Source organism: Microbacterium sp. NPDC097977 (genome assembly GCF_040302605.1).
In the GTDB taxonomy this organism is placed as follows: Bacteria; Actinomycetota; Actinomycetes; order Actinomycetales; family Microbacteriaceae; genus Microbacterium.
This window is the reverse complement of sequence record NZ_JBEOUR010000022.1, coordinates 1-42803: the sequence shown is the minus strand read 5'-3', so window position 1 is coordinate 42803 and position 42803 is coordinate 1. Positions and strand designations below refer to the sequence as shown.

The window sequence follows — 42803 nt, the reverse complement described above, 5'->3', positions numbered from 1 at the left end:
GCGTGGATGTCGACCCCGCCGGCGAGCTGGGCGGGTGCGTTTCGGCCCGGCGTTCGCCCCGCCCACCGGGCGGGGTCACTTTCGCACGGGAATCGACCGACTCCGGTGCGAAAGTGACCCCGCACCCGGGGTGAGCGGGCACCCCCGCCGCCCGCGCCGCGCCGCCCGCGCCGCCCGCACGCACCCGCGCCGCCGCCCGCCCAGGAACTCTTCCCGCCCCCGGATGCACTCTGCCCCCGCACGTGGTGACGTGCGGGGGCAGGAGGCGGCGGGACGAGTGCGGGACTCAGCCTCCGAGAGCGGCCGACACCACGGCGCGTGCCTCGGCCTGCACCTCTGCGAGGTGCTCGGGTCCGCGCAGGCTCTCGGCGTACAGCTTGTAGACGTCTTCGGTGCCCGACGGGCGCGCGGCGAACCAGGCGTGCTCGGTCTGCACCTTCAGCCCGCCGATCGCGGCGCCGTTGCCCGGTGCGTGCGAGAGCTTGGCCGTGATGTCCTCGCCGGCGAGGGTCGTCGCCGTGACGGCATCCGGGGCCAGCTTGCCCAGCGTCGCCTTCTGCGCGGGCGTCGCCGGAGCGTCGACCCGCTGATAGGCCGACGATCCGAAGGCCTGCTCGAGTTCGGCGTACCGCTCCGACGGCGTCTTGCCCGTGACGGCGATGATCTCCGCGGCGAGCAGGCACAGCAGGATGCCGTCCTTGTCGGTCGACCACACGGAGCCGTCGAACCGCAGGAACGACGCACCGGCCGACTCCTCGCCGCCGAACGCCACCGACCCGTCGAGCAGTCCGGGAACGAACCACTTGAAGCCCACGGGAACCTCGAGCAGGCGGCGACCGAGCGACTCGGCCACCCGGTCGATGATCATCGACGACACGAGGGTCTTGCCGATCGCGGCGTCGCGGGGCCACTCGGACCGGTGCGAGAACAGGTAGTCGATCGCGACGGCCAGGTAGTGGTTGGGGTTCATCAGCCCGGCGTCGGGGGTGACGATGCCGTGGCGGTCGGCGTCGGCGTCGTTGCCGGTCAGCACGTCGAAGTCGCCCTTCTTGGCGACGAGCGAGGCCATGGCCGAGGGGGAGGACGGATCCATGCGGATCTTCTCGTCCCAGTCCAGCGTCATGAAACGCCAGGTGGGGTCGACCTCGGGGTTCACGACGGTGAGGTCGAGGTCATACACCTCCTTGATGAGCGCCCAGTACTCCACGGACGCGCCGCCGAGGGGATCGGCGCCGATGCGCACTCCGGCGTTGCGGATGGCATCCATGTCGATGATCGTCGCGAGGTCGCGCACGTAGGCATCGCGGAAGTCGTAGCCCGGAATCGCATCCCAGTCGACGTCGGCGAAGCGCTCGCGCTTCACATCGACCAGTCCGCCGGCGATCAGCTCGTTGGCGCGGTCGGCGATCCACCCGGTCGCGTCGGTGTCGGCCGGTCCGCCGTGCGGCGGATTGTACTTGAAGCCGCCGTCGCGCGGGGGGTTGTGGGAGGGGGTCACGACGATGCCGTCGGCACGGCCGGCGGCATCCGCGGGAAGGTCGCGATTGAAAGTGAGGATGGCGTGGCTGAGCGCAGGGGTCGGGACCCAGGCGTCGCGGGAGTCCACGCGGACGTCGACCCCGTTCGCGACCAGAACTTCGATGGCGCTGCGCTCGGCGGGCAGCGAGAGGGCGTGGGTGTCGCGACCGAGGAACAGGGGGCCGGTGATGCCCTGACCTGCGCGGTAGTCGACGATCGCCTGCGTCGTCGCGAGGATGTGGTTCTCGTTGAAGCTGCCCGTGAGCGACGAGCCGCGGTGGCCGCTCGTGCCGAACGCGACCCTCTCGGCGGCGACGCCGGGGTCGGGGATGCGATCGTAATAGGCGGCGATCAGTTCGTCGACATCGATGAGGTCAGTTTCCTCCGCGGGGAGGCCGGCACGGCTCGTCATGCAGACAGTCTGCCCCCATCCGGGTCTGCGCGCATCTTCTGGGCGTCTGCGGGTGCCCTAAGGTGAAACGCGTGACTGCACGCCGCACCTACAGCTATCTCGGCCCCGCTGGAACGTTCACCGAAGCAGCGCTCGATCAGGTCGCCGAGGCACGCGGTCAGGACCGGCGTGCCGTGCACAACGTGGGCGAGGCGCTGGCGGATGTGCTCGAGGGGCGCAGCGACGCGGCGATGATCGCGATCGAGAACTCGATCGAGGGCGGTGTCTCGACCACGCAGGATGCTCTGGCCACCATGCCGGGTCTGCGGATCATCGGGGAATACCTGGTGCCGGTGAACTTCGTGCTGGTCGCCCCGCGCGGCACCGTGCTGTCGGACGTGCAGGTCATCGCCGCACACCCCGTGGCCTACGCGCAGTGCCATGGCTGGCTCGGCGCTCACCTGCCGACCCATTCCCATGTGCCCGCCGCGAGCAACGTCGCCTCGGCGATCGGGATGCTCGACGGGAGCCTCCCGGTGCAGGCGGCCATCGCCGCACCCGGCGTCGTGAAGCACCTCGACGTCGACGTCCTGGCGGAGGGGATCGGCGACAACGCGCAGGCCGTCACACGCTTCGTGCTCGTGACCCGCACCACCACGGCTCCCGCCCCGACCGGCGCCGACAAGACCTCGCTCATCGTCGAGCTCCCGAACGACCATCCCGGGTCGCTGCTCGAGATGCTCGAGCAGTTCTCGACGCGCGGCATCAACCTGTCGCTGATCCAGTCACGCCCGATCGGGGACGAACTCGGCCGCTACCGGTTCGTGATCGATGCCGACGGGCACATCGAGCACGAGCGCATGGCCGACGCGCTGCTCGGCATCCGTCGGTTCAGCCCGCGCGTGGTGTTCCTCGGGTCGTACCCGCGTGCCGATCGTCAGATCGTGCAGTACCCGGAGCGGTACTCCGACGAGATCTTCGTCGAGGCGCGCGACTGGCTGCGGGGAATCCTCTCGGGCGAGCCCGACACCTGAGCCTCGCGGCCGCCTCGCGTCGCCGCGGTCGTCCGGCCGTCAGTGCTCTTGGAACCTCGGCCAGGCGCTGCCCGGCCGCATCCGCGCATGCAGCGCGCCCTTCGCCGACTCGAGGGTCGGGTACACGCCGGATGCGGCGTCGGATCCCGCCATCACGACCGTGTAGCCCTCGTCGTCGTGGCGGACGCTGCCGACCACGCCGTTCGTGCCGTAGGCCACCCAGAGTGCCAGGGTCTTGGTGCTCATCATCGAACCCCTTCCGTTGAGGGTGACGCTACGCCTCGGGGCACCGGAATACCAGCCCCGCGGGACGTGTCGCGCTCACCTCCGCCCGTGCCGGTGCGGGTTCGCACCGCGAGCCGCGATCTGCGCGGGGTCGATTTCGCATCGCGATCTGCGCGGGGTCAGTTTCGCATCGCGATCTGCGCGGGGTCAGTTTCGCATCGGAAAGGGCGCTTGGGGGTGCGGAAGTGGCCCCGCTCGGAGAGGGTGCGGAAGCGGAGGCTCGGAGGCTCGGGTGGTCGGTGGGCCGGCGGGGTCAGTTTCGTATCACGGTCTGAGCGGGGTCGTTTTCGCATCGGAAAGGCCGCTTGGGGGGTGCGGAAGTGGCCCCGCTGGGAGGCTCGCGTGCGGAAGTGGCCCCGCTCGGACAGCCGGATGCGGAAGTGGCCCCGCTCGAAGAGTCGGAGGGCGACGGGCCGCGGCGGGCCGGGGCGAGGACGCGAGGGAGGAGAAGGCGGGAGTCAGCGGCGGGATGCCATCGCGTGCCGGATGCGCTCCAGCAGCGGCCGTGTGTCGGCGAGGTCGAGCTGGGTCACTCGGATGACGATCCATCCGAGACCCTCGAGTTCTCGCTGTCGCTGAATATCGCGCCGCCACTGGTCGCGGCTGGTGCGGTGGCCATCGCCCTCGTACTCGATCGCGATCCTGAGGTCGGGATAGGCGAGATCGCTTCGCGCGATGAGCACGCCGTTCTCGTGGATCTCGTGCTGTACGACGGGTTCGGGAAGACCGCCCGTGACGAGGGCCAGCCGCGTCTCGGTCTCCTTCGGCGATTCCACTCCATCACGTGTGCGGGACAGCGCATCTCGGATTCGTCGGGAACCGGGAAAGCGGACCCAGGCCTGCAGACGCTGCTCGATGTCGGCCGTGGTGAGCGTCGGACGCCCCACCCGCCGCCCGGGGTAGTTGTCCGCCGTGGTGATAATGGCGTCGAGCGCGATGACCACCTGATCGTCGGTCAGCGTCCCCGCGCACATGAACAGCGCCGTGACCGGATCGACGAGCGGGATCTCGCCGATCCGCCAGGGATCCGCGCGTCCCTCTGCCAGGCGTAGGCCGGTGACGCCGTGGCTGCGGACGCGGGCCGAACCGGTCGCCACGACCACGGTGATCGGTGCATCGATGCTCCACTTGCCGGGATGCGGATACCCCCACACCCGCATCGCCGTCTCCCCGCCGATGAGCTGACCGCGTCGAAGCCGCGGTGCGAGCGCGGCCACGCGCTCGAGCGCCGTCTCCGCCGTCGTGATCGACCGGACCCCGCGGAACGGACGGTCGAGATCACGTGCGGCCAGACGACCACGGCCTACACCTGAGGCCGCAGCCTGCCGCACGGTGAAATGGCAGGCGAGTTCGTCGGGCAGGAGTATCCGATGGCGCATCCGACCAGCATGGACACTTGACGCAGCGCTCGGGCATCCTCGTCGCCGGATTTCCGGGGAATGTGAATAAGTCGCGCCTGTGGACAGCATCCGCGGGCAGGTCGTGAGTCGATCGCTTCGGGGCCGGTGGGGTGCGGGGCCATTTCCGCATCCGGCTGCCGGCGCGGGGTCACTTCTGCATCCGGCTGCCGGTGCGGGGTCACTTCTGCATCCTCAAGCGACGTTTCGGGTGCGAAATTGACCCCGCCTGGATGCGGGCGGACGTCCGGCCGGACGCCGTGCAGGCGCTCCGCGAGAACGTCGGACGGGAGAGCGTCGGATGGGAGAGCGTCGGATGGGAGGACGCCGGACGGACGCCGGACGGGCCCTCCCGACCGGACGAGCCCTAGGCCGCACGGACCGCTCCGGTCCGGTCCGGGCAGGCGTACCGGACCGGCCGAGCCCTACGCCGCGGCGGCGATGAGCTCGAGTGTCTGAGCGCGACCGGCGGCGCTGTCGCGCGGCTCGGACTCGTACGCCCCGGCGACCGGCGACAGCATGACCTCGTCGACGCCGTGCTTCGTGGCGAACTCTCGCACCTCGGCGGCGACCGAGTCACCGGTGCCGACGAACCAACGCGAACGCGCAGCCTCGACGACCTGGTCGGTCGCGGCATCCGTCTCGGCGGCCAGTGCCTCTTCGACGGTCTCGAGCGCGACCAGCGGCTTGTTCAGGCGCAGCCTCGCCATCATGCGCAGCTGCGGCAGGGCGCGGGCCTCGGCCTCTTCCTGCGTGGGCGAGGCCACGGCGTTCACGGTGAGGAACGTCTGCGGCTCGGGGTGCTCCTCGCTCGGCTGGTAGCCGGTGCGGTAGAGATCGAGGGCTCGCTCGAGACCCTGCCCCGAGAAGTGGTTCGCGAACACGTAGGGCAGTCCGTGCGACGCGGCGAGCTGGGCCGAGTAGTCGCTCGATCCGAGCAGCCACACCACGGGGGCGCCGGTCGCAGCCGGGGTGGCCCGCACGGTGTATTCGCCGCCGGAGGTGAAACGCAGCGACGCGCCGTCGCCCGACACGAGGGCGCCGATGTCCTGCACGTGGCGGGGGAACTGCTCGACGTCGCTGGTGGTGCCCGATCCGCGCAGCAGCTGGGTGATCACGGGGTCACTGCCGGGGGCGCGACCCAGGCCGAGGTCGATGCGTCCGGGGGCGATGGCCTCGAGCGCGGCGAACTGCTCGGCCACGATGAGCGGCGCATGATTGGGCAGCATGACGCCGCCGGACCCGAGACGGATCTTCGACGTGCGCATCGCCGCAGCCGCGATCAGCACCGGGGGAGTGGTGGATGCCACGGCGGGCATGTTGTGGTGCTCGGCGAACCAGAAGCGGCGATAGCCGAGTCGGTCGGCGACGGCCGCGAGGGACAGGGAGGCCGTGATGGCCTCGGCGCTGGTCTGCCCGGTACGCACCGGGACGAGGTCGAGAACGGAGAGAGCAGTCACCCCGGTCTCAACGCCGGGCGACAGCGGCGCATTCCCGACGGCGGAACGGATGCGGAACGGTGACGCGTGAGAGGGAGGCGACGCGTGGGGCGGGTCGTGACGCCCGCCCCACGCGCGCGCTCAGGCGTCGATGGCCTGAGGGCGCTCCGCCGATTCCACGGTGATCTTGCGCGGCTTCGCTCGTTCGCTCACCGGGATGATCACCGACAGCACACCGCTCTCATACGAGGCGCTGATGCCGTCGAGGTCGACGCCGTCGCCGAGGGTGAACTGACGCAGGAACGACCCGGCACCGCGTTCGCGGGCGAGCCAGCGCGCGCCGTCGCGGGTGTCGGCCGTGCGCTGGGCGCGGATCGTGAGCTGGCCCCCGTCGAGGTCGACGTCGATCGACCCGGGATCGACGCCCGGCAGATCGGCGTGCAGGATGTAGCGGTCGCCGTCGCGATAGAGGTCCACCGGCATCAGCCGGGGAGCGCGACCGGAGTCCAGCACACTCGCGGCGAAGCGATCGAGCTGGCTGAAGGGATCGAAGGTCAGTGCCATGAGGTTTCTCCTTTCGAGCGGCCCAGGAGGGCGGATGGGTGATGCAGATAATCTGCATCAGTTGGTGTAGATTTTTTATAGAACAAATCTCAGAACACCGCAAGTCGATCGAAGGGATCTCGACGCATGATCCGCCGCGACCCCCGCACGCCCCTGTACGGCATCGCCGTCGCCGCGCAGCTCGTGGACCTCCCCGAGGCCACCCTGCGCCTGTTCGAGAGCAGGGGGCTGCTGACGCCGGCCCGCAGCGAGGGGGGAACCAGGCGGTACAGCGAGGACGACATCGATCGTCTGCGTCGTGCGGCGGAACTGCGCGACGACGGCATCAACATCGTCGGCATCGCCCGCGTCCTCGCACTGCAGGACGAGAACGTCGGCCTACGCGCGGCGTTGGGCGATGCGGCGTCGACCGACTGAGGGATGCGTGCACCGACGATCCGCCCAGTAGCGTGAAGGCATGGATGCGGAGATCTTCTACGTGCTGGTCGGTGCTGTCATCGTGGCGGCCATCGCCCGATGGCGAGGGTGGCCGGCGCCGCTGCTCGTGACGGTGGTCGCGCTCGCGGCATCCTTCCTGCCGTTCGTGCCCGATGTCGAGATCGACGGGCACCTGCTGCTGAACCTCGTGCTGCCGCCGCTGCTGTACTCGGCGGCGCTCGACGTCTCGTTCGTCGGCTTCAAGCGCAGCCTGCCCCAGATCCGCCGACTCGGGATCACGCTCGTGCTGCTCACCTCGGTCGCCGTGGGACTCGTCGCGTGGTGGATCCTGCCCTCGCTCACCCTGCCGGGCGCCCTGCTGCTCGGGGCGATCGTGGCTCCGCCCGATGCCGTCTCGGCGGCCGCGATCGGCCGCAAGCTCGGGCTTCCGCGTCGCATCATGACGGTGCTGTCGGGTGAGAGCCTGATCAACGACGCGACCTCGCTGACCCTGTACCGGGTGTTCGCGGCGATCATCGCCGGCGCCACGGTGGGCATCGTCGACGGCATCGGCCAGTTCCTGATGGCCGTCGGGGTCGGCGTCGCGATCGGTCTCGTGTTCGGCATCGTGCTGCACCAGCTGCGCATGCGCATCAATGACGCCGTCGTGATCGGCACGTTCGGGCTGCTCGCCCCCTTCGGCGCCTACGCGATCGCCGAGCACCTGCTGGGTTCGGGTGTGCTCGCGGTGGTCGCGATGGGCCTCTACGTCGGATACAACTCCCCCCGTACCGACTACACGACGCGCCAGCAGGAGAAGCCATTGTGGCTGTCGGCGGACCTGCTGCTCGAGAGCTTCGTCTTCGCGTACATCGGTCTGCAGTTCCCCCGGGTGCTCAGCGACCTCGGTGGCGAGGAGGTGGGTCGCATCCTGCTGCTGTCGGGCGCCGTGCTGCTGGTCGTCCTCGTCATGCGACCCCTGTACGTCTACCCGGCGAACCTGTGGGCGAACCGGCAGGACCGGCGCCGGCTGGAACGCTGGGATCGCTCCGTCGCCTCGGGCGCCTTCGAAGCGCGTCGCCGTGAGTCGAAACGCTGGGAGCAGTACACCCCCGAAGAGCTGCGGTCCCAGATCGTGCGCGATCGCATGGCGGGGCTCCAGCTGACGTGGAAGGACAATGCGGTGATCTCGTGGGCGGGGATGCGTGGCGTGGTCACGCTCGCGACCGCGCTCGCCGCGGCCGATCTCGCGGCCCTCGACACCGAGCCGTCGCACGCGATCGTCGTCGTCGCTTTCATCGTGACGGTCGGCACCCTGCTGCTGCAGGGCCTCACGCTGCCGCTGTTGATCCGCGGGCTCGGCATCGCCAGCGATGTCGAGGACGAGGACGACGAGAGGGCGATCGCCGACATCAGGGCCAAGAGCCGCGAGGCGGGGATGGCGTTCCTCGCCGAGAAGCGCGTCGAGTGGGAGGCCAAGTACGGCGCGGTGGACCTCAGCGTGTTTGACGCCTTCACCAAGCGCATGACCCGGGTCGAGAAGGACACGGATGAGGCGCAGGAGGTCGAGGATGCGGCGGCGCGGCCCTCGTACGACGACCTCGTCGCCCTGTCTCGGGGGTGGTTGCAGGTGCGCCGCGACATCCTGCTGTCCGAGCGCGACGCCGGCAACCTCGACGAAGAGGTCATGCGCGAGCTGATGACCGCGATGGACGCCGAGGAACTCGCGCTCGACACCCGTGGTGCCACGCGTCAGCAGGGTCGCGCGTAGCGCAGGTCGCCGCATGCACGGACGCCCCGCCCGAGGTGGGCGGGGCGTCCGGTCGGTTCCGTGGTGCGGGCCGGCGAGCGGTGCGGGTCAGCGAGTGCCGACGGGCGCGTTCTCGGATGCCGCGGCATCCGCCTCGTCGTCGTCCGAGTCGTCTGCGAACGGCAGCCCCTCGCGCGGCGCGTTGTAGAGCTCTTCGTCGAGGATGCCCTCGCGCTTGGCGACGATCGCGGGGACGAGTGCCTGGCCTGCGACGTTGACCGCAGTGCGGCCCATGTCGAGGATCGGGTCGATCGCGAGCAGCAGGCCGACACCTTCGAGCGGCAGACCGAGGGTCGACAGCGTGAGGGTGAGCATGACGGTCGCGCCGGTGGTGCCCGCCGTGGCTGCGGAGCCGACGACAGAGACCAGCACGATCAGCAGGTACTGCACGAAGTTCAGCTCGATGCCGAAAAACTGGGCGACGAAGATCGCGGCGATGGCCGGGTAGATCGCCGCGCATCCGTCCATCTTCGTGGTCGCGCCGAACGGCACGGCGAACGAGGCGTACGAGCGGGGCACGCCGAGGTTGCGCTCGGTCACGCGCTCGGTCAGGGGCAGTGTGCCGATCGAGGAGCGGCTCACGAAGCCGAGCTGCACGGCGGGCCACACGCCCGAGAAGTACTGCCTGATCGACAGCCCGTGCGTCTTGACGAGCACCGGGTAGACGACGAACAGCACGAGCGCGAGGCCGATGTAGACCGCGATGGCGAACCAGCCGAGGGCGGCGAGCTTCTCCCAGCCGTACTTGACGACCGCGGCGCCGATGAGTCCGAACGTGCCGAGCGGGGCGACGCGGATGATCCACCACAGCACGCGCTGGATGACCTTGAGCAGCGACTCGGTGAAGGCGAGGAAAGGTTCGGCCTTCTTGCCGGCCTTGAGCGCGGCGATGCCGACCGCGACGGCGACGACGATGACCTGCAGGATGTTGAAGTTCACGCTCGAGCTGAACGTGCCGTCGGTGGCGCCGGGGTTGGTGTTCACGCTGAGACCGAGGAAGTTCTGCGGGATCAGGCCCAGCAGGAAGTTCCACCAGGTGCCCACCGTGTACGGGTCGCTGGGCTCGAGGCCCTCGCCGGCACGCGAACCGGGCTGCAGGACGAGGCCGAGGGTGATGCCGATGGTCACGGCGATGAACGCGGTGATCGCGAACCACAGCAGGGTCTGGCCCGCGAGGCGAGCGGCGTTCTGCACCCGACGCAGGTTCGAGATGCTGGCGACGATCGCAGTGAAGATCAGCGGTACGACGGCGGCGCGCAGCAGCGTGACGTACGAGCTGCCGATCGTGTCGAGGGTGGCGGACAGGCCGTTCGGGCTGTCGGCCGTGGCGCCGAGCTGGCGGGCGATCAGGCCGGCGGCGATGCCGAGGACGAGGGCGGCGAGGATCTGGAAGCCGAACGACGTCAGCAGCTTCCGGACGGGACCTCGGGTGTCTGGCGCCTTCGTGGGGCGGGCGGTGGTGCTCATGGGGTGGGGACTCCAGGATCGGTGCGCGCCGTGTGCACGCTATAACGCTCAACGCTATGAGGGCGCGCGAATTCCGAGGCCGACATGACGAAGGATGACGGATGCCGCGGCATCCGTCATCCTTCGTCAGTCATTGTGGGACAGCTGAGCCACTGACCGCAGTGAGGCGGATTACTCGGTAGGCGCGCAATCCGGGGCGGCATCGTTGATGGTCTTCTGCACGAGAGCGCCTTCCTTCTGGTCGGTCTTGACGTTCTCGTCGCCCTTGGCGATCGCATCCAGTGATTCGTTGGAGACCTCGGAGTCGACGAGCGCCTCGGAGAGGCAGAGGACGACGTCGTCGGACAACGAGTCTCGGAGACCCTGGTCCTCGAGCACGGAGGTGAGGCCGTCTGCGACCTGCTGGGCGGACGGGCGCTCGGGCGCCGCGCCACCGCAGGCGGCGAGCGAGAAGGCGAGGGCCGCGATGGGCAGGGCCATGAGGATGCGGGAAGAAGTGCGCTGGGTGCGGTCGTTGAGGGTCATGGTTAAGACGCTAGCGGCCCACAGGCAATTCATAGTGGGGGTTGCATGGGGAGGAGTCCCCACCTGCTCGTGCTGTGCCCGGCGCCCTCGCTCTGCCACGATGGCCTCATGTTCATCGTGACGACCAACGACGTGCCGGGCTACCGCATCACCCAGGTGCTGGGCGAGGTGATGGGTCTGACCGTGCGGTCGACAGACTTCGGTCAGGGGTTCACCGCCGGATTCCGCTCGCTCGGCGGCGGCGAGATCCCCGAGTACACGCAGGTCATGTACGAGGCCCGCCAGGTGGTGATGCAGCGGATGTGGGATCAGTCCCTGCAGCGTGGCGGCAATGCGATTGTCGCGATGCGGTTCGATGCGGGATCGATCGCGAACTTCACCGAGATCTGCGCGTACGGCACCGCCGTCGTGGTCGAGCCCCTCGCGCCGGCGGCTTCCGCGCCGCAGCCGCCGCAGCCGCAGCAGGCCTGACGCCTGCCGGCTAGGCGAGCACCAGCAGGTCGCCGACCTCGCAGGCGAGCGCGTCGCAGATCGCCCGAAGCGTGGAATAGCGGATCGCCCGCGCCCTGTCGTTCTTCAGCACCGACAGGTTGACGATGCTGACGCCCACGCGGGTGCTCAGCTCGGTGAGCGTCATGCCGCGTTCCGCGAGCAGCTCGTCGAGTCGGCAGTGGATGCCGGTGAGCTCGTCGTCGTTCTCCGCCGGGCTCATACGAGTCCCTTCGTGTCGTTCGCGAGCGCGGTGTTCGTCTTCTGCAGGCGGATACCCTGGCGGAACGCCGCGGCGATGAGACCCACGGCGACACCGGTCGCGAAGATCGGCACGATCGACCAGAATTCGATCGGGTGCACGGGTCCGCCGCCCTCCAGGCCCACGGCCGCCGACACTCCGTTGAGGCCGACGTTCTCGAGCATCACGATCAGCATCGGCGCGAGCACCAGAGTCCATCCGATCGTGTCGAAGGCCCGGGCGTTCGAGCGCACGAAGAAGCGTCCGCGGAGGAAGTTCCCGGCGACGACCATGATCCCGACGATGACGATCAGCGGAGCGATCGCCCAGAGCGCCAGCGAGCCGATGATCGCCGCCGTCGACGCGGCATCCACCCCGGTCGCGAACACCATCGCGTGCTGCGCGATCCCCTGCACGGAGACCGCCCCGGAGTCGACCGTGGCGTCGATCGGCTGCTCGTCGATGGGGATCGACCAGGCGATGCCCTGGTCTCGGAAGGTCGAGAGGACGCGGAGGACCGTGCTGATCGCCGTGACGATCACGGCGGCGGCGCCGAAGAGGATGACGGTGATCGCGTCGGCGCTCTGCGACCTGGTGGGAGTCGTCGCGAGCCCGCTCATCAGACGAGGCCGTCCGTGTCGCGCTGCAGGCGGTCGCCGATCACGAAGACCGTGCTGGTGAGCGCGAAGACGAACGCCGCGAGCACGAACGTGAAGGGCTCGACGCTGATCACGGCGTTCTCGACACCGTTGCCGGTGATGCGGGCGACGGTCGCGTTGGCCAGCATGTTGTCGAAGAAGCGCACCGCGGCGAAGCCGAGGAGTCCGGTGACTCCGGCCGTCGCGACGAGGACGGTGTTGCGACCGCTGAAGACACGGCCGGTGAGTACGCTCCGGGCGAGCATGACGAGGCATCCGATCACGATGACGATCGTCAGGATCTGGGCGATCTGCGCGATGATGCCGGGCACGATCGCGATCATCGGCAGCTCGGGCGCCGTGATGACGGCGCTGTCGAGGCCGACCGAGATGCTGTCCCCGGTGCTGAGCGGCAGGTCGACCGGGGTCTTCGAGCCGATGAACTCGACGAGCACGGGGACGTCGACGCCGCGGGCGAGTTCGATGATCCGGATGATCGAGAACACGGTGATGTAGGCGGCGATCGCGATGCCGGCGATGCAGAAGCCGATCAGCGCCCCCCTGTCGCCGAGGGAGATCGTGCGGGTCTTCGTCGAGGTCATCATCCACTCCTTATCGTTGATCGTTATTACCGATAATCGTTAACATATCGACTGTCGATATGTGCGTCAACCCCGCCCGCATCCGCGGCGCTGCGAGGGGCCGTCACGCCGCTATGCCGACGGCGAACACGGGCATACTGCCTCCGCACGGTGGTTACTCTCGATGTACAGGCGCGGAGACCGTCGAGGGATCCTCGCTTCGCCCCAGTGCGAATAAGGAGTCACAGCATGTTCGAGAGATTCACGGACCGAGCCCGTCGAGTGGTCGTCCTCGCCCAAGAAGAGGCGAAGATGCTCAACCACAACTACATCGGCACCGAGCACATCCTGCTCGGCCTCATCCACGAGGGTGAGGGTGTCGCAGCCAAGGCACTCGAAAGCCTCGGCATCTCCCTTGACGCCGTCCGCGAGCAGGTTCAGGACATCATCGGACAGGGCCAGCAGCAGCCCACCGGTCACATCCCGTTCACGCCGCGCGCCAAGAAGGTGCTCGAGCTCAGCCTCCGCGAGGCTCTGCAGCTCGGTCACAACTACATCGGCACCGAGCACATCCTGCTCGGTCTCATCCGCGAGGGCGAGGGTGTCGCAGCCCAGGTCCTGGTCAAGCTCGGCGCCGACCTCAACAAGGTCCGCCAGCAGGTCATCCAACTCCTCTCCGGAGCACCAGGACGCGAGCCCGCCGCCGTCGGTGCGCAGTCGAACGACACCCCGAGCGCCCAGGGCGGCTCGCAGGTGCTCGACCAGTTCGGCCGCAACCTCACGCAGGCCGCGCGCGACAACAAGCTCGACCCGGTGATCGGGCGCGAGAAGGAGATCGAGCGGGTCATGCAGATCCTGTCTCGTCGCTCCAAGAACAACCCCGTCCTCATCGGCGAGCCCGGCGTCGGCAAGACCGCCGTCGTCGAGGGCCTCGCTCAGGCGATCGTCAAGGGCGATGTGCCCGAGACGCTGAAGGACAAGCAGCTCTACTCGCTCGACCTCGGCTCGCTCATCGCCGGATCCCGCTACCGCGGTGACTTCGAGGAGCGCCTCAAGAAGGTCACCAAGGAGATCCGCACGCGCGGCGACATCATCGTCTTCATCGACGAGATCCACACCCTCGTGGGTGCGGGTGCCGCCGAAGGCGCGATCGACGCGGCGAGCATCCTCAAGCCGCTGCTCGCCCGTGGAGAGCTCCAGACCATCGGTGCCACCACGCTCGACGAGTACCGCAAGCACTTCGAGAAGGATGCCGCTCTCGAGCGCCGCTTCCAGTCGATCCAGGTGAACGAGCCGAGCCTCCCTCACACGATCAACATCCTCAAGGGACTGCGCGACCGGTACGAGGCGCACCACAAGGTGCAGATCACCGACGGCGCCATCGTCGCGGCCTCGAACCTCGCCGACCGTTACGTGTCGGACCGGTTCCTGCCCGACAAGGCCATCGACCTGATCGACGAGGCCGGCGCCCGCCTGCGGCTCTCGATCCTGTCGTCGCCGCCGGAGCTGCGCGAGTTCGACGAGAAGATCGCCAAGGTCCGCGAGCAGAAGGAAGTCGCCTCCGAGGACCAGGACTTCGAGAAGGCCGCATCGCTGCGCGACGAGGAGAAGAGCCTCCTCGCGGAGCGCCTCCGCCTCGAGAAGCAGTGGCGCTCGGGCGACGTCGCGACCGCTGCGGTCGTCGACGAGGGTCTGATCGCCGAGGTGCTCGCACAGGCCACCGGCATCCCGGTCTTCAAGCTGACGGAAGAGGAGTCCTCGCGACTCGTCTTCATGGAGAAGGCGCTGCACCAGCGCGTCATCGGTCAGGAGGAGGCCATCGCGGCACTCTCCAAGACCATCCGTCGTCAGCGCGCCGGCCTCAAGGACCCGAAGCGTCCTTCGGGCTCGTTCATCTTCGCCGGCCCCACGGGTGTCGGAAAGACCGAGCTCGCGAAGGCGCTCGCCGAGTTCCTGTTCGACGACGAGGCCGCTCTCATCTCGCTCGACATGAGCGAGTTCGGTGAGAAGCACACCGTCTCCCGTCTGTTCGGTGCCCCTCCCGGGTTCGTCGGATTCGAAGAGGGCGGCCAGCTCACCGAGAAGGTGCGTCGCAAGCCGTTCAGCGTGGTGCTGTTCGACGAGATCGAGAAGGCCCACCCGGACATCTTCAACTCGCTCCTGCAGATCCTCGAAGAGGGTCGTCTGACCGACGGTCAGGGACGCATGATCGACTTCAAGAACACCGTCATCATCATGACCACCAACCTCGGTGCTCGTGACATCGCGGGCGGTCCGGTCGGCTTCCAGATCGAGGGCGTCAACTCGACCAGCTACGAGCGGATGAAGGGCAAGGTCAACGAGGAGCTCAAGCGCAACTTCAAGCCCGAGTTCCTCAACCGTGTCGACGACATCATCGTGTTCCCGCAGCTGTCGAAGAGCGAGCTCGTGCAGATCGTCGATCTGTTCACGAAGCGGCTCGGAGAGCGTCTGCTCGACCGCGACATGACGATCGAGCTCTCGCAGACGGCCAAGGAGCGTCTCATCGAGATCGGGTTCGATCCGGCACTCGGTGCCCGCCCGCTGCGTCGCGCGATGCAGCACGAGGTCGAGGACCGCCTGTCGGAGAAGATCCTGCACGGCGAGCTCAACCCCGGCGACCACGTGAAGGTCGATGCGAAGGACGGCGAGTTCCTGTTCGAGCACGGTCCCCGTGGCGAGAAGGTCGCTGTCGGCGTGAACACCGGCGGAGAGATCTCGGCTACCCCCGACCTGGCGGTCGCCAGCGGGGAGTGATCCCGGTCTGAATCAGAAGGGGCGGATGCGAGCTGCATCCGCCCCTTCTGCGTGTCCGGGGGTTCTCGGCGCTCCGCGCGGACTCAGGGTCTCGGGGGTGGCGGGTTCTAGGCTTGACGACGTGAGTGAGTACATCGTCCGTCCGGCGCGCAGCGCGGACATCGTCGGCATCCGCAACCTGCTGCAGCCGATGGTCGAGCAGCGGATCCTCCTCGGCAAGGATCTCGCCGTCCTCTACGGCGCGGTGCAGGAGTTCGTCGTGGCCGAAGCCGACGGGGAACTCATCGGGTGCGGTGCACTGCACGTGTTCTGGGAGGACCTGGGCGAGGTGCGCACTCTGCTCGTCCGAGAGGACTGGCTGCACCACGGCGTCGGCGGAGCCATCGTGGGGCGTCTCGAAGACCAGGCGCGGGTGCTCGGTCTCAGCCGGCTGTTCTGCCTCACGTTCGAGGTCGACTTCTTCGGCCGTCGTGGTTACACGCCCATCGGCGAGCAGGTCGTCGACTCCGACGTGTACTCGCAGCTGCTGCGCAGCGGGGATGCGGGAGTCGAGGAGTTCCTCGACCTCGCCCACGTCAAGCCGAATACGCTCGGCAACACCAGGATGCTCAAGGCCCTCAACTAACCTGGGATCATGCCCCGTCAGTCCGCCGCCGTCTACCGTCGTCGGCGTCTGGTGACCCTTGTCGCGGTGATCCTGCTCCTGGCGGTGATCGCCGCCGCCGTGTGGGCTCTGGTCGCTCGTCCCTGGGCGAGTGCGACGGAAGCCGGGCCGGCGCCGACCTCGTCGGCGACCGCCAGCGCGACGCCGTCGGCCTCGCCGGACGCGACCCCGTCGGAGTCGCCCGCACCCGAGCCGTCGGCGGAGGAATCGCCGGGGCTGGTCGCGTGCAAGGCGGGCGATGTCGAGGTCGCCGCCGTCACGGATGCCGAGTCCTACCCGGCCGGTGTCCTGCCGCAGCTGTCGATCTCGCTGACGAACCGCGGCTCGACGGACTGCGCGATCGACGTCGGGTCGACGACGCAGCGATTCACCGTGTCGAGCGGCTCCGACGTGTGGTGGACATCGACCGACTGCCAGGAGAATCCGAGCAGCATGATCGCCACCCTCGCCGCGGGCGCCACCGTGACGAGCAAGGTGCCGGTGACCTGGGATCGCACCCGGTCGAGCGTCGAGACCTGCGCGGACGAGAACCGTCCGCGCGCTCCCGGAGGTGGAGCCTCGTACCATGTGTCGGTCGAGATCGGCGGCTTCAAGGGCGCGAGCACCGCTCAGATCCTGCTCTACTGAGCGGTCAGGCGCGTCGCTGGTCGAATGCGGCAATGGCCGAAGGTCTCGAATACCGACCTGCACTCAGTTTCGGGCTGACACTGTCCGATATTTGGGATACCATTGGGGTGACCCTCGCAGACTTGCGGCGCATGCCATCCCCAATGGCGTCGAGCTCAGCGTCCCCAGCGCTTCGACATGCCGCCCGAGGGTCCGAGGGCCCTCCCGAGTACCCCAGTCCCCAATGGATGACTCGAGAGGGCCCCACTTCTTGCCCTTCGCGGTGCGAGCGTGATGCCGCCGCGATGTCGGCGCCGGCTGAATATGCTGGATGCATGGCAGCGAAGAAGGCGAAGTCCGCGAAGTCGGCGAAGTCGGCGAAGAAGAAGCCCGCACCCGAGGATTTCCGGTCGGAGGCGCTCGCGCAGGCGCTGGAGAAGCAGGACATCGCCGCTGTCGCCCTGGCACTGCGTCACGGGGTCACGGTCGTACCCCTGGTGAAGCCGGGGGCGCGAGACAACCCGCTCGACAGTGGCGAGGTGTGGACGTATCGCGATCCGAACTCCGGCGATCTGGCGCTGCTCCTGTTCAGCGACGCCCGGAACAAGCCCGGCAATCTGCCGCCAGGCGTGGGCATCTATACGGCGGACTGGCTGCGCGCGTTCCTCGGCACGCACCCGATCACGACCGTGTTCCTCGACATCGCGGGACCGCATCCGATGCAGGCCTCGCCCGACGAGATCCTCAAAGCTCTCGAGGCCTGATCCCGGGCGCACTGCTGCGGGCCCTGTGACGCGTGTGCGCCCGCCCGCGTCAGCCGCCGGTGCGTGGTTGGCGCGTCGCGCGTCAGGTGCGGGGTCAGTTTCGCACCCGGGGTCTGGGCGGGGTCAGTTCTGCACCAGGGGTCTGGGCGGGGTCAGTTCTGCACCTTGGGTCTGGGCGGGGTCACTTCGGCACTGGATGCGGGCGTTTCGGGTGCGAGAGTGGCCCCGGCTGGTGGGGCGATGCAGAAGTGACCCCGGCTGGCTCGCGGGGCGGGTGCGGAGTGGGGCCGCGCTGGGCGGGGTCACTTCGGCACCTTGGGTCTGGGCGGGGTCAGTTCCGCACCGGATGCGGGCGTTTCGGGTGCGAAAGTGGCCCCGGATGGCGGCCCGGTGCGAAGGTGGCCCCGGACGGCGGGGCGATCCAGAAGTGACCCCACAGGGCGGCTCGCGGGGCGAGTGCGGAGGCGGCAGGGCCGCGCTGGGCGGGGTCAGTTCCGCACGTGGGGGCTGGGCGGGGTCACTTTCGTACCGGATGCGGGCGTTTCGGGTGCGAAAGTGGCCCCGGACGGCGGGGCGGTGCGAAAGTGACCCCGCAGGGCGGCTCGCGGGGCGGGGGCGGGCGTGGAGTGAGCAGGGCAGAACAGGCCAGGGCAGGCCAGGGCAGGGCAGGGCAGGGCAGAACAGGCCAGGGCAGGCCAGGGCAGAACAGGGCAGGGCAGCGCTGGGCGGGGTCAGTTCCGCACCTGGGGTCTGGGCGGGGTCAGTTCGGCACCGGGCGCGGGCGTTTTGGGTGCGAAAGTGGCCCCGGCTGTCTCGCGGGCCGCCGAAGCCGGCCGGGTCAGAAGGGCGGGATGTCGGCGTCGCTGCGTCGGTTCGTGTTGCGAGCCCTGACGTCGTTGAGTGCGGCGCGCAGCGTCTTCGACCGATCGTCGACGACCTGCTCGTAGCCGAGTCGCGCGGCCTCGGAGCGACGCTGAGCGGATTGGGTCACGGGGCGGATCTCGCCCGCGAGGCTGAGTTCGCCGACTGCGGCGACGGTGCGCGGCACGGAGATCTGCTGGATCGACCCGGCGACGGCGATGGCGATGGCGAGATCTGCGGCCGGTTCCGTGAATCGCACACCGCCGACCGTCGACACGTACACATCGAGCGTGCTGGTCTTGATCCCCGCGCGCCGCTCGAGGATCGCCAGCACCATCGCCACCCGTGAGGAGTCGAGACCGTGCACGACGCGTCGCGGATTCGGAGCGGTGGTGGTGATCGTGAGCGCCTGCACCTCGACGGGGAGCGCACGGCGCCCTTCGAGGGAGATCGCCACGCACGTGCCCGGCTCGGTCGCGCCCTGCGAGAGGAACAGGCCGGACGGATCGGGGACCTCGGCGATGCCGTCGCCCGTCATCTCGAAGCATCCGACCTCGTCGGTCGGGCCGAACCGGTTCTTCAGCGCGCGGATGAACCGCAGCGACGTCTGCCTGTCGCCCTCGAAGTGACACACGACGTCGACGAGATGCTCGAGCACCCGGGGGCCGGCCACCTGGCCGTCTTTCGTGACGTGGCCGACGATGATGATCGGCAGACCGCGGTCTTTCGCCACGCGGATCAGCGCCGACGCCACCTCGCGCACCTGGCTCGGCTGGCCCGCGGCTCCGTCGATGAGTGAGGACGACACCGTCTGCACCGAGTCGACGATCACGAGCTGCGGCTGCACCTCGTCGATGTGCCCGAGGATCGTCGCGAGGTCGGTCTCACTGGCGAGGTACAGCTCGTCGTGCAGCGCCCCGGTGCGCTCGGCGCGCAGCCGCACCTGGGCGGGGGATTCCTCGGCGCTCGCGTAGAGCACACGCCGGCCCGAGGCTGCGGCCTTGGCTGCGACCTCGAGAAGCAGAGTCGACTTGCCCACGCCGGGCTCGCCGCTGAGCAGGATCGCGGCGCCGGGCACGATGCCGCCGCCGAGCACGCGGTCGAACTCGCCCACCCCGCTCGTGCGACGGGGAGCGTCTTCGGTCGTGATCTGCGTGATCGGTCGTGCAGCCTTCGCCGCCGTCGGGGCGAGGGGAGTGATCCGGCTCAGGATGCCGGTCTGCGCGCCATGCTCCTGCACGGTGCCCCACTGCTGGCACTCGGCGCAGCGGCCGACCCACTTCGCCGTCGTCCATCCGCACTCGGTGCAGACGTAGGCGGGAGGGGCGGGTTTTCGGGTGGCCATGCTGTCAGGCTATCGCCGGCATCTGACATCCCTATCAGCCGAGGCATTATTCACGGCCGAACCCGTCGAAGTCGCGCAGAGGCCACGGGATACTGGAGTCATGGCCAATGGCGGGCCCGTCTGCGGGCCGATCTCGACGTTCTCCCGAGTGCAGATCCTGCATCTCGTGCAGACGCGCGCGGAGCGGACGATCGACGAGCTGTGCCGGGCCACCGGCCTGCATCCGAACACGGTGCGCGAGCACCTGCAGCGCCTCATCGAAGGCGGCTACGTGATCCAGGCGAGCGAGCACCGCACCACCCGCGGCCGCCCGCGCACCCTGTACAGCGCCGCCACCGGGACGGCCGACGCGTCGAGCCCCATCGCGAGGAACAAGGCCAAGGCCGCCGCCGAGCGCGGCGACCTGCTGCGCCGGGTGCTGCCGGCATCCGCCTCGGCTCTGGGTCGCGACGCGACCTATCAGCTGGACGCCCTGATCGAACATCTGGAAGAGAGCGGCTTCGAGCCCGTCGTCGATGACGAGCAGCTCACCGTCGATCTCAGCCCCTGCCCGCACGCCGCGGGCCGCGCCGAAGACCGTCCGATGCTGTGCACCGTGCACCTCGGCCTCATGCAGGGGGTGCTCACCCAAGCCGGTGGGCCACTCGCCGCCGAGGCCGTGCGCACCTCCGCCCTCCCGGCGGACTGCGCTGTACCTGCGGAGTGCGTCGTGCAGCTGACGTTGACGGAGATGACCGCCGCCTAGGCGCGCATCTGCCTTATTCACGGCCGGCAGCCCCAGAGAGGCGGCAGGCCCGTCATTAGCGTGGCACCAGGGCACGAAGAAGGAGTGGCTCATGGAATGGCTCGACCCGCTGGTCCTGTCCCGATGGCAGTTCGGACTCACCACCGTCTACCACTACCTGTTCGTGCCGCTCACGATCGGCATGGCGCTCGTCGCCGCGATCTTCCAGACCGCGTGGGTGCGCACCGGCAAGGTGCAGTACCTGCACCTCACGCGGTTCTTCGGCAAGATCTTCCTGATCAACTTCGCCATGGGTGTGGTCACGGGCATCGTGCAGGAGTTCCAGTTCGGCATGAACTGGTCGGACTACTCCCGCTTCGTCGGTGATGTGTTCGGCGCCCCGCTCGCCTTCGAGGGACTGCTGGCCTTCTTCTTCGAGGCGACGTTCATCGGGCTGTGGATCTTCGGGTGGGACAAACTTCCGCAGAAGCTGCACCTGGCCACCATCTGGTGCGTCTCGATCGGCAGCATCCTGTCGGCGTACTTCATCATCGCCGCCAATGCGTTCATGCAGAACCCGGTCGGCTACGAGTACAACCCCGTGACCAACCGCGCCGAGCTGGTCGACTTCTGGGCGCTGCTGACGAACCCCGTCGCCCTCGCGGCCTTCCCGCACACGATCTTCGGTGCGCTGATGTTCGCAGCCGGTGTCGTGATCTCCGTCTCGGCCTGGCACCTGGCACGGGGTCAGCACTTCGACACGATGCGCATCTCGCTGAAGTTCGGACTCTGGGCGATGATCTTCTCCACCGCGGGCGTCGTGCTGACCGGCGACCAGCTGGGTCTCGCGATGTACGCCGCGCAGCCCATGAAGATGGCCGCGGCGGAGGCGACGTTCAACACGGTGTGCGGACCGGATGCCTCCTTCAGCCTCTTCACTCTCGGCACGCCCGACGGCAGCTCCGAGCTGTTCTCCATCCGCGTGCCGTACCTGCTGTCGCTCCTGTCCACCCACACGTTCGACGCCTGCGTGCACGGCATCAACGATCTGAACGCCGAGTACGCCAGCACCTTCGCCGACACCGGTCTGACCGAGTTCGCCCCGATCCTCTGGGTCACCTACTGGGCCTTCCGCTGGATGATCGGCCTGGGCATGGCCGCAGCGCTCGTCGCCGTCGTCGGACTCTGGGTCACCCGCAAGGGCGCCAAGAACCCGCCGGCTCCCTGGATGTGGAAGCTCGCGATCTGGTCGTTCCCGCTGGCGCTCGTCGCCAACATCATGGGCTGGGTCTTCACCGAGATGGGCAGACAGCCCTGGATCGTGTTCGGCCTCATGACCACCCAGGACGGCGTCTCGCCCGGAGTCAGCGGCGTCGAGGTGCTCATCTCGCTGATCGCCTTCACCGCGATCTACGCGGCGCTCGCCGTGGTCGAGATCCGTCTCATCATCCGCGCGGCCCAGAAGGGCCCCGACACCGAAGAGCAGCCCCACGAGGAGACGGCCCAGCTGCCGTCGGTCGTGTACTGAGAGAGGGAACAGTCATGGAATACATGTGGTTCTGGATCGTCGCCTTCCTCTTCGTCGGCTACTTCGTGCTCGACGGGTTCGACTTCGGCGTGGGCATGTCGCTGCCGTTCCTCGGCAAGAACGACGTCTCGCGGCGCCAGGTCATCAACACGATCGGCCCGATCTGGGATCTCAACGAGACCTGGGTCATCGTGGCCGGCGCATGCCTGTTCGCCTCGTTCCCCGAGTGGTACGCGACGCTGTTCAGCGGGTTCTACCTGCCGCTGCTGCTGATCCTGCTCGCGCTGATCCTGCGCGGGGTGTCGTTCGAGTACCGGCACCAGCGCGAGAGCGCGCGGTGGAAGGCCGGCTTCGATCGGATGATCGTGATCGGCTCGGCCGTGCCCGCGCTGCTCTGGGGCGTCGCCTTCGGCAACATCGTGCAGGGCGTGGCGATCGATGCGAACCACATCTACGTGGGCGGGTTCTTCGCGCTGCTGAACCCGTATGCGCTGCTTGTCGGAGTCACGACCCTGCTGCTGTTCTTCCTGCACGGCGTGCTGTTCGTCGCGCTCAAGACCGACGGGCAGGTGCACGCGGATGCTCGACGCCTCGTGAAGCTCGCGGCGGGCCCGACGGTGCTGGCGGCGGCAGGCACCGTGCTGTGGACGATCGGCATCGCCGGGGAGCGTGACGCACCGCTCATGCTGATGGTGATCGGATGCGGGCTCGTCGCCGCGCTCGCGCTGATCGGCTCGGTCGTGTTCTCGCTGCGCGGCCGCGACGGACGCGCCTTCACCGCGGGTGCGGTGACCGTGGCATCCGCTGTCGTGATGCTGTTCGCGGCGCTGTTCCCCTACGTGATGCCGTCGACGATCGATCCGGCCTTCAGCCTCACGATCGAGAACGCGTCGAGCACGCCGTATACGCTGACCATCATGAGCTGGACCGCCCTGATCGCCCTGCCGCTCGTGCTGGCGTACCAGACGTGGACCTACTGGATCTTCCGCAAGCGGGTCACCCGCAGCTCGATCGAGGGGGCTCCGGCGCACGCGTGAATCGGTTGTATGAGGCCGCGTTCACCCGGTCGTTGAGCGAGGCCGTGCGCAGTGCACAGGAGACTCGGTCGTTGGGCGAGGCCGCGCGAAGCGTGCCCGAGACCCGGTCGTTGAGCGAGGCCGCGCGCAGTGTGCCCGTCACCCGGTCGTTGAGCGAGGCCGTGCGCAGCGCGCCCGAGACGAAACGCGCTGTCCAATGAAGCCGGTCGACATCCGCCTGCTCCGGTATGCGAGCGCCGCACGGGGTTTCCTGCTGCTGTCCGGGGTGATCAGCCTCGCCCAGACCGCGGTCACCATCGCGTTCGCGTGGATGCTGACCGATGCCGTCATCGGCGCGCTCGCCGGACGCGACGTGATGGCGTCGCTGCTCTGGCTGCTCGCGCTCGCCGCCCTGCGCGGAGTGCTCATCGCGGCGTCGGATGCCGCCGGCACGCGCGCGGCGGCGAAGACCGGGATGCAGCTACGCGCCGCCCTCATCGCCGCCGTCGGCCGTCTCGGACCCGGATGGCTCGCGCAGCGCAACCAGGCCGGTCTCGCCGTCACCGCGGGACACGGGCTCGAGGCGCTCGACGCGTACTTCGCCCGCTACATCCCGCAGCTGGTGCTCACGGTCATCGCGACACCGGTGCTGCTCGCGGTGATGTGGTGGCAGGACTGGCCGAGCGGTCTGACCGCGCTCATCACCCTGCCGCTGATCCCGCTCTTCCTGATCCTGATCGGCATCGCCACCCGCACCGTGCAGCGCACGCAGTGGCAGACGCTGCAGCGCCTCGCCGCCCGCTTCGCCGACACCGTGCAGGGGCTGTCGACGCTGCGGCTGTTCGGCCGCGAACGCCGTGCCGCCGCCCAGATCGAGACCACGGCCGACGAGTACCGTCGCGAGACGATGAAGGTGCTGCGGTTCTCGTTTCTGTCGGGGTTCGCGATGGAGCTGCTCGCCTCGCTGGCCGTGGCGTTGATCGCGGTGGCCGTCGGGTTCCGCCTGCTGTCGGGCGATCTGTCGCTCGAGGTCGGTCTGTTCGTGCTGCTGCTCGCGCCCGAGACGTTCCTGCCGATCCGCCAGGTGGGCGTGCAGTTCCACGCAGCTGCGGAGGGCGTCGCGGCCACCGAGGACGTGTTCGAGGTGCTCGACGCGGCAGGGGCTCAGGCGGGCGGCGTTCACGATTCAGCACGAGATGTCGGGGAACCGCGTGCCGGTGGCCGTGAGTCCGGCACCGGAGATCTTCATGCTGAATCGCGAACGGTGGCCGGGGGAGACCTGGTCGTCTCAGGCCTCCGGGTGCGCGACCTTGCGCCCGTCTCGTTCACCGCGACCCCCGGGACCGTCACCCTGATCGAGGGGCCGAGCGGTGCGGGCAAGTCGAGTCTGCTCGCCGCTCTGCGCGGTGCGACCGAGTTCGAGGGGGCCGCCACGGTCGCCGGCGTCGACGTGCGCAGCCTCGCCCCCGCGGACCGGCTGGCCTGGAGCGGACAGCGGCCCCAGCTCAGCCGCGGCACGATCGCGGAGAACGTGGCGCTGGGTGACGCCGCTCCGGATGCCGACGGCATCCGCCGCGCGCTCGACGACGCCTGCGCGAACGAGCTCGACCCGGCATTCGAGCTGGGCGTGCAGGGCAGCGGCCTCTCGGGTGGGCAGGCGCAGCGCGTCGCCGTCGCACGCGCCCTGTATCGACAGGGGCGTCACCCGCACTCCCTGCTGGCTCTCGACGAGCCCTCCAGTGCGCTGGATCCCGAGACCGAGGCGCGGCTGTGGGCGTCGCTGCGCGCCCGGGCGGATGCCGGAGCCACGGTCATCCTCATCTCGCACCGCCGCTCGGCGAGGGACATCGCCGATCGCGTCGTCACCCTGGGGGTGTGCGTATGACCGCTCGACAGGCTCAGGGATCGAGCGTGGAGGGCCGCGTGCGCGGCATCCTGCGTCTGGCGCAGCCGCCCGTCCGCCGGTTCCTGCCCGGCCTGATCTGGGGGTTCCTCTCGGCCGGTGCCGCGGTCAGCCTGCTCGCGGTGAGCGGCTGGCTGATCGTCAGCGCCTCGATCGTGGACTCGCTCGTCCCTCTCTCGATCGCCGTCGTCGGTGTGCGCTTCTTCGCCGTCTCGCGGGCGGTGACGCGCTACCTCGAACGGTTGAGCGGACACGATGCGGCGCTGCGTCAGCTCGCGTCGACGCGCGCCGACATGGTGCGGCGCCTCACGCCGCTGTCGCCGGCGGGTCTCGGGCGCACCGATCACGGACGCGTGCAGTCCGCGCTCGTCGACGACGTGGAGAACCTGCAGAACCTGCCGCTGCGGGTGGTGCAGCCGCTCGCGGTCGCGGGCCTCGTCGCGTCGGGGGCGGTCGTGTTCCTCCTGTTCGTGTCGGTGCCCGCGGCATTGACGCTTCTCGCCTGCCTGGTGATCGCGGCCACCGCGGCCGTCGGTCTCGGCTGGCTCTTCGGTTCGCGGGCCGAGGCGGCGGTCTCGCGTCGTCGCGGCGACCTGTCGGCCGCACTGACCGACTACTTCGGCGCGCTCGACGTGCTGCTGGCTTACGGGGCCGAGGCCCAGGCACGGGAACGGGTCGCGCAGGCGGATGCCGAGCTCCGCCGCGCCGTCGGCACGGCCTCGCTCGCGCAGGCGATCGCTGCCGGGGTCGTCTCTGCCGTCGCGGGTGCGGCGTCGGTCTGGGCCCTCGCCGTCGCCGCTCCCGGGCTCGCGACCGGGGCGATCGACGGGCCGTGGCTCGCCGTCGCGGTGCTGGTTCCGATGGTCGTGTTCGAGGTGTTCGGCGCGGTGCCGATCGCTGCCGCGTCGTGGCGCAGTGTGCGCTCCAGTGCGGAGCGGATCGTCGACGTGCTGCCGTCCGAGGCGCCGGCCGAGCTGCGATCCGACGACGGTGAGGACGTCGAGATCTCTGGAGTCCCGGCCCTGCGGCTGCGGGACGTGCGCGCCTGGTGGCCCGGAGGATCGCCGGCGCTGCGGGGCGTCGATCTCGATCTGCAGCCGGGGGAGCGGGTGCTGGTCGCCGGAGCGAGCGGGGCGGGCAAGAGTTCTCTGGCGGCGGCGCTGGTCGGCTTTCTGCGGGTCGACGGCGAGTATTCCGTCGGCGGCATGGATGCGTCCAGGATGTCGGGCCCGGCACTGCGTCGGACGATCGGCCTGTGTGAGCAGACGCCGCAGCTGTTCGACGAGGACATCCGCCAGAATCTGCTGTTCGCCCGCGACACAGCGACCGACGAGGAGCTGCTGGCTGTGCTGGACCGCGTGGGCCTTGGCGCCTGGGTGCGCGAGCGCGGCGGCCTGGACGCTCGGGTCGGCGACCGCGGCGGTCTGGTGTCGGGTGGTCAGGCGCAGCGGATCGCGCTCGCGAGGGCGCTGCTGCGCGGATTCCCGGTGCTCGTTCTCGACGAGCCGACGGCGGGTGTCGATCCCGATGCCTCCGATGCGCTGCTGAACGATCTGCTGCAGGCGGCGGGGGAGCAGTCGGTGCTGCTCATCTCGCATGTCGAGCCGCCGCGCGGGACGGTCGATCGTGTCGTGCGACTCGAGGACGGTCGCACCATTTCGGTGTAGGGGCGCGTTTCGTCTCGCTGCGCTCGCTCAACGAACGGGGTGCAGATCTGGTCGTCGAGGGAGGGCGCGTTTCGTCTCGCTGCGCTCGCTCAACGAACGGGGTGCAGACGAAGAGCGGTGGTGCCCGTCAGACGCTGAGGTCGGCGCGGGGCTCCATGACGATGCCCTGGGCTTCGAAGACGCGGCGGCGCTCCTCGATGCGCCGGTGCAGTTCGACCTGTGCGTCATCGACGAGGCGCGGGTCGAGGTCGACGGTCGGGGGATGCGGGTCGCCATGGTTCGCGGCGATGTAGGCGTCGAGTTCGGGACCCGATGTCCACGAGGTGATCAGCGCGAACCGCGGCGCCGTGCCCCGGTGCCACACGGCATGCCAGAAACGCTGGGTGTCGACGATGATCCGCGACCCCTGGCGCAGCGGCAGACGGATCTCGGTCGCCGGATCGAAGCGGTCAGAGCGCAGCAGCAGCAGCGAGTCGGTGTCGTCGGAGAGGTTGTAGTACCCCCGCACGACCCAGCCGGTGCCCTCTTCGTTCAGCCGGTTGTTGTCGTCCTGATGCAGGTTGTAGACGGCATCCGCATACTCGTTGGGCTGCAGTTCGATGACCCGGCAGCGACCCACTCCCGCGCCGGGCTCGAGTGCGCGGCGCTGCAGGGTGGGAGCGATCGCGACCTGCGACTCGACCCAGACGCCGTCTTTGTCGCTGCGGGGCGGGGTCTGGTTCCAGAAGCCGTTGCACTCGATCTCGCCCGCGTAGCTCGCCAGAGGGGCGAAGCGCGTCACGCCCGACGAGCGCCAGCCGATGTAGGTGAGGTCGAGCCACTCGGCGGGGTCGGACGCCTGGTCGTGGTCGTCGAGCACCACGTACCCGGTCTCGGCCAGCGCCTCCGATGTGATGAAACCCATGGTTCGTCCCTCCGTCGCGTCACTTAGGCCATCCTAATCCGGCGGTCGCTTTCGGTCCCGGGGCCGTGCCGGAGATAACCCCACGCTCCGATTCGCGCCGTGGCGCGGCTTGTCGTAAGCTAGTCCGCGGTGACGTGTCCGAGCGGCCGAAGGTGCAACTCTCGAAAAGTTGTGTAGGGTAACCCCCTACCGTGGGTTCAAATCCCACCGTCACCGCCATGGAAACCCCCGAGAAATCGGGGGTTTTTCCGTATCCGGGGTGGGCCTCTCGACGAGCTAGCGCAGGCGTACTACTACGTCGTTTCTCCACGAACGAGCTCCAGCACACGACGGAGGTCGAGCTCGTCTTGCGGGTCGTCCGCATCGGCACGGCGCGTAGACAGGGTGGCCAGGTCCTGCACGAGCGCATCCATGAGCAGAGGCTGATCGATGGCCACCGTGCTGAGCCGCGGGCTGACGAGTTGGCCGACAGCCGTCCCGTCGACGCCGATGACGGCGACATCTTCGGGGACCCGCAGCCCGAGCCCGCGACTCGCGGCGACGACCGCGATCGCCACGTCGTCGTTGTAGGCGCAGATGCCGAGAGGAGCAGCGCCTGCCTGCTCGCGTACCTCTTTCAGTGACTTCGTGGCGCCCTGGAGGTCGAGCGGGATGCGCGGGGTGAGTGGCGCGTCAAGACCGCGCTCCTGTGCTTCGCGTCGGATGCCCTCGAGACGCGGAGGCCCGAACGGGTCCAAGCGCTTGTCCTCGAGCGCCGCGTAGACCAGGCGACGAGGGCCGTTCCGGAGCAGCTCGCGCACCTGAAGCCGCCCGATCTCGATGTCGATCGGATCGGGATCGGCGTCGGCGCCTTCCGCGACGTACGCACGTCGGGGGACGACGAAAGTCCCGGATGCCGTGATCCGCTCGCGCTGCTGCGGGGTGAACACGCCGAAGTCGACGACGGCCGTCGGCCGCAGATCGAGTACGGAGGTGAGAGTCGTCTCGTCCTGCATCTTGGCGAATCGCACGACGACGCTCATGCCGGCGGTCGCACTGGCGCCCGTGATTCGATCGACGGAGTCCTGCAGGTGAGACCCGAAGGTCGCGTGGGGGACGACGACCACGACGATGTCGCTGAGGCCGGTGACGAGAGCACGCCCCGCCCGTGACGGGCGGTAGTTCAGAGCTTCCGCGGCGGCCCGTACCCGGTCGCGGGTCTCTGTGGGGAACCGCTCGTCTCCGTTGAGGATCTGGCTCACGGTCGAACGGGACACTCCGGCACTCGCGGCCACGTCTTTGCTCGTGGCTCGTCGAGCAGGCCGTGCGTCCGCCGTCATGACCCCAGTCTCGCACATCGCTATTGACACGTGACACTTTGGCAATCTACCGTGGTGACGCGTGTCACTGACACGTGACACCACCGGTCACCGTGACCGGTCCCATTCATGACGAAGGAGTCAGCATGGCGAAGGATTCGACCCGGACCTCGGCGGAGCAACAGCGCGCCGCCGTAGCTGCGAGCGCAGAGGAATCGGTGACGGCATCACTCGCCGCCGTCGCGGTCGGCGAGACGATCGGCGACCCGAGCGGTCAGAAGCTGAAGGTCCGTGAACGGCTCGCGTACGGCGTCGGAGACATCGGCGGCAACCTGATCTTCGCGCCGATCTCCGCATTCCTGCTCTTCTACTTCACCGACACGGTCGGGATCGGCGCAGCGATCGCCGGAACCCTGCTGCTCTTCGGTCGCGTGCTCGACGGCACGATGGATCTCATCCTCGGCACGTTCATCGACCGCACCTCCACTCGCTGGGGGAAGGCGCGCCCCTGGATCCTGTTCTCGACTCCGGTCGTGGTGATCTCGTTCATCCTGCTCTTCAACGTGCCCGCAGGGCTCGGCGAGGGGGCCAAGGAGTTCTATGCCTTCGCCATGTACTTCCTCTGCCTCGGCGTCGGCTTCGTCGGGTCGAACCTGGCGTACCACACGCTGCTCTCGGTGATCACGAGCAACTCGAAGATGCGGGTCTCCCTCACTGTGATCCGCACGTTCTTCGCCCTGGTCACCACGTTGGTCGTGAACTTCGTCACGATCCCGGTCGTCACCGCGAACGGCGGGGGCCAGGCCGGCTGGACCATGATCTCGGTCGTCTACGGCATCATCGCGGCCGTCACGTTCCTCATCGTGTTCTTCGGCACCAAGGAGAGAGTCAAGTCGACGATGAAGCAGGATGACGGGAACAAGCTCCCGCTCGGAAAGTCCCTGCGCATCCTCTTCGGCAACCCCTACTTCTTCCTCGCGTTCGGCTTCTTCCTGCTCAACTTCCTGCTCTCGGGCACGGCGGGGGTCGGCATCTACTTCGCCAAGGACGTTCTCGGCGACCCGAACATCTACAGCTTCCTCGGGCTCGTCCAGCTCCTCCCCCTGATCATCGGCCTGTGGTTCATGCCCGCGCTCATCGCCCGCTTCGGCAAGCGCACGCTCATCCTGGTCGGCGTCATCGTCACGGTCGTGGGCATCCTCATCTCGCTCATCGACCCGAGCAACCTCACCCTCGTGATCGCCGGCGGACTCGTCCGCTCCGTCGGAGGCATACCTGCCGCGGCCGGTCTCTTCGCCCTCGTCGCCGACGTTGTCGACTACGGCGAGTGGAAGAGCGGCTACCGACTCGACGGCATGACGTACGCCGCCGCGACCGCCGGGCAGAACTTCGGAGCCGGGCTCGGTGTCGCGCTCGTCGGATGGCTGCTGGCGGCAGGCAGCTACGACGGCCAGGCCACGACCCAGCTGGCGAGTGCGGTCAGCATGGAGATCTTCCTCTACCTCTGGCTTCCGCTCATCGTCACGGTGCTCATGGGCGTGATCATCTGGTTCCTCAACATCGACAAGAATCTCTCCCAGATCCAGCGCGACCTCGCCGCCAGACGGGTTGCGGCGGAATCCGCGTCGAACGACTGAGCGCTGTGACCACTCGACACACAGAGGTGAACTGGGCGGTCGTCGGCACCGGATTCATCTCCCAGTCCATCGCGGACGACCTCCGCCTCACTCCGGGAGCACGCCGCCAGGCGGTGTGCTCCCGGAACCCGGACCGGGCCCGTGCGTTCGCGGTGGACAAGGGGTTCGCTGTCGCCCACGGCAGTGTGTCCGCGTTGCTCGATGACCCGTCGGTCGACGCGGTCTACATCGCCACCCCGCACTCCACGCACGCGGCGATCGCGATCGCTGCTCTGGAAGCGGGTAAGCACGTGCTCATCGAGAAGCCGATGGCGGTGAGTGCGGAACAGGGTCGGCAGATCGCGAGTGCTGCGGCAGCGAGTGGGCGGTTCGCGATGGAGGCCATGTGGATGCGGTTCAACCCCGCATACCGCGACCTGGTCAGGGCCGCGCGTGAAGGGGCGATCGGCGAGGTCAGGAGCGTGCGCGCCTCGTTCGGGCTGCCGTTCGGGCGGGCCGACTCCGCTCGCTGGACCGCGGAGGGCGCCAGCAGCACGCTGCTCGACCAGGGCATCTATCCGATCACCCTCGCAGTCGATGTGCTCGGGCGGCCCGCGCGGATACACGCCACCGGTCGCCTCCGGGGCGACGGCGTCGACCTCACCGCGCACGCCACCTTCGAGTACGACGATGGGCGATTCGCGCAGCTGAGCGCATCGATGATCGAGTACATCGAGCCGACGGCATCCGTCAGCGGATCCGACGGGTGGATGTCGGTGCCTGCGCCGTTCTGGGCCGCGGAAGAATTCACCACGCAGGCAGGACCGATCGCCCGTGCCCTGACCGAGCGGCGCCGGACCCACCACGACCGCCGAGGCAACGGGTACGTGCCGATGCTCGAAGCGGTCACCGTCGCGATCGCCGCGCACCGGACTGAACACCCCACCCACCCCCTCGCAGACAGCATCGCCGCCCTCGAGGTGCTCGACGCCGTCCGCGAATCCCTGAGCAGCCCCACCGCACGACCGAAGGAGACCCGATGAAACGCACGGCATTCAACGATGGCTGGCAGTTCCGACCGAAGCAGAACCCGTTCGCCGAGCTCGGCGGCGTCAGCATCCCGTACGCCGACGTCACCCTCCCGCATGATGCGCTGATCCACGAGCAGCGCGATCCCGACGGAGAAGGCGCCGTCGCCTACTTCCCCGGCGGCGCGTATCAGTACCGCAGGACGTTCACCCCTCTGGCCGACCTCGCCGGCCAGCGGATCGTCCTCGAGTTCGAGGGCGTCTACCGCGACGCGACCGTGCACATCAACGGCGCCTTCGCAGGTCAGCGTCCATACGGCTACTCGGGGTTCACCATCGACGCCGACCGTTTCCTCCGCCCCGGGGAGGAGAACCTCATCGAGGTCGAATCACGGCACGGGGGAGACTCCCGGTGGTACACCGGAGCAGGCATCTACCGCGACGTCTGGCTGCACGTCGGACCGGCCGTCCACATCCCGGTCGACGGAGTCCGGGTCAGCGCGGCCGACATCGAACCGGATGGTGCCGTGGTGGAGGTCGACGTGGTCGTGGCGAGCACGAGCAATCGTCTCGAGACGGTCGACGTGGCCGTCGCCCTCACCGACACCGCAGGAGCAACCGTGGCACGCGGCACCGTCCCGGTGACCGTCGACGCGAACGGACGGTCCCGCAGTCGGCAGCGGCTCTACGTCCGATCACCGCGACTGTGGAGCGCCGAGAACCCCACTCTCTACTCCGCGGCGGTGGAGTTGACCGTCGCCGGAGCGACCATCGACGACGCGTCGGCGGTCTTCGGCATCCGCACGCTCCAGGTCGACCCCGTGCATGGACTGCGCGTGAACGGTGAGGTCGTGAAGCTCCGTGGTGCCTGCGTCCACCATGACAACGGGATCCTCGGGGCGGCGACGTTCGCCGACGCCGAGGAACGCCGGGTGCGTCTGCTCAAAGACGCCGGATTCAATGCGATCCGCTCCTCGCACAACCCGATGAGCGTCGCCATGCTCGAGGCGTGCGACCGGTTGGGCGTGTACGTGATGGACGAGACCTTCGACATGTGGACCTCGAACAAGATGCCCCACGACTACTCGCTCCACTTCACGGAGTGGTGGGAGCGCGACGTCGAAGCGATGGTGACGAAGGACTTCAACCATCCGTCCGTGATCGTGTACTCGATCGGCAACGAGATTCCCGAGACCGGCTCGCCTGCCGGCGGGATCATGGGCCGAGCGCTCGCCGAGAAGGTGCGCGTACTCGACCCGACGCGGTACGTCACGAATGCGGTGAACGGGATGCTCGCCGTGATGGACGACATCAAGAAGCTGGCCGCGCAGCACGGGCAGGGCGACGGCGACGCCGCGGGGATCAACACGCTCATGGCCGGCCCGGGGGAGTTCATGAACCAGATCGGCATGTCACCGATGGTCACGGAAAAGACCGCCGAGTCCTTCGGCGTGCTCGACATCGCCGGTATGAACTACCTCGACGGCCGCTACGTGATGGACAAGGAGCTGTTCCCCCACCGCGTGATCGTCGGTACCGAGACGTTCCCCACGCGCATCGACCACAACTGGGCCCTCGTCACCGAGAACGCGCACGTCATCGGCGACTTCACCTGGACCGGCTTCGACTATCTCGGAGAGGTGGGGATCGGCCGCGCCCACCACCTCTCAGAAGGCGAGACGCCGAGCCTCAGCGGGCCGTACCCCTGGATCGCCGCCTGGTGCGGCGACCTGGATCTGATCGGCGGCCGCCGCCCGGCCTCGTTCTACCGGGAGATCGTCTTCGGGCTCCGCAAGAGCCCCTACATCGCCGTGTCCCGGCCCGGTCATGAGGACACGACGTTCTACGCGGGGCCCTGGACCTGGAGCGACAGCATCGGCAGCTGGACCTGGACCGGCCACGAGGGAACACCGCTCGCGGTCGAGGTATACAGCGATGCGGAAGAGGTCGAGCTCGCTCTCGACGGAGACGTGATCGGCACGGTCGCCGCAGGTGCCGACAACCGTTTCACGGCAGAGTTCACCGTCGCCTACCGCCCGGGCGAGCTGACCGCCACGGCGATTCGCCAGGGCGCGCGCGCCGAGACGTTCTCCCTCTCCAGCGCCGGCGATGCCAGCCGCCTCGAGACGACGGTGGAGGACGGCCCGTCGGGAGAACTGGTCTTCATCGAGATCGCTGTCGTCGACGCGGACGGACGGGTCAACACCGGCGCAGATCGGCTCATCGAGGTTCGCGTCGACGGCGACGCCGTGCTCGCGGCAGTGGGAAGCGGGGATCCGGCTCCGACGCATGGCTACGACGGGCCCGAGCATCAGACGTTCGACGGATTGGCGCTGGCCGTCGTCCGACGCACCGGTCACGGGACCGTGAGCGTGACCGTCTCCGCGGGCGACGTGATCGCGTCGGCGACCGTCATGCTCGATGAAGTGGATCCCCTGCGCGCCGCAGCCAGGTCGTGAGACCGAGTCGCCCTCGGCAGTGAGGAACCGCGCGCCTGCGCAGGCGCGCGGTCCCGGAGCCGCCCGTGAACGAAGCCGTCGAGGAGGCCGCGATCTCAACTTTTGAGATGCTCCCGTGGAACGCGTACCCCGATACGCCAACCTCCTACCGCTGGCGTCAGAGCCGGGTGCCGGAGTCGAGACGATCCTGCATCTGCTGGACGAGAGTCGTCCGGCGGGCAGCGGCACGCGCGCGCGGGTCAGTGGCGACGGAGCCCGTCGAGGAACAGTTCTGCGAGGCGCACGGGGTCGCCGATACCGTCGGGGTCTCCCGCAGCCACGATGCCGTGGCTGGCGCGAGTGAGGATCAGCAGGTCGCGGTGGTGAAAATCATCGCGGAGGACGCCGGTGCTCTGCGCCCGTTCGGTGAGCGCGAGTGATGCGCGAAGTGCCCGGTCGTGATGATCGCGGAAGGCGTCCGAGCTCGATGTGGGATCCGCGATCACCTCGCTGAATGCCCGGTCGTTCGCCTGCATGTGCACGAGTGACATCACGTGCCCCCGGAACGCTTCCCACGGCTCGGTCTCGGCCTGCACAGCGAACGCTTCGATGCGTTCCGCATAGTCGCGCATGGTGGCCTCGAGAAGCGCCTCGATCAACAGCCCCTTGTTCGGAAAGCGGCGGTACACCGTGCCGACTCCGACGCCGGCCAACTTGGCGACCTCTTCCAACGACGTATGAGAACCTCGCTCGGCGTACACCGTCGCCGCCGCAGTGAGGATCGCTGCACGGTTGCGCTCCGCGTCGAGGCGCAGGGGCCTCGTCTTCTCGGTCGGGGCGGGCATGCCAGCAGTCTACCGGTTAAGTGGAAATCTCACTCCGTTTGTGCGATGATCATCCGGAGCCAAGATTCCACTTAATCTGGTCTCGCTCGAAAGGAATGCTCTTATGCCCACCATCGCCATCGTCGGTGCCGGCCCCGGACTGGGCCTCTCCATCGCCACAGTGTTCGGCCGCCACGGCTTCTCCGTCGCTCTCGTGTCCCGCACCCAAGACACACTCGACCGCCTCGCCGCAGAACTCGGCGAGGAAGGCATCGACGCCGCCGGCTTCGCGGCCGACATCACGGACAGGCCGTCCCTGGCCGCGGCGTTCGCCCGCATCGACGAACGGTACGGCCGTGTCGACGTGCTGGAGTTCTCGCCCTCGCCCGGAATGTCCCCGGAAGCCATGGTCGCTCCGCTGGATGCGACGGTGGAGAACGTCCAGTCCGAACTGGACTACTACCTCTACGGCGGTCTCGCCGCAGCGCAGCAGGTCCTGCCCGACATGATCGGACGCGACTCGGGAACCCTCCTCTTCACCACGGGCGGATCCTCGAAGAACCCGCTCGCCGGGCCGCCCGAGTTCGGCAACATCGCCATCGCCACCGCCGCGCTGCGCGCCTATGTGATGAAACTGAACCAGGTCACCGCCGGCACCGGTGTCTACGCGGCGCACGTGCCGATCTCCACCTGGATCGGTGCCGCTGGCCCCGAGAGTCAGGCCGACACCATCGCCGAGCACTACTGGGACATCTACACCCGTCGAGACGGCGCTGAACACCCCTACCCTGCGGCGTGATGCACCGGTCTCGACGGCTGCAGAAGTAGCAGCAACCGAGGGGATGCCTGGGGCGAATGCTCCCGGCATCCCCTCTTGCTGCGACCAGCGGTGGATCAGTCTGCTGCCGGGGCGATCTCGTTCGCTTGCTGAGCGCGGCTCTGCCAGGACGCCCCGCAGTGACCGAGCTCGTGGTCGTCGAAAACGTCGGCGTATCGACGCGCTACTCATGGGACGATCGGTCCCATGAGCACTCCGACAGATGTACTGGCACTGATGATCGACAGGCGGTGAGCGATGGGATCCGACCGCCGAGCGCCCGGCCCGGGCAGGAGTGAAGCCGGCAGCCATCGCTCCGAGGCGCTGAAGGAGCGCATCTACGTCACCTTCACCGCTCTCGTCGTCACCGTCGCATCCGCGCGCGATGTCGAACATCAGACGGTCGGGGGTGCGGCCAGCACGCTTGCCCTCACCGTGCTGGGAACGCTGCTCGCAGTGTTCGTCGCCGACCTCACCGCTTCGATGGTGACGCGGGCGGCGCTTCCGACCGGCGTCGAGATCAGACGCATGCTCTTCGTCAGCTTCGGCTCACTCGGGGTGATCGTCGCCCCCATGATCATTCTGGGATTCAGTGCCTTCGGTCAACTGCCCTTGAGCAGTGCCCTGCGGCTCACCGCGATCGTGCTCGTCGCGACACTCGTCGTGATCACGCTCATCGCCATCTTCCGGGTCCGCGCCACACTGTGGTTGAAGCTGATCGTCCTCGCGTCTGTCGCCCTGCTCGGCATAGCAGTGCTCGTCGTCGAACTATCCGTCCACTGACCACGGCAGGTGTACTGGCGAGGGGATGCCGGGCGCGAAAGCCCCGGCATCCCCTCGTCCTGCGAGCCGCAGCGGATCAGCCTGCTGCCGGGGCGATCTCGTTCGGCGTCACGTCGAGCTCGGTGCTGGCGAGCACCTCGCCCGTGGTCAGATCGACGGCGTGCACGCTGTTCGCCGCGGGCTCGGTGACGTACGCGATGTCTCCGGCGACGACGATGGCGGGGTGGGCGTCCTGCCATTCGGCCGGACCCTCCCACGCCTCGACGACGGGGAAGCTGTCGGTGATCTCGCCCGATGCCGGGTCGAGCACGTGGATCGCCCCGTCACTGCTGAGGATGTAGGCGAGGTCACCCGGTCCGCGGACGATGTCGCGGAACGTGTACTCGACGCCCTCGGGCAGATCGACGACCTCGAGCGTCTTGGCCTCGGTGTCGATCAGGGTCACGGCGCTGAGCAGGTAGCCCTCGGCGTCGATGTCGTTCTTGTAATCGCCGACGATGAGGGGGCTGGTCTCGCTGACGTACGCATTGCCCATGCGTCCGTACGGCTGGTCGGGGGCGTTCACCTTGGTGATCTCGCCGTCGTGGTAGATCAGCGCGCCGTTCTCGCAGCCGAAGACGACGGCCTCGTCCTTCGCGGTGCCCTCGCCGTGCACTCCCGGGCACTGGTCGGACGAGGCGATCTCGGTGCCGTCGGCATCCTTCGCGACGATGCCGTTGCGACCGTCGGCGTTGCCGACGGTGGTCAGGAAGGTGCCGTCTTCGAGCACGACCGAGACACCGTGGTGCGCCTCGACACCCTCGACGGTCTCGACCTCGGGCAGTCCGTCGGTGCTCGACAGGTCGGCGGTGTCGACGATCGTCGTGTCGCTCGTGCCGTCGGCGTAGAGCACGGTCTTGCCGGCGTGCCGCACGACGTGGCCGGGGGTGTCGGCCTCGAAGATCGTGTCGGTCAGTGCGGGGTCATCGGTGGATCCCGCTGCGGTGTCGAGCACCTGGAAGCCCTCGCTCATCGTGACCATGACGTGCCGGTCGTCGCCGGCGGCGTTGAGACGCGTAAACGGCTCGGAGTCGAAGTCCGCGAGGGTGTCGAGGGTCTCGCCGTCGAGCACGAGGATGCCGCCCTCGTAGGCGACCGCGACGCGGGGACCCGACTGTGCGTCGGTTCCGCTGCCGTCGGGGGTGGATGCCGGTGTGGTCGAGCCGCCGGCGGCGCACGACGCCAGCGTGACGACGGCGCCAAGCGCCGCGACGCCGATCAGCGCGCGACGAAGGGGGGAGGTTCGCATGTGCATTCCTCTTTCTCTGTGGTGAGGTCTCAGGGGGTGAGACCGGTGGTGATGCGCTCGGTGTTGATGCGCATCATGGTCAGGTAGTCGGGGGCGCCCCCGTCGGGGCCGGTGAGGGATTCGGTGAAGAGCTCGATGACCTCGACCTGCACGTCGGCCTCGCTCGCGAGCGCCTGCACCAGCCGGTCGGGAGACGACGACTCCGCGAAGATCGCGGGCACGCCGGTCTCGTCGATCGCGTCGACGAGGTCGGCGAGATCGGATGCCGAGGGGGCGGCGAGCGTCGTGCCACCAGGGATCACCGCGCCGACGATCTCGAAGTCGAAGCGCTCGGCGAGGTAGCCGAACACATGGTGGTTGGTGACCAGCGCGCGCCGCTCGTGGGGGATCGTCGCGAACGCCTCGGTCATCTCCGCATCCAGCGCCCTGAGCTGCGAGCGATAGTCGTCGACCGTCGCGTCGAGGGCCTCGCCATCGATGCCCTCGAGCTCTGCGAGCACGGGTTCGAGGGCATCGACGACGTCGATCATGCGCGCGGGGTCGGTCCAGAAGTGCGAATCCGGCATCCCCGCGGCATCGCCCTCGCGGTAGTCGAGCACCTCGATGGCGTCGCCGGCCACGAACGCGGGCACCCCGTCGGCCGCGTCGAGGTGCTGCTGCAGACCCTCTTCGAGGCCGAGGCCGTTCGACACCAGCAGGTCCGCGTTCCGCAGCGTCGCGGCCTCCTGCGCCGAGATCTCGAACGAGTGCGGGTCGGCATCGGGCTTCATGAGTGTCACGACCTGCGCCTGGTCGCCGACCAGTTCTCCGACGACGTCGCCGAGGATGTTCGTCGAGACCACGATGGTCGGGCGCGGGTCGTCCGGGGTCGAGCAGGCGGCGAGTCCGGTCGCGACGAGGGCGGCGAGGGCGCTGAGCGCGGCGATCGTGAAGAGGCGTGCGGGGTGCATGTCATCGTCCTGTCTCGGCGACGAACGCCGGTGCGGTGTCGGTGTCGAAGGTGCGGGCGATGCGCGCGGCATCCGCGTAGTCGATCTCGAACAGGCGGTGTTCACTCGGCGCGCTCAGGTAGGCGCGGTGCTGATCGGCGATCAGCACCGGAGCGTTGCCTGTGGCGAGGGACTCGGCGACGAGCGGTGCGGTCTCGGCGATCACCGCTCCGCTCTCGTCATCGAGCACGAGCACACGTCCGTCCTGGGCGAGCGCGAGCAGAGTGCCGTCTTCGTCGTCGACCGCGGTCACCTGCACGAGCGGAGCAGGGGAGGGGAGCAGCGTCCACGACCTCGCGCGCGTGTCGAGGAGCCAGATCCCCTCGGATCCCGCGAAGCCGGCGACGGTGGGACGTCCTTCACGGTTGTCGAAGGACTCGGCGGGAGGCGCGGTCGTCCCGGCCGGGTACGGGATGCGCTCCACCTGCAGTCCATCGCCGTCGACATGCGCGAGCAGTGCGCCGTCCTGGCATCCGATCACCGCGCCGACCCGTGTCGTGATGGTGCCGGCGGGGTCTGTGCAGGGCTCCTCGAGACCGGTCGGCTCACCCGCGGCCGTGTACCCGCGCACGCTTGTGCCGATGCCGGCGGATGCCTCGGTGACCAGGGCGAACGAGCCGACCGGCACGACGAGCCCCTCGTGCGGCTCGCGTTCGATGCGGAAGAGCTCGCTGATCTCGCCCTTCGACAGCGCCTGGGTGTCGAGCAGCACGGCGTCGCCGGAGTCGGCGAACGAGATCCCGGTGCCGCCGGTCGTCGACAGGTTGGTCGTCGCGACCGCGGCCGTGCCTTCGCCGGACACCGAGCCGAGCACGGCGGGATCAGCGCGGTAGTAGTGGAAGTGATCGACGTGATCCCAGGTCCACACGCCGCTGTCGACGATCTCGACACCGTCGTTCGTCTGAGCGAACAGGTAGCGGCCATCGGTCGTCAGTGCGCTCGGCGCGGAGATCTCGCCGATGTCCGTGACGCTCTCATCGAGGAGGTCGAGGTGGGTCACGGCCCCGTCGGGATCGATCGAGGTCAACCCGAGCTGGGGTTCGGCCACCTCCTCCGCTCCGGCGACGGCGCCGTGGCCGCCATCGGACGATGCCGTCGCGGCCGGGTCGGCGGAGCCCGCGGCGCAGGCGGACAAGGAGACGGTGAGGGCGCCCGCGAGGGCAATGAGGGCGAGGCGAGAGCGCACGAGGTCCCTTCCTGTCGGGTGTCGGTGTCGGGTGTGTGGGTGTCGGGGTGTGCGGGCGTCTGGGGACGGTCGTGGCGGCGGCTCAGGCGCGTCGCGCGCGTGAGGAGAGGGAGTCGACGACTCTGCGCGCCGCCCATGAGAGGCAGGCGAGCAGGATGGCGGATGCCGCGACGGAGGCGCCGGCCGCCGTCGCGGCGTACCACGACGCGAGCAGGCCGAGGAAGACGGCCGCGACGCCGAAGATCGCCGCCAGCGCCATGCGGGTCGGGATGCGGGTCGTCCAGTGTCCTGCGGCGACGGCCGGGGCGAGCAGCAGGCCGACGACGAGCATCGAGCCGACGGCCTGGTACGACGCGACGACGGCGAGGGTCACGAGTCCGACGAGCGCGGCCTGAGCAACCTGCGGCCGCAGCCCCAGCACCGCGGCGATCCGCGCGTCGAGCGACAGGGCCACGAACGAACGGTGGAGCGCGGCGGCGGCGATCAGTCCGACGGTCGCGGCGGCTGCGAGCAACACCAGATCCGTCCCGCTGATCGCGAGGATGTCCCCGAACAGGATCGCCGTCGCATCCGTGGCGAAGCTGCCGGAGTGCGAGATGACGATGACGCCCAGGGCCAGCATCGAGACGAACAGCAGGCCGATGCTCGTGTCGTACGACAGGCGCGCTCGCCGCTGGAGGGCTCCGATGCCGAGGCTCATCGCGATGGCGCTCAGTGCCCCGCCGACGAGCACCGGCAGCGAGAGCACCGTGGCGAGAGCGACGCCGGGGAGCATGCCGTGTGCCAGCGCCTCGCCGAGGAACGCCATCCCGCGGATGACCACCCAGGTGCCGACGACCGCGCAGAGGATCGCGACCAGGGCGCCGCCGAGCATCCCGCGCTGCAAGAAGTCGAGGGCGAAGGGGTCGAGTACACCGGCCGGATGAATGGTCACGTTGAGTGAGCCTAGAGCTTTTTGAGAATGATTATCAAACTCATATGATGAGATCATGCCCGACCACACCTTCCTTCACGATGCGACCGCGGCCCTCGCCGACGTGCACGTGTCATTCGGCGAGCGCGCCGCCCTCGCGGGTGTCGACGCCCGCATCCGCGGCGGCGCGGTCACCGTGATCACCGGGCCCAACGGTGCGGGCAAGTCGACGCTTCTCGAGGTGCTCGGAGGTACGCGAGCGATGACCTCGGGCGGCCGGGAGGTGCGCGGCACCGTGGCGTTCGTGCCGCAGCGGGCCGCGATCCCCGCCGGTCTTCCCGTATCGGTGAGAGACGTCGTCAGCGTCGGGGCGTGGGGTCGACTCGGACTGTGGCGGCGCATGGACGCCGCCGCGCGCGAGCTCGTCGAGAGGTCGATGGATCGCCTCGACATCCGCTCGCTGGCCCGCGAGCCGTTCGCCGCGCTCTCCGGCGGGCAGCAGCAGAGGGCGTTGCTGGCCCAGGGACTCGCGCGGGATGCCGATCTTCTCCTTCTCGACGAGCCGACGACGGGCCTCGACGCGTCGAGCGCTCTGCGCATCCGCCTCGTGCTCCGCGAGGAATCCGCACGCGGCGCCGCCGTCGTGTGCGTGTCGCACGACCCCGCCGTGATCGGCGACGCCGAGCACATGATCCGATTGGTCGACGGGCGTAGGACTGCTCAGAGCGGCTGACCGATGGCCATGGCCGTCGCCGCTCGAGGGGATACGATCCGATCCGTCGGCTGGGGGGACCGACGGATCGGATCGCGCCGGAGATCTCTCGGGGGTCGTCTCCGGCGGGCACAGCTCTGAAGGGGTCGATGCTGACCCACCTGGGGGTGTCTTCGGAGCCGGCCGGCTTCAGGGGTCGCGACGCGGCGAGGTCGCGAGCCCGGCGATGATCTCGTCGGCACGACCCAGGAGGCGGGAAGCGAGCCTCCTCATCTTCTCGGGGTCGAGGTTCTCGGCCCCGGGAAGTTCGTCAGGCGTGTCGCACGCGGCGAGCAGTCTCTCTGCGGCCTCCCGCAGTGTGCTCGCTCGTCGGAACCGCTCGCGAGGATTCGTCGTCGCGGTGTCAGAGGCATCCATCAGCGTCATTCCCTTCTCCGGAGGCGCGCACGCACGAGGAGGAGGATGAGTGCGGCGATGAACGCGCCGGCGATGAGCAGGATCCAGAGGAGCGGAGGCTCGTCTGTCTTCTCCGTCGTCGCCTGTGCGGCGACGGGAAGGGACTCGACGTCGCCGTGAGCGGTTCTGGAGACGATGCCGCTGGTCAGCGTCGCCTGCGCGGACCAGGTGCCCTCGGTCGGGGTGTTCGGGATGCGGAACACCGCCGTTCCTGCCTGCCCGGGCGCCAGTGTCAGCATCTCGCTCGGCAGGGGGCCGATGGTCATGGCTCCACCCACCGAGGTCAAGGTCGCCGCCCCCGTCAGATCGACGGCCGTCGAACCGGTGTTGGCGACCTCGGCGCGCAGTTCGGCTGTGTCGGCGCTCGTATCGAGCCGAAGGTTCGAGATCGTGAAGTCCGGCGGTGACGCGGCGCCCGAACCGACCGAGAGGTACACGCGGACGCCCACTCTGTTGGCGATGGTGAGAGAGCCGTCCGACGAGGGAGAGCGAAGCTCGGCCCACACCGCGCCGTAGAACTCGCTCTCCGGAGCGTCCCTCGGGACATCGATCGCGACGGTCATCTCCGTGCTCTCGCCGGCTCGGAGATCGAGCGTGTCCTTTCTGGGCACGATCCACTCCGAGATGTCGGGTCCCGAGGGATCGTGGACGGCGAAGACGCCGTCGCGGATCTCGGCCGGCCCGCTGTAGACGTGGACTCGCCGGTCTTCACGGGAGTCGTTGACGACGCGGACGGTTCGCTCGAGGTGGCCGCCGGGGGCGATGTCGTCGACGAGGTAGGAGCGGGCCCTGAGGTCGTTCGATGTCGCCGCATCGTCGTCGACGATCTCGATGCCGATGCCGGACTCGTCGTCCGCGGCGGTCGCCGACGGTGCGGCACCGAAGGCAGGCCCGCACAGTGC

The 42803-nt window shown here is 68.8% G+C and carries 39 protein-coding genes and 1 tRNA gene; 20 read left to right on the top strand and 20 right to left on the bottom strand.

From position 1 onward, the window contains the following. Positions 1–286 precede the first annotated feature (286 nt). Entirely contained in the window at positions 287–1930 is a 1644-nt protein-coding gene (gene pgm / locus ABTZ43_RS07445; RefSeq protein WP_149422275.1) for a phosphoglucomutase (alpha-D-glucose-1,6-bisphosphate-dependent), read from the bottom strand. Between the two features lie 62 nt (positions 1931–1992). On the opposite strand from pgm, the gene pheA reads away from it, so the two are divergent. Then, positions 1993–2943 (top strand): prephenate dehydratase, encoded by a 951-nt coding sequence (gene pheA, locus ABTZ43_RS07440; RefSeq protein WP_149422276.1) that lies wholly within the window; start codon positions 1993–1995, stop codon positions 2941–2943. 39 nt (positions 2944–2982) lie between these two features. On the opposite strand, the gene ABTZ43_RS07435 is transcribed toward pheA, so the two are convergent. From ABTZ43_RS07435 to ABTZ43_RS07420, 4 genes are all read right to left on the bottom strand, one after another. Then, the gene (locus ABTZ43_RS07435) at positions 2983–3189 is read right to left on the bottom strand and encodes a methyltransferase (protein WP_235564067.1); all 207 of its coding nucleotides are present in this window, start codon (positions 3187–3189) and stop codon (positions 2983–2985) included. A gap of 497 nt (positions 3190–3686) precedes the next feature. Then, on the bottom strand, positions 3687–4607 hold the full coding sequence (locus ABTZ43_RS07430) for an endonuclease domain-containing protein (RefSeq protein WP_350538363.1): 921 nt from the start codon (positions 4605–4607) through the stop codon (positions 3687–3689). A 443-nt stretch (positions 4608–5050) separates the two neighbouring features. Next, complete coding sequence (locus ABTZ43_RS07425; protein WP_262492045.1) at positions 5051–6085, bottom strand: LLM class flavin-dependent oxidoreductase; 1035 nt, start codon at positions 6083–6085, stop codon at positions 5051–5053. A gap of 120 nt (positions 6086–6205) precedes the next feature. Further along, positions 6206–6628: an Hsp20/alpha crystallin family protein gene (locus ABTZ43_RS07420; RefSeq protein WP_149422279.1), complete on the bottom strand. Its 423-nt coding sequence runs from the start codon at positions 6626–6628 to the stop codon at positions 6206–6208. A gap of 126 nt (positions 6629–6754) precedes the next feature. Between ABTZ43_RS07420 and ABTZ43_RS07415 the strand changes: the two genes are divergently transcribed. Together ABTZ43_RS07415 and ABTZ43_RS07410 are read left to right on the top strand one after the other, a co-directional pair. Beyond that, a complete protein-coding gene (locus tag ABTZ43_RS07415) occupies positions 6755–7045 on the top strand; it encodes a MerR family transcriptional regulator (protein WP_149422280.1) in 291 nt (96 codons plus the stop codon). 40 nt (positions 7046–7085) lie between these two features. Beyond that, positions 7086–8816: a cation:proton antiporter gene (locus tag ABTZ43_RS07410; protein ID WP_350538362.1), complete on the top strand. Its 1731-nt coding sequence runs from the start codon at positions 7086–7088 to the stop codon at positions 8814–8816. A gap of 87 nt (positions 8817–8903) precedes the next feature. On the opposite strand, the gene ABTZ43_RS07405 is transcribed toward ABTZ43_RS07410, so the two are convergent. Together ABTZ43_RS07405 and ABTZ43_RS07400 are read right to left on the bottom strand one after the other, a co-directional pair. Beyond that, the gene (locus ABTZ43_RS07405; RefSeq protein ID WP_350538361.1) at positions 8904–10322 is read right to left on the bottom strand and encodes a dicarboxylate/amino acid:cation symporter; all 1419 of its coding nucleotides are present in this window, start codon (positions 10320–10322) and stop codon (positions 8904–8906) included. 171 nt (positions 10323–10493) lie between these two features. Further along, on the bottom strand, positions 10494–10847 hold the full coding sequence (locus ABTZ43_RS07400; protein WP_350538360.1) for a hypothetical protein: 354 nt from the start codon (positions 10845–10847) through the stop codon (positions 10494–10496). 108 nt (positions 10848–10955) lie between these two features. On the opposite strand from ABTZ43_RS07400, the gene ABTZ43_RS07395 reads away from it, so the two are divergent. Then, positions 10956–11318: a YbjQ family protein gene (locus ABTZ43_RS07395; RefSeq protein WP_056415503.1), complete on the top strand. Its 363-nt coding sequence runs from the start codon at positions 10956–10958 to the stop codon at positions 11316–11318. 10 nt (positions 11319–11328) lie between these two features. Here the strand turns inward: ABTZ43_RS07395 and ABTZ43_RS07390 are convergent, their stop codons facing one another. Genes ABTZ43_RS07390 through ABTZ43_RS07380 form a run of 3 tightly spaced genes read right to left on the bottom strand, consistent with a single transcriptional unit; the run spans position 11329 to position 12817 of the window. Next, the gene (locus ABTZ43_RS07390) at positions 11329–11559 is read right to left on the bottom strand and encodes a helix-turn-helix domain-containing protein (RefSeq protein WP_045253663.1); all 231 of its coding nucleotides are present in this window, start codon (positions 11557–11559) and stop codon (positions 11329–11331) included. Next, positions 11556–12197 carry a hypothetical protein gene (locus ABTZ43_RS07385; RefSeq protein WP_056415510.1) on the bottom strand — a complete coding sequence of 214 codons (642 nt, stop codon included), beginning with the start codon at positions 12195–12197 and terminating at the stop codon, positions 11556–11558. The genes ABTZ43_RS07390 and ABTZ43_RS07385 overlap by 4 nt, the downstream gene beginning before the upstream one ends. Continuing rightward, complete coding sequence (locus ABTZ43_RS07380; RefSeq protein ID WP_350538359.1) at positions 12197–12817, bottom strand: hypothetical protein; 621 nt, start codon at positions 12815–12817, stop codon at positions 12197–12199. The genes ABTZ43_RS07385 and ABTZ43_RS07380 overlap by 1 nt, the downstream gene beginning before the upstream one ends. 228 nt (positions 12818–13045) lie before the next feature. Between ABTZ43_RS07380 and ABTZ43_RS07375 the strand changes: the two genes are divergently transcribed. The 4 genes from ABTZ43_RS07375 to ABTZ43_RS07360 all read left to right on the top strand — a co-directional run bounded on the left by ABTZ43_RS07375 (position 13046) and on the right by ABTZ43_RS07360 (position 17605). Continuing rightward, positions 13046–15571 (top strand): ATP-dependent Clp protease ATP-binding subunit, encoded by a 2526-nt coding sequence (locus ABTZ43_RS07375; protein WP_056415517.1) that lies wholly within the window; start codon positions 13046–13048, stop codon positions 15569–15571. Positions 15572–15692: 121 nt separating this feature from the next. Further along, a complete protein-coding gene (locus ABTZ43_RS07370; RefSeq protein ID WP_149422288.1) occupies positions 15693–16196 on the top strand; it encodes an amino-acid N-acetyltransferase in 504 nt (167 codons plus the stop codon). Between the two features lie 9 nt (positions 16197–16205). Beyond that, positions 16206–16862, top strand: coding sequence for a P-loop NTPase family protein (locus ABTZ43_RS07365; protein ID WP_350538358.1), 657 nt, complete (start codon positions 16206–16208; stop codon positions 16860–16862). Between the two features lie 314 nt (positions 16863–17176). Further along, complete coding sequence (locus tag ABTZ43_RS07360; RefSeq protein WP_350538357.1) at positions 17177–17605, top strand: dehydrogenase; 429 nt, start codon at positions 17177–17179, stop codon at positions 17603–17605. 838 nt (positions 17606–18443) lie between these two features. Here ABTZ43_RS07360 and radA read toward each other — a convergent pair. Beyond that, positions 18444–19811 (bottom strand): DNA repair protein RadA, encoded by a 1368-nt coding sequence (gene radA / locus ABTZ43_RS07355; RefSeq protein WP_350538356.1) that lies wholly within the window; start codon positions 19809–19811, stop codon positions 18444–18446. A gap of 100 nt (positions 19812–19911) precedes the next feature. Between radA and ABTZ43_RS07350 the strand changes: the two genes are divergently transcribed. From ABTZ43_RS07350 to cydC, 5 genes are all read left to right on the top strand, one after another. Next, positions 19912–20556, top strand: a complete 645-nt coding sequence (locus tag ABTZ43_RS07350) for a helix-turn-helix transcriptional regulator (RefSeq protein ID WP_350538355.1) — start codon at positions 19912–19914, stop codon at positions 20554–20556. Between the two features lie 91 nt (positions 20557–20647). After that, positions 20648–22063 carry a cytochrome ubiquinol oxidase subunit I gene (locus ABTZ43_RS07345; protein WP_350538354.1) on the top strand — a complete coding sequence of 472 codons (1416 nt, stop codon included), beginning with the start codon at positions 20648–20650 and terminating at the stop codon, positions 22061–22063. Positions 22064–22077: 14 nt separating this feature from the next. Then, positions 22078–23100, top strand: coding sequence for a cytochrome d ubiquinol oxidase subunit II (cydB, locus tag ABTZ43_RS07340; RefSeq protein WP_350538353.1), 1023 nt, complete (start codon positions 22078–22080; stop codon positions 23098–23100). A gap of 196 nt (positions 23101–23296) precedes the next feature. Further along, entirely contained in the window at positions 23297–24964 is a 1668-nt protein-coding gene (gene cydD / locus ABTZ43_RS07335; protein ID WP_350538352.1) for a thiol reductant ABC exporter subunit CydD, read from the top strand. Then, on the top strand, positions 24961–26649 hold the full coding sequence (cydC, locus tag ABTZ43_RS07330) for a thiol reductant ABC exporter subunit CydC (protein WP_350538351.1): 1689 nt from the start codon (positions 24961–24963) through the stop codon (positions 26647–26649). Before cydD ends, cydC begins: the two co-directional genes overlap by 4 nt. 127 nt (positions 26650–26776) lie before the next feature. On the opposite strand, the gene ABTZ43_RS07325 is transcribed toward cydC, so the two are convergent. Then, entirely contained in the window at positions 26777–27553 is a 777-nt protein-coding gene (locus tag ABTZ43_RS07325) for a hypothetical protein (protein ID WP_149422296.1), read from the bottom strand. 128 nt (positions 27554–27681) lie between these two features. Between ABTZ43_RS07325 and ABTZ43_RS07320 the strand changes: the two genes are divergently transcribed. Further along, positions 27682–27772: transfer RNA gene (locus ABTZ43_RS07320), tRNA-Ser, on the top strand. 74 nt (positions 27773–27846) lie between these two features. Here ABTZ43_RS07320 and ABTZ43_RS07315 read toward each other — a convergent pair. Further along, the gene (locus tag ABTZ43_RS07315; RefSeq protein WP_253384409.1) at positions 27847–28872 is read right to left on the bottom strand and encodes a LacI family DNA-binding transcriptional regulator; all 1026 of its coding nucleotides are present in this window, start codon (positions 28870–28872) and stop codon (positions 27847–27849) included. A gap of 125 nt (positions 28873–28997) precedes the next feature. Here ABTZ43_RS07315 and ABTZ43_RS07310 point away from each other — a divergent pair, with 125 nt between their 5' ends. The 3 genes from ABTZ43_RS07310 to ABTZ43_RS07300 are packed head-to-tail and all read left to right on the top strand — an operon-like array spanning position 28998 to position 33954. Then, positions 28998–30488: an MFS transporter gene (locus tag ABTZ43_RS07310; protein ID WP_253384407.1), complete on the top strand. Its 1491-nt coding sequence runs from the start codon at positions 28998–29000 to the stop codon at positions 30486–30488. 5 nt (positions 30489–30493) lie between these two features. Continuing rightward, positions 30494–31510 (top strand): Gfo/Idh/MocA family protein, encoded by a 1017-nt coding sequence (locus ABTZ43_RS07305; protein ID WP_253384405.1) that lies wholly within the window; start codon positions 30494–30496, stop codon positions 31508–31510. After that, positions 31507–33954, top strand: a complete 2448-nt coding sequence (locus ABTZ43_RS07300; protein WP_350538350.1) for a glycoside hydrolase family 2 TIM barrel-domain containing protein — start codon at positions 31507–31509, stop codon at positions 33952–33954. Before ABTZ43_RS07305 ends, ABTZ43_RS07300 begins: the two co-directional genes overlap by 4 nt. A gap of 239 nt (positions 33955–34193) precedes the next feature. Here the strand turns inward: ABTZ43_RS07300 and ABTZ43_RS07295 are convergent, their stop codons facing one another. Continuing rightward, on the bottom strand, positions 34194–34778 hold the full coding sequence (locus ABTZ43_RS07295) for a TetR/AcrR family transcriptional regulator (RefSeq protein ID WP_350538349.1): 585 nt from the start codon (positions 34776–34778) through the stop codon (positions 34194–34196). Between the two features lie 103 nt (positions 34779–34881). Here ABTZ43_RS07295 and ABTZ43_RS07290 point away from each other — a divergent pair, with 103 nt between their 5' ends. Both ABTZ43_RS07290 and ABTZ43_RS07285 read left to right on the top strand, forming a co-directional pair. Next, positions 34882–35556: an SDR family NAD(P)-dependent oxidoreductase gene (locus ABTZ43_RS07290; RefSeq protein ID WP_350538348.1), complete on the top strand. Its 675-nt coding sequence runs from the start codon at positions 34882–34884 to the stop codon at positions 35554–35556. Between the two features lie 276 nt (positions 35557–35832). After that, positions 35833–36357, top strand: a complete 525-nt coding sequence (locus ABTZ43_RS07285) for a hypothetical protein (RefSeq protein ID WP_350538347.1) — start codon at positions 35833–35835, stop codon at positions 36355–36357. Between the two features lie 76 nt (positions 36358–36433). On the opposite strand, the gene aztD is transcribed toward ABTZ43_RS07285, so the two are convergent. From aztD to aztB, 4 genes are all read right to left on the bottom strand, one after another. Next, entirely contained in the window at positions 36434–37645 is a 1212-nt protein-coding gene (gene aztD / locus ABTZ43_RS07280) for a zinc metallochaperone AztD (protein WP_350538346.1), read from the bottom strand. Positions 37646–37674: 29 nt separating this feature from the next. Next, a complete protein-coding gene (aztC, locus tag ABTZ43_RS07275; protein ID WP_350538344.1) occupies positions 37675–38595 on the bottom strand; it encodes a zinc ABC transporter substrate-binding protein AztC in 921 nt (306 codons plus the stop codon). Position 38596: 1 nt separating this feature from the next. Then, positions 38597–39820: an ABC transporter gene (locus ABTZ43_RS07270; protein ID WP_350538343.1), complete on the bottom strand. Its 1224-nt coding sequence runs from the start codon at positions 39818–39820 to the stop codon at positions 38597–38599. Between the two features lie 82 nt (positions 39821–39902). Continuing rightward, on the bottom strand, positions 39903–40754 hold the full coding sequence (gene aztB, locus ABTZ43_RS07265; RefSeq protein ID WP_350538342.1) for a zinc ABC transporter permease AztB: 852 nt from the start codon (positions 40752–40754) through the stop codon (positions 39903–39905). Between the two features lie 55 nt (positions 40755–40809). Between aztB and aztA the strand changes: the two genes are divergently transcribed. Next, positions 40810–41466: a zinc ABC transporter ATP-binding protein AztA gene (aztA, locus tag ABTZ43_RS07260; protein ID WP_350538341.1), complete on the top strand. Its 657-nt coding sequence runs from the start codon at positions 40810–40812 to the stop codon at positions 41464–41466. 168 nt (positions 41467–41634) lie between these two features. On the opposite strand, the gene ABTZ43_RS07255 is transcribed toward aztA, so the two are convergent. Further along, positions 41635–41862: a hypothetical protein gene (locus tag ABTZ43_RS07255; RefSeq protein WP_350538340.1), complete on the bottom strand. Its 228-nt coding sequence runs from the start codon at positions 41860–41862 to the stop codon at positions 41635–41637. A 5-nt stretch (positions 41863–41867) separates the two neighbouring features. After that, positions 41868–42803: COG1361 family protein (locus tag ABTZ43_RS07250; RefSeq protein WP_350538339.1), on the bottom strand; the 936-nt coding region annotated here is incomplete at its 5' end.

Excerpts from the sequence above, each read along its gene's own strand:
- pgm (WP_149422275.1), bottom strand. The coding sequence starts at position 1,930 with ATGACGAGCCGTGCCGGCCTCCCCGCGGAGGAAACTGACCTCATCGAT.
- ABTZ43_RS07435 (WP_235564067.1), bottom strand. The coding sequence starts at position 3,189 with ATGAGCACCAAGACCCTGGCACTCTGGGTGGCCTACGGCACGAACGGC.
- ABTZ43_RS07430 (WP_350538363.1), bottom strand. The coding sequence starts at position 4,607 with ATGCGCCATCGGATACTCCTGCCCGACGAACTCGCCTGCCATTTCACC.
- ABTZ43_RS07420 (WP_149422279.1), bottom strand. The coding sequence starts at position 6,628 with ATGGCACTGACCTTCGATCCCTTCAGCCAGCTCGATCGCTTCGCCGCG.
- ABTZ43_RS07415 (WP_149422280.1), top strand. The coding sequence starts at position 6,755 with ATGATCCGCCGCGACCCCCGCACGCCCCTGTACGGCATCGCCGTCGCC.
- ABTZ43_RS07410 (WP_350538362.1), top strand. The coding sequence starts at position 7,086 with ATGGATGCGGAGATCTTCTACGTGCTGGTCGGTGCTGTCATCGTGGCG.
- ABTZ43_RS07405 (WP_350538361.1), bottom strand. The coding sequence starts at position 10,322 with ATGAGCACCACCGCCCGCCCCACGAAGGCGCCAGACACCCGAGGTCCC.
- ABTZ43_RS07400 (WP_350538360.1), bottom strand. The coding sequence starts at position 10,847 with ATGACCCTCAACGACCGCACCCAGCGCACTTCTTCCCGCATCCTCATG.
- ABTZ43_RS07395 (WP_056415503.1), top strand. The coding sequence starts at position 10,956 with ATGTTCATCGTGACGACCAACGACGTGCCGGGCTACCGCATCACCCAG.
- ABTZ43_RS07390 (WP_045253663.1), bottom strand. The coding sequence starts at position 11,559 with ATGAGCCCGGCGGAGAACGACGACGAGCTCACCGGCATCCACTGCCGA.
- ABTZ43_RS07385 (WP_056415510.1), bottom strand. The coding sequence starts at position 12,197 with ATGAGCGGGCTCGCGACGACTCCCACCAGGTCGCAGAGCGCCGACGCG.
- ABTZ43_RS07380 (WP_350538359.1), bottom strand. The coding sequence starts at position 12,817 with ATGACCTCGACGAAGACCCGCACGATCTCCCTCGGCGACAGGGGGGCG.
- ABTZ43_RS07375 (WP_056415517.1), top strand. The coding sequence starts at position 13,046 with ATGTTCGAGAGATTCACGGACCGAGCCCGTCGAGTGGTCGTCCTCGCC.
- ABTZ43_RS07365 (WP_350538358.1), top strand. The coding sequence starts at position 16,206 with ATGCCCCGTCAGTCCGCCGCCGTCTACCGTCGTCGGCGTCTGGTGACC.
- ABTZ43_RS07360 (WP_350538357.1), top strand. The coding sequence starts at position 17,177 with ATGGCAGCGAAGAAGGCGAAGTCCGCGAAGTCGGCGAAGTCGGCGAAG.
- radA (WP_350538356.1), bottom strand. The coding sequence starts at position 19,811 with ATGGCCACCCGAAAACCCGCCCCTCCCGCCTACGTCTGCACCGAGTGC.
- ABTZ43_RS07350 (WP_350538355.1), top strand. The coding sequence starts at position 19,912 with ATGGCCAATGGCGGGCCCGTCTGCGGGCCGATCTCGACGTTCTCCCGA.
- ABTZ43_RS07345 (WP_350538354.1), top strand. The coding sequence starts at position 20,648 with ATGGAATGGCTCGACCCGCTGGTCCTGTCCCGATGGCAGTTCGGACTC.
- cydB (WP_350538353.1), top strand. The coding sequence starts at position 22,078 with ATGGAATACATGTGGTTCTGGATCGTCGCCTTCCTCTTCGTCGGCTAC.
- cydD (WP_350538352.1), top strand. The coding sequence starts at position 23,297 with ATGAAGCCGGTCGACATCCGCCTGCTCCGGTATGCGAGCGCCGCACGG.
- cydC (WP_350538351.1), top strand. The coding sequence starts at position 24,961 with ATGACCGCTCGACAGGCTCAGGGATCGAGCGTGGAGGGCCGCGTGCGC.
- ABTZ43_RS07325 (WP_149422296.1), bottom strand. The coding sequence starts at position 27,553 with ATGGGTTTCATCACATCGGAGGCGCTGGCCGAGACCGGGTACGTGGTG.
- ABTZ43_RS07315 (WP_253384409.1), bottom strand. The coding sequence starts at position 28,872 with ATGACGGCGGACGCACGGCCTGCTCGACGAGCCACGAGCAAAGACGTG.
- ABTZ43_RS07310 (WP_253384407.1), top strand. The coding sequence starts at position 28,998 with ATGGCGAAGGATTCGACCCGGACCTCGGCGGAGCAACAGCGCGCCGCC.
- ABTZ43_RS07300 (WP_350538350.1), top strand. The coding sequence starts at position 31,507 with ATGAAACGCACGGCATTCAACGATGGCTGGCAGTTCCGACCGAAGCAG.
- ABTZ43_RS07295 (WP_350538349.1), bottom strand. The coding sequence starts at position 34,778 with ATGCCCGCCCCGACCGAGAAGACGAGGCCCCTGCGCCTCGACGCGGAG.
- ABTZ43_RS07290 (WP_350538348.1), top strand. The coding sequence starts at position 34,882 with ATGCCCACCATCGCCATCGTCGGTGCCGGCCCCGGACTGGGCCTCTCC.
- ABTZ43_RS07285 (WP_350538347.1), top strand. The coding sequence starts at position 35,833 with ATGGGATCCGACCGCCGAGCGCCCGGCCCGGGCAGGAGTGAAGCCGGC.
- aztD (WP_350538346.1), bottom strand. The coding sequence starts at position 37,645 with ATGCGAACCTCCCCCCTTCGTCGCGCGCTGATCGGCGTCGCGGCGCTT.
- aztC (WP_350538344.1), bottom strand. The coding sequence starts at position 38,595 with ATGCACCCCGCACGCCTCTTCACGATCGCCGCGCTCAGCGCCCTCGCC.
- aztA (WP_350538341.1), top strand. The coding sequence starts at position 40,810 with ATGCCCGACCACACCTTCCTTCACGATGCGACCGCGGCCCTCGCCGAC.
- ABTZ43_RS07255 (WP_350538340.1), bottom strand. The coding sequence starts at position 41,862 with ATGGATGCCTCTGACACCGCGACGACGAATCCTCGCGAGCGGTTCCGA.